62 protein-coding genes (2 of these 62 only partly in view) are annotated in these 56,221 nt (G+C 40.4%); 25 read left to right on the top strand and 37 right to left on the bottom strand.

The annotated features are described in order from the left end of the window. Together DI060_RS11600 and DI060_RS18975 are read right to left on the bottom strand one after the other, a co-directional pair. Window positions 1–116, bottom strand: partial view of an LIC_13355 family lipoprotein gene (locus DI060_RS11600; protein WP_108976765.1) — the beginning only. 727 nt of this gene lie to the left of the window's left edge; 116 of the gene's 843 nt are visible here — the first part of the coding sequence; it begins with the start codon at window positions 114–116; the stop codon falls past the left edge of the window. A gap of 500 nt (window positions 117–616) precedes the next feature. Continuing rightward, window positions 617–778, bottom strand: coding sequence for a hypothetical protein (locus DI060_RS18975; RefSeq protein WP_167836988.1), 162 nt, complete (start codon window positions 776–778; stop codon window positions 617–619). 305 nt (window positions 779–1,083) lie between these two features. Between DI060_RS18975 and DI060_RS11605 the strand changes: the two genes are divergently transcribed. Both DI060_RS11605 and tmpT read left to right on the top strand, forming a co-directional pair. Then, window positions 1,084–3,090, top strand: a complete 2,007-nt coding sequence (locus DI060_RS11605) for an O-antigen ligase family protein (protein ID WP_108976767.1) — start codon at window positions 1,084–1,086, stop codon at window positions 3,088–3,090. A gap of 62 nt (window positions 3,091–3,152) precedes the next feature. Next, window positions 3,153–3,812: a thiopurine S-methyltransferase gene (gene tmpT / locus DI060_RS11610; RefSeq protein ID WP_108976769.1), complete on the top strand. Its 660-nt coding sequence runs from the start codon at window positions 3,153–3,155 to the stop codon at window positions 3,810–3,812. A gap of 27 nt (window positions 3,813–3,839) precedes the next feature. Here tmpT and DI060_RS11615 read toward each other — a convergent pair whose 3' ends face one another. Beyond that, entirely contained in the window at window positions 3,840–4,280 is a 441-nt protein-coding gene (locus tag DI060_RS11615; RefSeq protein WP_108976771.1) for a MarR family winged helix-turn-helix transcriptional regulator, read from the bottom strand. A 114-nt stretch (window positions 4,281–4,394) separates the two neighbouring features. Between DI060_RS11615 and DI060_RS11620 the strand changes: the two genes are divergently transcribed. After that, window positions 4,395–5,036, top strand: a complete 642-nt coding sequence (locus DI060_RS11620; protein WP_167836989.1) for an NADPH-dependent F420 reductase — start codon at window positions 4,395–4,397, stop codon at window positions 5,034–5,036. Window positions 5,037–5,084: 48 nt separating this feature from the next. Here the strand turns inward: DI060_RS11620 and DI060_RS11625 are convergent, their stop codons facing one another. Then, window positions 5,085–6,800 (bottom strand): transglutaminase-like domain-containing protein, encoded by a 1,716-nt coding sequence (locus DI060_RS11625; protein ID WP_108976773.1) that lies wholly within the window; start codon window positions 6,798–6,800, stop codon window positions 5,085–5,087. Between the two features lie 231 nt (window positions 6,801–7,031). Further along, the gene (locus DI060_RS11630; protein WP_108976775.1) at window positions 7,032–7,400 is read right to left on the bottom strand and encodes a cysteine rich repeat-containing protein; all 369 of its coding nucleotides are present in this window, start codon (window positions 7,398–7,400) and stop codon (window positions 7,032–7,034) included. Between the two features lie 428 nt (window positions 7,401–7,828). Here DI060_RS11630 and DI060_RS11635 point away from each other — a divergent pair, with 428 nt between their 5' ends. Then, window positions 7,829–9,292 (top strand): HD domain-containing phosphohydrolase, encoded by a 1,464-nt coding sequence (locus tag DI060_RS11635; RefSeq protein WP_108976777.1) that lies wholly within the window; start codon window positions 7,829–7,831, stop codon window positions 9,290–9,292. A 2-nt stretch (window positions 9,293–9,294) separates the two neighbouring features. Here the strand turns inward: DI060_RS11635 and DI060_RS11640 are convergent, their stop codons facing one another. Together DI060_RS11640 and DI060_RS11645 are read right to left on the bottom strand one after the other, a co-directional pair. Beyond that, a complete protein-coding gene (locus tag DI060_RS11640) occupies window positions 9,295–9,525 on the bottom strand; it encodes a hypothetical protein (RefSeq protein WP_108976779.1) in 231 nt (76 codons plus the stop codon). 81 nt (window positions 9,526–9,606) lie between these two features. Beyond that, entirely contained in the window at window positions 9,607–10,212 is a 606-nt protein-coding gene (locus tag DI060_RS11645) for a glutathione S-transferase family protein (protein WP_108976781.1), read from the bottom strand. Window positions 10,213–10,310: 98 nt separating this feature from the next. On the opposite strand from DI060_RS11645, the gene DI060_RS11650 reads away from it, so the two are divergent. After that, complete coding sequence (locus DI060_RS11650; protein WP_108976783.1) at window positions 10,311–10,589, top strand: hypothetical protein; 279 nt, start codon at window positions 10,311–10,313, stop codon at window positions 10,587–10,589. 2 nt (window positions 10,590–10,591) lie between these two features. On the opposite strand, the gene DI060_RS11655 is transcribed toward DI060_RS11650, so the two are convergent. After that, window positions 10,592–11,692: an alkene reductase gene (locus DI060_RS11655; RefSeq protein ID WP_108976785.1), complete on the bottom strand. Its 1,101-nt coding sequence runs from the start codon at window positions 11,690–11,692 to the stop codon at window positions 10,592–10,594. A 129-nt stretch (window positions 11,693–11,821) separates the two neighbouring features. Here DI060_RS11655 and DI060_RS11660 point away from each other — a divergent pair, with 129 nt between their 5' ends. Next, window positions 11,822–12,670, top strand: coding sequence for an SGNH/GDSL hydrolase family protein (locus DI060_RS11660; RefSeq protein ID WP_108977126.1), 849 nt, complete (start codon window positions 11,822–11,824; stop codon window positions 12,668–12,670). Window positions 12,671–12,672: 2 nt separating this feature from the next. Here DI060_RS11660 and DI060_RS11665 read toward each other — a convergent pair whose 3' ends face one another. Then, window positions 12,673–13,023 (bottom strand): TfoX/Sxy family protein, encoded by a 351-nt coding sequence (locus DI060_RS11665; RefSeq protein ID WP_108976787.1) that lies wholly within the window; start codon window positions 13,021–13,023, stop codon window positions 12,673–12,675. A 105-nt stretch (window positions 13,024–13,128) separates the two neighbouring features. Here DI060_RS11665 and DI060_RS11670 point away from each other — a divergent pair, with 105 nt between their 5' ends. Together DI060_RS11670 and DI060_RS11675 are read left to right on the top strand one after the other, a co-directional pair. Next, a complete protein-coding gene (locus DI060_RS11670; protein ID WP_108976789.1) occupies window positions 13,129–13,509 on the top strand; it encodes a hypothetical protein in 381 nt (126 codons plus the stop codon). Between the two features lie 13 nt (window positions 13,510–13,522). After that, the gene (locus tag DI060_RS11675; protein ID WP_108976791.1) at window positions 13,523–14,221 is read left to right on the top strand and encodes a hypothetical protein; all 699 of its coding nucleotides are present in this window, start codon (window positions 13,523–13,525) and stop codon (window positions 14,219–14,221) included. Window positions 14,222–14,273: 52 nt separating this feature from the next. On the opposite strand, the gene DI060_RS11680 is transcribed toward DI060_RS11675, so the two are convergent. Then, window positions 14,274–14,954 carry an LIC_11490 family protein gene (locus DI060_RS11680; protein ID WP_108977129.1) on the bottom strand — a complete coding sequence of 227 codons (681 nt, stop codon included), beginning with the start codon at window positions 14,952–14,954 and terminating at the stop codon, window positions 14,274–14,276. 84 nt (window positions 14,955–15,038) lie between these two features. On the opposite strand from DI060_RS11680, the gene DI060_RS11685 reads away from it, so the two are divergent. Beyond that, entirely contained in the window at window positions 15,039–16,268 is a 1,230-nt protein-coding gene (locus tag DI060_RS11685; protein ID WP_108976793.1) for a hypothetical protein, read from the top strand. Continuing rightward, the gene (locus DI060_RS11690; protein WP_108976795.1) at window positions 16,268–16,732 is read left to right on the top strand and encodes a chemotaxis protein CheX; all 465 of its coding nucleotides are present in this window, start codon (window positions 16,268–16,270) and stop codon (window positions 16,730–16,732) included. Before DI060_RS11685 ends, DI060_RS11690 begins: the two co-directional genes overlap by 1 nt. Here the strand turns inward: DI060_RS11690 and DI060_RS11695 are convergent. The 3 genes from DI060_RS11695 to DI060_RS11705 are packed head-to-tail and all read right to left on the bottom strand — an operon-like array spanning window position 16,729 to window position 20,307. Then, window positions 16,729–17,640 carry a tol-pal system YbgF family protein gene (locus DI060_RS11695; protein WP_108976797.1) on the bottom strand — a complete coding sequence of 304 codons (912 nt, stop codon included), beginning with the start codon at window positions 17,638–17,640 and terminating at the stop codon, window positions 16,729–16,731. The genes DI060_RS11690 and DI060_RS11695 overlap by 4 nt on opposite strands. Continuing rightward, complete coding sequence (locus tag DI060_RS11700) at window positions 17,641–18,447, bottom strand: LIC_11485 family protein (protein ID WP_108976799.1); 807 nt, start codon at window positions 18,445–18,447, stop codon at window positions 17,641–17,643. Between the two features lie 3 nt (window positions 18,448–18,450). Further along, window positions 18,451–20,307 carry an OmpA family protein gene (locus tag DI060_RS11705; protein WP_108976801.1) on the bottom strand — a complete coding sequence of 619 codons (1,857 nt, stop codon included), beginning with the start codon at window positions 20,305–20,307 and terminating at the stop codon, window positions 18,451–18,453. A gap of 51 nt (window positions 20,308–20,358) precedes the next feature. On the opposite strand from DI060_RS11705, the gene DI060_RS11710 reads away from it, so the two are divergent. Further along, window positions 20,359–21,999, top strand: a complete 1,641-nt coding sequence (locus tag DI060_RS11710) for an ATP-binding cassette domain-containing protein (protein ID WP_108976803.1) — start codon at window positions 20,359–20,361, stop codon at window positions 21,997–21,999. Here the strand turns inward: DI060_RS11710 and rdgB are convergent. From rdgB to ompL47, 4 genes are all read right to left on the bottom strand, one after another. Next, the gene (rdgB, locus tag DI060_RS11715; protein ID WP_108976805.1) at window positions 21,996–22,592 is read right to left on the bottom strand and encodes an RdgB/HAM1 family non-canonical purine NTP pyrophosphatase; all 597 of its coding nucleotides are present in this window, start codon (window positions 22,590–22,592) and stop codon (window positions 21,996–21,998) included. The two genes, DI060_RS11710 and rdgB, sit on opposite strands and share 4 nt — an antisense overlap. A 6-nt stretch (window positions 22,593–22,598) precedes the next feature. After that, on the bottom strand, window positions 22,599–22,946 hold the full coding sequence (locus tag DI060_RS11720) for an STAS domain-containing protein (RefSeq protein ID WP_108977131.1): 348 nt from the start codon (window positions 22,944–22,946) through the stop codon (window positions 22,599–22,601). A gap of 5 nt (window positions 22,947–22,951) precedes the next feature. Then, complete coding sequence (locus DI060_RS11725; RefSeq protein ID WP_108977133.1) at window positions 22,952–23,410, bottom strand: ComF family protein; 459 nt, start codon at window positions 23,408–23,410, stop codon at window positions 22,952–22,954. A gap of 313 nt (window positions 23,411–23,723) precedes the next feature. Next, a complete protein-coding gene (gene ompL47 / locus DI060_RS11730; protein ID WP_108976807.1) occupies window positions 23,724–24,830 on the bottom strand; it encodes a multi-beta-barrel domain surface protein OmpL47 in 1,107 nt (368 codons plus the stop codon). A gap of 226 nt (window positions 24,831–25,056) precedes the next feature. Between ompL47 and DI060_RS11735 the strand changes: the two genes are divergently transcribed. Beyond that, a complete protein-coding gene (locus DI060_RS11735) occupies window positions 25,057–25,530 on the top strand; it encodes a flagellar assembly protein FlaA (protein ID WP_244594376.1) in 474 nt (157 codons plus the stop codon). 76 nt (window positions 25,531–25,606) lie between these two features. After that, window positions 25,607–26,062, top strand: a complete 456-nt coding sequence (locus tag DI060_RS11740; RefSeq protein ID WP_108976812.1) for a hypothetical protein — start codon at window positions 25,607–25,609, stop codon at window positions 26,060–26,062. A gap of 7 nt (window positions 26,063–26,069) precedes the next feature. Here DI060_RS11740 and DI060_RS11745 read toward each other — a convergent pair whose 3' ends face one another. From DI060_RS11745 to DI060_RS18980, 11 genes are all read right to left on the bottom strand, one after another. Further along, window positions 26,070–27,611, bottom strand: a complete 1,542-nt coding sequence (locus DI060_RS11745; protein WP_108976813.1) for a hypothetical protein — start codon at window positions 27,609–27,611, stop codon at window positions 26,070–26,072. After that, on the bottom strand, window positions 27,583–29,367 hold the full coding sequence (locus DI060_RS11750) for an apolipoprotein N-acyltransferase (RefSeq protein WP_108976815.1): 1,785 nt from the start codon (window positions 29,365–29,367) through the stop codon (window positions 27,583–27,585). Before DI060_RS11750 ends, DI060_RS11745 begins: the two co-directional genes overlap by 29 nt. 24 nt (window positions 29,368–29,391) lie before the next feature. Continuing rightward, window positions 29,392–30,435, bottom strand: coding sequence for a PIN/TRAM domain-containing protein (locus tag DI060_RS11755; RefSeq protein ID WP_108976817.1), 1,044 nt, complete (start codon window positions 30,433–30,435; stop codon window positions 29,392–29,394). Window positions 30,436–30,480: 45 nt separating this feature from the next. Beyond that, the gene (locus DI060_RS11760; RefSeq protein ID WP_108976819.1) at window positions 30,481–31,059 is read right to left on the bottom strand and encodes a CarD family transcriptional regulator; all 579 of its coding nucleotides are present in this window, start codon (window positions 31,057–31,059) and stop codon (window positions 30,481–30,483) included. Between the two features lie 85 nt (window positions 31,060–31,144). Beyond that, entirely contained in the window at window positions 31,145–31,732 is a 588-nt protein-coding gene (locus DI060_RS11765; protein WP_108976821.1) for an SPOR domain-containing protein, read from the bottom strand. A 163-nt stretch (window positions 31,733–31,895) separates the two neighbouring features. Beyond that, window positions 31,896–32,498 carry a cytochrome C oxidase subunit IV family protein gene (locus DI060_RS11770; protein ID WP_108976823.1) on the bottom strand — a complete coding sequence of 201 codons (603 nt, stop codon included), beginning with the start codon at window positions 32,496–32,498 and terminating at the stop codon, window positions 31,896–31,898. 12 nt (window positions 32,499–32,510) lie between these two features. Next, the gene (locus tag DI060_RS11775; protein WP_108976825.1) at window positions 32,511–33,284 is read right to left on the bottom strand and encodes a cytochrome c oxidase subunit 3 family protein; all 774 of its coding nucleotides are present in this window, start codon (window positions 33,282–33,284) and stop codon (window positions 32,511–32,513) included. Beyond that, window positions 33,271–34,887, bottom strand: coding sequence for a cytochrome c oxidase subunit I (locus DI060_RS11780; protein WP_108976827.1), 1,617 nt, complete (start codon window positions 34,885–34,887; stop codon window positions 33,271–33,273). Before DI060_RS11780 ends, DI060_RS11775 begins: the two co-directional genes overlap by 14 nt. Before the next feature lie 10 nt (window positions 34,888–34,897). After that, the gene (coxB, locus tag DI060_RS11785; RefSeq protein ID WP_439956912.1) at window positions 34,898–35,860 is read right to left on the bottom strand and encodes a cytochrome c oxidase subunit II; all 963 of its coding nucleotides are present in this window, start codon (window positions 35,858–35,860) and stop codon (window positions 34,898–34,900) included. Continuing rightward, on the bottom strand, window positions 35,861–36,721 hold the full coding sequence (locus DI060_RS11790) for an SCO family protein (RefSeq protein ID WP_108976829.1): 861 nt from the start codon (window positions 36,719–36,721) through the stop codon (window positions 35,861–35,863). It lies immediately after the preceding gene. Next, entirely contained in the window at window positions 36,718–36,870 is a 153-nt protein-coding gene (locus DI060_RS18980) for a hypothetical protein (RefSeq protein WP_167836990.1), read from the bottom strand. Before DI060_RS18980 ends, DI060_RS11790 begins: the two co-directional genes overlap by 4 nt. A gap of 129 nt (window positions 36,871–36,999) precedes the next feature. Between DI060_RS18980 and DI060_RS11795 the strand changes: the two genes are divergently transcribed. Genes DI060_RS11795 through DI060_RS11810 form a run of 4 tightly spaced genes read left to right on the top strand, consistent with a single transcriptional unit; the run spans window position 37,000 to window position 40,331 of the window. After that, window positions 37,000–37,863, top strand: coding sequence for a COX15/CtaA family protein (locus DI060_RS11795; RefSeq protein ID WP_108976831.1), 864 nt, complete (start codon window positions 37,000–37,002; stop codon window positions 37,861–37,863). 9 nt (window positions 37,864–37,872) lie between these two features. Next, complete coding sequence (gene cyoE / locus DI060_RS11800) at window positions 37,873–38,727, top strand: heme o synthase (protein WP_108976833.1); 855 nt, start codon at window positions 37,873–37,875, stop codon at window positions 38,725–38,727. A gap of 44 nt (window positions 38,728–38,771) precedes the next feature. After that, window positions 38,772–39,440 carry a TPM domain-containing protein gene (locus DI060_RS11805; RefSeq protein ID WP_108976835.1) on the top strand — a complete coding sequence of 223 codons (669 nt, stop codon included), beginning with the start codon at window positions 38,772–38,774 and terminating at the stop codon, window positions 39,438–39,440. A 24-nt stretch (window positions 39,441–39,464) separates the two neighbouring features. Beyond that, complete coding sequence (locus tag DI060_RS11810) at window positions 39,465–40,331, top strand: TPM domain-containing protein (RefSeq protein ID WP_244594377.1); 867 nt, start codon at window positions 39,465–39,467, stop codon at window positions 40,329–40,331. 10 nt (window positions 40,332–40,341) lie between these two features. On the opposite strand, the gene DI060_RS11815 is transcribed toward DI060_RS11810, so the two are convergent. From DI060_RS11815 to DI060_RS11840, 6 genes are all read right to left on the bottom strand, one after another. Continuing rightward, the gene (locus DI060_RS11815) at window positions 40,342–42,447 is read right to left on the bottom strand and encodes a PP2C family protein-serine/threonine phosphatase (protein ID WP_244594378.1); all 2,106 of its coding nucleotides are present in this window, start codon (window positions 42,445–42,447) and stop codon (window positions 40,342–40,344) included. Between the two features lie 23 nt (window positions 42,448–42,470). Beyond that, complete coding sequence (locus DI060_RS11820) at window positions 42,471–43,751, bottom strand: citrate/2-methylcitrate synthase (RefSeq protein ID WP_108976839.1); 1,281 nt, start codon at window positions 43,749–43,751, stop codon at window positions 42,471–42,473. A 55-nt stretch (window positions 43,752–43,806) separates the two neighbouring features. Then, window positions 43,807–44,157, bottom strand: coding sequence for an STAS domain-containing protein (locus DI060_RS11825; protein WP_167836991.1), 351 nt, complete (start codon window positions 44,155–44,157; stop codon window positions 43,807–43,809). A gap of 43 nt (window positions 44,158–44,200) precedes the next feature. Next, complete coding sequence (locus tag DI060_RS11830) at window positions 44,201–44,422, bottom strand: hypothetical protein (protein ID WP_108976841.1); 222 nt, start codon at window positions 44,420–44,422, stop codon at window positions 44,201–44,203. 59 nt (window positions 44,423–44,481) lie between these two features. Then, window positions 44,482–44,886 carry a c-type cytochrome gene (locus DI060_RS11835; RefSeq protein WP_108976843.1) on the bottom strand — a complete coding sequence of 135 codons (405 nt, stop codon included), beginning with the start codon at window positions 44,884–44,886 and terminating at the stop codon, window positions 44,482–44,484. A 61-nt stretch (window positions 44,887–44,947) separates the two neighbouring features. Next, window positions 44,948–45,862: a TIGR01777 family oxidoreductase gene (locus tag DI060_RS11840; RefSeq protein ID WP_108976845.1), complete on the bottom strand. Its 915-nt coding sequence runs from the start codon at window positions 45,860–45,862 to the stop codon at window positions 44,948–44,950. On the opposite strand from DI060_RS11840, the gene DI060_RS11845 reads away from it, so the two are divergent. Genes DI060_RS11845 through DI060_RS11875 form a run of 7 tightly spaced genes read left to right on the top strand, consistent with a single transcriptional unit; the run spans window position 45,861 to window position 53,675 of the window. Further along, entirely contained in the window at window positions 45,861–46,526 is a 666-nt protein-coding gene (locus tag DI060_RS11845) for a hypothetical protein (RefSeq protein ID WP_108976847.1), read from the top strand. The two genes, DI060_RS11840 and DI060_RS11845, sit on opposite strands and share 2 nt — an antisense overlap. Beyond that, window positions 46,523–48,106, top strand: coding sequence for a MoxR family ATPase (locus DI060_RS11850; RefSeq protein ID WP_108976849.1), 1,584 nt, complete (start codon window positions 46,523–46,525; stop codon window positions 48,104–48,106). Before DI060_RS11845 ends, DI060_RS11850 begins: the two co-directional genes overlap by 4 nt. Then, complete coding sequence (locus tag DI060_RS11855; RefSeq protein WP_108976852.1) at window positions 48,106–49,050, top strand: hypothetical protein; 945 nt, start codon at window positions 48,106–48,108, stop codon at window positions 49,048–49,050. The genes DI060_RS11850 and DI060_RS11855 overlap by 1 nt, the downstream gene beginning before the upstream one ends. After that, window positions 49,047–50,735 carry a VWA domain-containing protein gene (locus DI060_RS11860; protein WP_108976854.1) on the top strand — a complete coding sequence of 563 codons (1,689 nt, stop codon included), beginning with the start codon at window positions 49,047–49,049 and terminating at the stop codon, window positions 50,733–50,735. Before DI060_RS11855 ends, DI060_RS11860 begins: the two co-directional genes overlap by 4 nt. Beyond that, window positions 50,701–51,261 carry a hypothetical protein gene (locus DI060_RS11865; RefSeq protein WP_108976856.1) on the top strand — a complete coding sequence of 187 codons (561 nt, stop codon included), beginning with the start codon at window positions 50,701–50,703 and terminating at the stop codon, window positions 51,259–51,261. The genes DI060_RS11860 and DI060_RS11865 overlap by 35 nt, the downstream gene beginning before the upstream one ends. Further along, entirely contained in the window at window positions 51,262–52,626 is a 1,365-nt protein-coding gene (locus tag DI060_RS11870; protein ID WP_108976859.1) for a phenylacetate--CoA ligase family protein, read from the top strand. Beyond that, complete coding sequence (locus DI060_RS11875; RefSeq protein ID WP_108976861.1) at window positions 52,626–53,675, top strand: AAA family ATPase; 1,050 nt, start codon at window positions 52,626–52,628, stop codon at window positions 53,673–53,675. Before DI060_RS11870 ends, DI060_RS11875 begins: the two co-directional genes overlap by 1 nt. Here the strand turns inward: DI060_RS11875 and DI060_RS11880 are convergent. The 3 genes from DI060_RS11880 to lmtA are packed head-to-tail and all read right to left on the bottom strand — an operon-like array spanning window position 53,620 to window position 55,499. Further along, a complete protein-coding gene (locus tag DI060_RS11880) occupies window positions 53,620–54,468 on the bottom strand; it encodes a 2OG-Fe(II) oxygenase family protein (protein ID WP_108976863.1) in 849 nt (282 codons plus the stop codon). The genes DI060_RS11875 and DI060_RS11880 overlap by 56 nt on opposite strands. A gap of 1 nt (window position 54,469) precedes the next feature. Then, window positions 54,470–54,682 (bottom strand): hypothetical protein, encoded by a 213-nt coding sequence (locus tag DI060_RS11885; RefSeq protein WP_108977142.1) that lies wholly within the window; start codon window positions 54,680–54,682, stop codon window positions 54,470–54,472. Between the two features lie 55 nt (window positions 54,683–54,737). Beyond that, window positions 54,738–55,499 carry a lipid A Kdo2 1-phosphate O-methyltransferase gene (gene lmtA / locus DI060_RS11890; protein ID WP_108976865.1) on the bottom strand — a complete coding sequence of 254 codons (762 nt, stop codon included), beginning with the start codon at window positions 55,497–55,499 and terminating at the stop codon, window positions 54,738–54,740. A gap of 47 nt (window positions 55,500–55,546) precedes the next feature. Between lmtA and DI060_RS11895 the strand changes: the two genes are divergently transcribed. After that, window positions 55,547–56,221, top strand: partial view of a lysophospholipid acyltransferase family protein gene (locus DI060_RS11895; protein WP_108976867.1) — the 5' portion only. The gene runs 576 nt beyond the window's last position; only the first 675 of its 1,251 coding nucleotides appear in the window; its start codon is at window positions 55,547–55,549; the stop codon falls past the right edge of the window.

Genomic DNA, 56,221 nt, shown 5'->3' on the forward strand with positions numbered 1-56,221 from the left:
CGTGTTTGTGAGGCAAGGAGTAACCCAAGAAGGGGACTGTCGTCTTGTTTTTTTTCTTCCAGTACATCACAAGAAATGAACATGATACTGCTTAGAATGAGAATTTGTTTGAACATGCTTACCTACCTTGGCTTAAAGAACAGCCCCGAAATACCTCTGGGGCCCCTTTACCATTTACAAGCATGCAAAGGATAAGTTTGCAAAGAGCCCATACCTCGAGGTTGTCTTTGCGGGGAAGATCTGGCTCTTCGCTTCCTTTACTTTCATAAGGAGAGAACGAATCTACAGTTGCGGGTCAGCACAGGATTTGCACCTGTTTCCTCCCTAAAGGATAAGGATAGCGTGGAAAAAATGCCTGAACTGTCAACGGTAAATCCAAAAAGATTTCAGCTCAAAACTATACAATTTCATAAGTTTCCAAACTAATCTTTTCAAACACTTTTGGTTATTACCTATGCTATAAATACCTAAGATGGCAACCGTTTACCGATGTTATAGTCTTACAATATAACACTCGTTTATACATTAGATGAACGAAAAAGAATTCTGTTTTGATTTGCACAGTCTGTCTTCTCTTTTTGCAATGTGGAACACCCTTCTCAGCACGGGAGCAATGTTACAAAGAAGAATTCTGCGACATAGCTGGTGGAGATTGTATACTTAGGACATTATTGATCAATGCATTGCTTTCACCTTCATCAGACTCTTCAAGTTCTACGAGTTCTTTGTCTGCTGGCTCCACTTTTAGTGAGTTTGAACCCAATGATAATTTTTCCACAGCCATTTCCATTTTTCCAAGCACCACATCCTTGTACTCGGGACGGGCAGGGACAATCGATTCTGTATCTGATGTGGATGTTTATTCGGTTAGCTTTACTTCTTTCCTGTGTCTATGCCAAACGCACCTACAAAGCTGAGTGCGGTAGTAAACACTCTTTCTAAATCATCCAAAGGCTCCTCCAATGGGAGCCCAGGTTTGCTTGTTTTACGATTTATTCAGAGGAAGATTTGCCTTTTTTTTACATAAAAGAACACTTGACTTAGAAGGGATTCAATCTTTAGAATGAGGATAGAATCTCCTCTATGGTAGGCATTTTTTTTCAGTCTTCATTTATCATTGCTTCCGTCGCCTACCTCCTCTACTTAGACACGCAACCCACATTTACAAAAGAACTTCTAGCAAATACAATTTTGAGTTTTCTTGTCTTTTCTTTTTGGCAAAAAAAAAAATTCAAATCTTTTGATTCCTATTTTTTTGCCTTAGCTTCTCTCACTTTAATTTTATACTCCGCCATAACTGCTACGATCTTTTTGCCTGATTCACAAGTGGCACGACAAAAACTTTACCTGCGTTTTGTTTTTTATCTTAGTTCGGGTGTATTCTATTGGCTGTTATATAAGGAGATCGATAAAAAAATACTCTTACTATATGCGATTTTAGCTAGTTCACATATCTATTTTTTTCGGTACCATTATACATCTATAGCCATTTTATTGTATTTAATTGCAAATTTGCACTTACTGAAAGAAATCAAAATGGCAAAGGGTAACTTTTTTGATCTCTTTTCTGTTGCACTTCTAGCATCTATCCTTGTTTCCACGATATATTCTTTCTTTTACAATGGTAGTTATTCCACCTATGGGACTTTTCACTTTTTTTCAGGTTTTTTGATTTATCTTTTTTTCAAACTCTTAGATCAAAAACAAATCCTCAAAACTCTTTTCATAAGTCAGTTTTTTTATTTGATCTGTTTGATTCTTTATTCCATGTTTATCGTACTTTACTTTTTCTATAATGATTTCCAACCGAACTTTTCTTTGCGTATCGGCGGATTTCATGTAAGCAACATCGGAAGTATGATTCTTGTTAATCTTCCAACCACCATCGGACTTTATCTCTTACAACCATCCGAGAAGAAGCAAAAGCTTATTTATCTATTCATAGTCTTTCTTTCTTTAGTTGTCCTATACTTTACACATTCTAGGGCATCAATACTTGGAGTGATTATTGGATGTACCACTCTATTTTTTGTTTATGTAAAATTAAGTCCTGATCGAAAAGGAAAACTTTTACCGATCTTTACATTCTTTTTTTTGTTCGCATTGGTTTTTCTCGGAAAGAAAATAATCGATTCAGATGTCTTCAATACAAATTCTTTGTCGGCTCGAAAGTCGATCTGGGAAGCCTATATAGAAAGAGTAATTCATCATTCCCTTCTATTTGGTTTTGGTTCAAACAATGAATTTTTTCATAGTTTTTTGCCCATTCAAGAACTCTCTCCACAAGTAATAGGAGATTTAAAGTTTTATTTCCAAAACTTCCAGGCATTCCCACATGCTCATAATTTATATCTGCAGATCTTTTTTAATTATGGTTCAGTAGGTTTTGCTATCATGATTATGATGATTATTTACACCGCAACCAAAGCCTGGAAAATGTTTAGAAATAAGAGCATCTCGCCTTCGGAAGGAATTGCTTTAGCAATTTTATCATCACTTTTTTTTCAAGAAATTTTTGATTATACGATGATTGATGCTATGACCTTTTATCAGGCAATTCTTGCGATCGGAATTCTTTCGCATCCATTTCAAGCGAAGGAAGGTAACAATCAAAAGCCTCTTTCCTTTCCTCCAAAATACCTCGTTGCGATTCAGATCGTCCTTATGGTATTTATTATTCTTTTAGGCTTCAATCTATGTTTATCGGAAAAAATCAAATTACTGTTCCGAAATCAATTCACCATAGATAATTTTTCAAACTTGAAATTCAAAGATGGAGTTGCGGACAATCAGATATTAATCAGCAGATTCATGACAATTGATCCTTTATTCTTACCTCTACCAATCGATGAGAAGAAAGAGCAATTTGCCGGCCAAGTCTACTTAGAAATATTTCATAAGTCAAAGGATAGATTGTTTTTGGAGAAAGCCTCTGGACACTTTCAATCCTGTATACGAATCTTTCCTTATTCCGCAGTTTGTTTAAAACGACTTTCAGAAATCGAGAGCTTGAAAGGTGATGCGAAGAATGCCAAAGATTTTGAATCTTTGTACAAACAGAACGACCCATTTGGATTGGTTGTTCCCTAAACCCACTCATACTTCTTTAAAATGGATTGCATAAAATGGTTTTTGCGATTAGGAAAGACTAAATGGAAGCAGAGTTTTGGTACAAACGTTGGGAGAATTTAGAAATCGGATTCCATGAAGAGTTTCCAAATCCATTTTTGGTAGAGTATTTTTCTAAATTGCAGTTACAGGCGAAAGGTACTATTTTTGTTCCTTTATGCGGTAAGACCAAAGATATTTCCTGGCTCTTAGAAAGAGATCTTCAGGTAGTTGCCGTTGAGCTCAGTCCACTCGCCATCACGCAATTGTTTACTGACCTAAAATATAGTCCCGAACGTACTCAAGTTGGAAATCTTACGTTATGGGAGGCACCTAATTTAAAAGTATTTGAAGGAGATATCTTTCAATTAGAAAAAGAGCAGATTGGCTCTTTTGATGCCATCTATGACAGAGCTGCTTTGGTAGCCTTACCCTATGGTATGCGAGTACAATATGTACATAAATTAAGGTCTCTAACTGATACTGCCAAAATTCTTCTGATATGTTTTGAATACGACCAATCTTTAGCCTCGGGACCTCCGTTTTCAATTTCTGAGGAAGAGATCAGAAGCCATTATGGGCAAAACTTTGAACTAAACTTATTCACAGAAATGACACTAACGGGAGGTCTTAGAGGAAAGATACCAGCAAAAGAAAAAGTATGGTATCTAGAACCCAAACCACAAGCTTCACCAAAGATTTAAAAATGGACACGAAGGATAACTAGAGAATCACTTTCTTTTGCGTTCGGTTACCAATGATTGGTTTATCTTTTTTGTATGTTCTTGTCCGATGGTTGTATTGAGAGAAATACTCAAATCTTCCCATGCCTCTTCTAAGGAAGGAAGAATATCCAATCCTTTTGCTGTCATAGTTAAGTATTTTGATCTTCCGATTCTATTCTCCGAAATTAATTTTTTTTTCTGCATTCCTTTTATTAATCGTGTTACAGTTGATCTATCCAAATTCATTAAATCTGCTAAGTCAGAGGGCTGAATCGTTTCTCCCTTTACTTTTCCTAAACTTAATAAAAAAAATGCCTGACTTGGAGCGAGTCCGAATGGCTCAAATGCCTTAATAGCCAATTTATCAATCGTTCGAAACAGTCTGCTTACATTAAAATACAAGCAGCCAATAAAATTTGGACATAAACGATCTGAAACAGCCGACATAAGTCCATTCTATGATAAATCAAAAATAGAAAAACAAATTTTTTGCTTGCATACCGAACCAATATTATTGCATATACAACAATTATAATTGTATATACAATGGGAGAAGCAAGAATGAAAATTGGCATTCTAGGATCTGGGGTTGTTGGGAATACTCTAGCAGATGGATTTATAAATAAAGGATTTATGGTAATTCGGGGTACGAGAGATCCAGATAAGTTAAAAGACTGGGAAAAAAGGATCGGTCAACAAGGCAAGGTCACATTTTTTAAAGAAGCAGCAGAAGAGTCTGATCTGGTTGTTTTGGCTGTGAAAGGTAGTGCTGCGGAAGAAATCGTGAAGGATATTTCAGATTCGATTACTGGTAAATGTGTCTTGGATGCCACCAACCCAATTTCCAATGATCCTCCTGTAAACGGAGTCCTCTCCTTTTTCACGTCATTACAGGAATCGCTTATGGAAAGACTTCAAAAAATATCACCCGAAGCACTTTTCGTAAAAGCTTTTTCTTGTGTTGGAAGTTCTTTCATGGTCGATCCAAAATTTCAGGAAGGAAAGCCTACCATGTTCATATGCGGAAATGATGAAAAAGCAAAGATTCAGGCGAATACAATTTTACAATCGTTTGGTTGGGAAGTGGAAGATTTGGGAAAAGCGGAAGCTGCTCGAGCCATCGAACCTCTATGCATCTTATGGTGTCTTCCTGGATTTTTACATAATCGCTGGAATCATGCATTTCGACTTTTAAAAAAATGAATATTGCAAACAGATTTTATATGTTCTCAGATTGTGAACAAATAAACGCTATTCTACTCGTCTATCCTCTGAGTCTTCTTTGACACCATTGCGAAAATTTGATATCGGTTCGCCTTCCTCATTTTCAGCTTCTACCAATCGAAACCGAACGTTTGTTTGCATTTGTTTTTGTGCCTTTGCTGACTCTGGACTTACGAGTCTATCTCCTCCGTGGATCAGAGGGTGATAAGGAGTCGCCAATCTTGCCCAGACTAAGTGCCTTGCGTCCGTATCTCCTGGATTCTTTCTTGGAGGAGCGAGGGGCTCTAGGGGAATCCAGCCATAGTTGGGGAACCAAACTTCAACAAATTTATGGTTCAATTCAAATTCTGTCGCTCCATTCCAAGGCAAAAAGTTCCATACTAACCTTGCTGGGATACCAGCAGCCCTTAGGAGTGCAATCTGTACATAAGAATGTTCTGTGCAGCCTCCTTTGTATTTTTGGATTACAAGAGGAGCTGGATCAAATTTTCCTTTTGCATAAGGCATACCAACTGCATAGGCATATACGTTTTTGAGATATATTACGAAATCATTATCAAACAACTCTATTTTCTTTGCTAACACTTGCTCATGGTTAAGATCATAGGTTGGATGATCCTTTATATATTCATTCAGATGTGAGGGAAAGGAAATTTCCGAAATTGGGAAAGAATAAGATGGTTTAAATCTTACTTGGTATCGGTATAGATCTGCAGTCCATATTTCTTTTTCCCAAACTTGGTCTTTGGTAAGAGCGGGCATTGTGATGAACAAAACTCGATTGCCATCTTCGTCCTCTTCTATCTTTCCTGGATAAAGCAAACTTTCTTCTATGATCTCCTGGGAATACGTTTGCTTTGGCGGAAGAAGAATCCGTATCGTCTGAGCGCTAACGTTTTGCTTTGCCTTTATATTCAAGACAGCACTCAGCTTTGTCTTCTTTGGCGAAATCCGTAGCATTTCTTTTGATTTAGATAAAGAAAGTCCATTCGATACTTTTAAAAATTGATCACCAAACAAGTACAATGAAAAAGATTTTTTATTCTCAAGATCGAAAATTGGAAGCAAACCATCCGCAATATCAGTTGCTTTCATTAAATCATGGTGGTGCGTTTTGGCAGAAATCGATTTTTTCCATTCCATTGTTTTGGGATCCAACTCTCTAAGGATAGCACCCCAGAACGTAGATATGATATAAAGATTTCCATTTGGACCCCGCAACATTCTTTGGGCTTTGCCTTGCGGGATTTCATATTCGGCTATCTGTTGGAAGTTTGGCAAAGACAGGGCCAATACCTTTGCATCGGATAAGAGATATAGCCGATCTTTTTCGATAACGATATCAGACCATTTTTTAATTGAAATAGGGAAAGGAAGAGATTGTTTGATCGCAAAAGAAATAGGATCGACTGCGGTGAGTGTATTGCTTTCCAAAAGCCATACACTCTCTCCATAGAAGGACCATGCAAATAATTTTCCATTCCAAGTGATTGACTGTGTCTCTCCGTTTCGTAAAGATTTTAAGGTGATTACACTTTGGTTTTTTTGCGGACTGAGTGCATAGAAATGAGTTGTCGTACGCAAACGACTGGCAAAAAAATTGGTGCCTTTGGGGGGTTCTTCTTCCCAAGACAGAGAATAGGGATCTGCAACTGCTTCAAAAGTGAATTCAACTGCATACAAAGAACAACTTATGAAAACCAAAACTATATAGAGTGAGGACCGGAATGGATTGCTTGTCATAGTCAGTAACCTTTTCCTATACCTTCTATCGAAACCAAAATTCCAAACATGTAAATCGAAATTTTCTTGAGGGGAATGGATCTAGCCTAAGCACAAATTGTCGCAGTAGTATAAGAGCATCCGCATTATTGCCTTTCTCTTGCCGTAACAACCGCTATACTATGTCTTTAGGGAGAATTCCGCGCGAATTGAACTAAGCTGAGCTCTGCTTCAGCTTAGTTTTGGTCTAGATTAGTCTTTCGTTTTAATGAAATCGACGCAAGTGGCAGAAAGTTCTGCTTCCTTTGATTTTAAGCACTGGATGATCGCTCCTTTCCCTGGTTTGACATCTGCACAGAGTTTCTTTCTATCCTCTTTGCAGGACTTTCCGAATTCCTTATGTTTTTCTTTCACCTCTGCACGTTTTGCCAAACAAGCTTCAGAAAGAGATGCTTCGTTTTCTTTCAGACATTTTATGATTCTTCCTTCGCCTTTTTCAACAGATGCGCAAAATTTTTCAATGTCTGCTTTACATGCTCCTTTATAAGCCTTTGGATCTGCACCTATTTGAGTCGAGAGAAGTACGAGTAGAAAGAGAAATCTATATATCAAATATTTCATTTGAACTCCTTAGTATTCTAAAGATAACTCCTTTTAAAATTAAGCCAATTGATTTTTTTTGTACTTAGGAAGCAAACCAAGGATCTATGCTAAAATTATTTGAAACAAATCTTTCCTTTGGGATCCGTAAGAAAGAGAAAGTACTCCCCATAAATAATTCCCAACCAATTTCCTAGATTAAGAGGTATATCTGAAGTTTAGAAAAATCAGATGTTCTAAATAAATTTCTGATTAGGATCAAATTCGTAGGTTTCTCCATGACAGACTCAGTTTTTTGCAAGGTAAAATGCCTATAACAAATGAAGGCTCTGGTATTTTCAAAATTTCTTTACAAAAATTCTACACTTTGGTAGATTCCAATCCAGAAATCGTGCGATTCGTCCGTTAAGAAACGAGAGCGTACAAATTAAGCAAAGGAGGTTCTTTGGATGAGTGCGAATGATAGAGTATCATCAGATCAATTGGCAAAGTTCGATCTGAGTGAAGAGTCGCTGAATGCCTTTCGTATGAACCAAAATATACCCTTTGATTTGTACAATAAGGATGGGCAGGTAGTCATGCCCAAGACCAAAAACCCTTCGGAGGCTGATTTTGGAAAATTACTTAAGTTTGAATTGCAAGGTCTTTACTTCCGTGTCTCCGACTTAAAAAGGCAAAACCCATCTTCACAAAGAGCCAATAGCCACCAGTCAGAAGTAAAATTATTTAGCAAAGAGAAGACCATAGACTTTGCAAAACAATCCGCAACCCTTTTGGAAGAGTTGAAAAAAGAGGCTTTTTCAAATGAACAAGCGGTTGCGATCCAACATTCAGTAAAAGATATTTTGGATGATTTCATCAGCAATCCCGATTTTGAAACGGGACTTTTCAATATTTTAGAAATTTTGAGTGTCGCAGGTGTCCCTTTAGAATCAGAAACCTTAACAAAACGAACAATAGTAGCCATGGGGATGAAAGTTCGGACAAAGAAAATTGTCAAAGACGAAGACAATAAACCAAACAAACGAGATCACTTAGCCATTATGATAGCAAGTTACTTGGCAGATGTTGGCTATGCAAAATTGGATATCTCTGAAAACCCAAAATTAACGAAAGAAGAATATGTAACGGTCCAACAACACCCTATCATCAGTTATCTGATGACACTTCCTGCCCAAGAAATTTCCCCAGAAATTCGTACTCTGATATTAAATCATCATAGACCTTTCAGAGGGAGTGGTATTAACAATAACTATCCCGAGCCCAGACTGGTATTTAACCGACTAATGGCTGTTAGAGACAAATTTCTAAAGGATGTTTCGAAAGCAAGAATTGTCGCTGATATAGAATCACAGCTACGGTTTCAAGAGAGCCAAAGCTCCAATACCAATTACGAAGAAGACATTGCAATACTTTCTCTTGCCAGCGAGTACGCATCCCTTACCTCGGAACAACCATGGCGGAAAGCATTCACCTCTTCTATGGCTTTGAAAATTATCTTAAATGATTCTTTTTTCTCCTATAGCAATAAAAATATAAGACACCTGCTGGACTATGTAGGCGCAAGCCTCACAAACAATGAAAATATTATCAATGTTGATAGCCTTATCATTACAGCCTCTATTGATTCAGAGAAACAAGTCCATTTCGATATCTGCAAAGTGATTGAGGTTGACCGGTACCAAACTCGTCCCAAAGTCCAAAGGATATGTACTATCAAACCTATCTTTAAGAAAGGGTATAAGTATAAGATTGCTGACTTTGATGCGCAGCAAGTGCGGATGGATAGAAGAAGAGCCATTATTGACCTAGCTTCACAATCGGCAAGCTCACAACGGGTGATTTATATCATTGATCCAGAAATCAATGAACCTCTTTTTAACGCTGTAAATCAGATTAGTAAAGCAAGCTAAATCTATTTACGAAAAGCTAAATAACCTGAAGCGATCAATCCTATTATACTAGCCGGCGTTAACTGTAAATCGATCTTTATGATATATAATTCAAAACTCAAAGGATTTGGAAATAGAAATTTTGAGAGGATGTTTGTATTGAAAAGTCTATCCAGAACCACTCCAGCAACTGCTCCAGAAAGTAAGCCCAAGAATAAAACGAGAAGAAGATTTCCTAATTGGGTTTTATTCACAAATCCTCCTCACGACCAAAATACGAAAATGATAACTCCTTTATCATTGTCAAGATGGTTTAGTGGACAAGTGAAATTAACTCAATTTCTCTGCATTTTCGTATAACCAGGAGTAGTCTCAATTCGCTTTATCCATGCCTGGATTGCGGGATATTCAGCAAGGGAAAACCCTCCCTCCTCCGCAACATGCGTATAGGCGTACAAACTGATATCGGCGATGCTCATTTGTTTTCCAACAAAGTAGGCATACTTAGATAGGTGGCTTTCCATAACGGCCAAAGCTTTCCTTCCACCTGTTTTTTTTGACTCATACTCTTCCTTTCTATTTTCGGGAAGTCCTAAATAGAATTGGATATAGCGGGCTACAGCAATGTAGGGTTCGTGGCTGTATTGCTCAAAAAATTGCCATTGCAAAACCTTTGCTTTTTCAAAAGAATCGGTAGGTAGAAAGGAAGTACCCTCGGCAAAGTAATGTAAAATGGCATTGGATTCCCAAAGGCTGTTCCCGTTTTCAAGTAGCACCAGGGGTATTTTACCGTTGGGATTATGTGCTAGAAAACTCAGGCTTTGAGTCTCTTTTTTTTTGGTATCGACCGCAATAAACTTGTACGGAATGTCCAAAAAATGAAAAAGCATTTCCACTTTATAACAGTTACCTGATAGGTGATCTCCCCATAGTTCTAACATAACCAGCTCCCTAAATTCATTTAAAAATTCGATATGAATGTCAAAAAAACTTTCATTTTCTAATTGCTTCTTCCTGCACGAGGTCCGTCTAAGTGCCAATGAAATCTTTTTTATTTTTTCTGATCACTTTTTTGGCTCTCTCCTGCAATGTATCCAATGCATCCTATAAACAATGTGAACAAGCAGATTTAAACTATCTCACCTGTTCACTCGTTATCTACAATTCCTATATCTTCTGCTCAGAACGAGCCTCTGCAAGCACTGGCACTACAGATGAAAAAGCAGCGGCAAAGGCAAGCTGCGATGCCCAACGTCTCGTTGGCCTTTATTACTGCGATGAACAAAAGAAAAAAGCCTGCGGAGACGCCAAACAGTAGTCTTACGATGCAAATGGATAGTCTGTATAGCCTTCCTTCCCGCCGCCATAAAATGTCTTTCGATTGTATGGGTTGAGTTCAATTCCGTGAATCACTCGTTTTGGTAAATCAGGGTTAGAAATGAAATAGCGACCAAATGCAACTAAATCAGTATTGCCTTTCGCTATCCCCTCCTTGGCTAGCTCAGGAGTATATCCGCCAGCCGAAATCCAAATCCCTTGGAAATGTTTACGGAAAAGTTCAGACGTGGATGGAACATCTGCAATGACGGTCTCTGCACCACCTGCCATACTTGCTCTCGGTTCAATTGCATGGACATACAAAATCTTTCTTGCATTGAACTCTTTGATCAAAGATTCAAACAAAGGGATAGGATCGGAATCACTCATGGAATTAAATGTGCCGTAGGGAGAAATTCTCACACCGACTTCATCAACAGACCATACCTTTGTGACCTCGTCTAATACGCGCAATGGGAACTTCAGTCGATTTTCGATGGATCCACCGTATTCGTCTGACCTTTGGTTAGACCCATTTTGCAAAAATTGATCCAAAAGATATCCATTTGCCATATGGATTTCAACTCCATCAAATCCAGCCTTCTTTGCATTTTCACTAGCCCTACGGTAGTCTGCTAAAATTTTTTCTAAATCCTCTATTTCGAGAGCTCTTGGAGTCTCATAGGGTGCTTGTTTAAAATCAGCCGTCATCGTTTTCCCAGCTGGCGCAATGGGCGATGGTGCGACTGGCAATCCGTCTTCTGGGTGCAAACTAGAATGCGAGATTCTTCCGACATGCCAAAGCTGTAAAAAAATAATTCCACCCTTAGCATGAACTGCCTCGGTAACTTTCTTCCAACCTTCGACTTGTTCGTCGCTATGGATTCCAGGAGTTGCAGGGTAACCTTTCCCTTGTTTGCTGATCTGTGTTGCTTCGGTTATAAGAAACCCACCTTGGCTTGCCCTTTGCCCGTAATACTCAGCGTTCAATTCTGTTGGGATATCGCCAGGTTGTGCACTTCGCATGCGCGTAAGTGGCGCAAGAACGATACGGTGTGATAATTGTTTTTTGCCGAAACCTAAAGAGCTTGATACTTCTGTCATTTGCCTTTCCAAAATAGATTGTAGTCTTTAGACACAATAAGTCTGCAAGAGGATAGCTAGAGAAAAGCATTTCTGAAAAGTAGATTGAGTTTTTTTGATGTCAAATGTGAACTATACAAATCGATTTTTATGAAACAGACGATTTGGCTAGTTTTTTGCACTATACTCTTTTGCCTCTCCCATTGCGTGTTCTACCAAGCAAAACGAGTTCCTGATTCAAATTTGAAAAGCAGCTTACAAAAACAATATCTTCCTGAGCAAAAGAAGATTTTGTTCTTAGGTGATAGTATCACTCATGGTCGGGTTAGCTATGATTACGTGCAATCATTGGCTGGACGATTCGATCCCAATCAATACTCCCTGATCAATGAAGGCATCAACAGTCGGCTTAGCCAACAGATTTGGGAACTGACCGATGCTGTCGTAAAACTTAGCCCCGATCTGATCTTTATCATGATTGGGACCAATGATGCAAAGGCAAGTTTAAACAAAGAAGAGTACGATCGATACCGATCTTTATGGAATCTCAAAGAGCCAGCTAACTTAGAATCCTATACAAATCATTTAGATGCTATCTGTAAAAAATTAAAAGAGGAGACAAAGGCAAGGATTGTTTTGGTTTCCATCCCACTCCTAGGAGAGGATTCAGCATCCATTCCATACAAAGTTGCTTCCCAATATGCTCTTGCTGTAAAATCTATTGCTTTAAAACATAATGTTGGTTATATTCCCTTCTTTGAAACACTTGAAATCAAATGGGAGGAAAAGTTCTCGAAAGAGAAAAAGGGTAGGGCTTATGAAACCAATGTTTGGCCAATGTACTGGACAATATTAAAATACTATTCTACGACCTACGATTGGAATCAGTTGTCTGATGCGAATGGATATTTTTTTCTTACAGATGGTATTCACTTAAACGAACGTTCTGGGCAAATCTTGGAAGCATTTATCTATAAAGAGATCCATAAGAAAGACTGAGTCTAGGTTTTGCCTTTTTTTCTCTGAGCATTGCGGAGGGAGGCATCAACCGATGACTGTATCCAGAGGGAAAGGGCCTTTGGACTTGACCAGGCTGTTTTTGGGATGGTAAAATAACTCATCTCTATGATCTGATTTGGTTTTCCGTAATAAACAAATGGCTTTTGTTTCTTTTTTATAAATTCTTCTTTATTGGCTTTATCAACTTTAAAGTAAAGGACTCCTTCGGCAAAAAGTGCAAACATCCTTCCTTCAAAATAAACTCCGTAGCCACCAAACATTGGTTTTGCTATAATATCTCCATAAAAAGACATCTTTTTTAGATAGCGGTTCAGTATCGGATCTGTGGTCATAAACTTTCTCTTTTTTTAAAATCTTCTTGAATCCGATTGACAAAAGCAAGAAATTGTGGCGGAATCTGCAAAATATTATCTAGATACATTCTAAAAGAGGATTTTATGTTTAAATTTTTGGGAAGCCTACTGGGGATCATTTTTGTAATCGTTTTGGGTCTAGTTGGCTATACTTTCGCAATGCTTAACTGGAGTTATTCGGTAGGGGATCGGGCAGGTTACGTCCAAAAATTATCAAAAAAAGGTTGGGTTTGTAAGACATGGGAAGGTGAGATTGCCCTCGTTACGATGCCCGGCACTGTTGCAGAAAAATTCTACTTCACAGTGCGTGATGAGGAGATCGCAGAAAAAATCAACCAATCTATTGGCCAAAGGATAGTTCTCGCTTATGAAGAACATGTTGGCCTACCCACTTCCTGTTTTGGCGATACTAGATACTTTATCACCGGGATCAAAAGCATAGAACCGAACCAACCTATTCCTTAGTAAGGAAGTTCTCTTGAAACTGAAAGCAAACATCTACCTTCGTGATCGTCTCTATGAGACGATCGAATTGTCACAGGACTCTCATTTAATTTCTATCCCTGAAAAAGAGATTAGCGATAGACAAATCCCTCCTAGATCTCCAGAGATCCAATCAATCCAAGAGATACTAAGGGAGAATATTCATAATTTAAGAAAACAAACCATACTCCGAAATCCATTGGAAGATTGTATAGAATCGGGAGATCTATCTGTCCATTTAATCGATAGTAAAGATAGAAAGTTTAAGATGATGCAAATCTTAGATTTGAATTTTAGCCTATCACCTGAATCGATCGATTTTTTTGAATGCGATTTGGACATAGAAGAGTTTGGATTTTTTTTACTTGTTTCTCTCGGCCAAGAAAAAGAAAAATCTTCTCTCTCTCTTCATTTTCAAATCATCAGAGACCCAAAAGTCCTTGAGATGATCAAACTCTACCGAAAAGCACGCGACTTGCGACTAATGGATATCGGCTCGGGAATCTGTATCAATGTCTCCAGCTTAGATCCGGATTCAGAGTCAGAAGAAGACAATTTTGAAATAGGCCAACTGCTTTTGTTAGAAAGGCTAATTTCCAAGATACAGAGAAAACGCATTTCTAAGCGCAATCGAAGGCGGTATTATATTCTGGGAGAAAAGATATTTTCAAAACTTTCCAAGAGATTTCATTGATTCCTGGGGGATTCTAGCTTCTTGCCTATTCTCCCTTCTCCAGTCCTTGCCATTAAGACCTTTCTGCTTGGGTTAAAAAATCTTTCAGCTCATCCATACCATCTGTAAAGTAAATTGGTTTGGGAGCACGTGTGTCCTTCAGTAAAAATACAACCGCTTCTTGGTAAAATACGATTTGGTCAATTTCAAAGGCATTGTAGGTAAAACTAACATTTCCGGAGTAGAAGACAAATTTGCCTTCCTCTTCCCGTAACTTTGCTTGGCCAACTCGTTTAAAATTTCTGAGCTCTTCTTCTCTTCTCTCTGTATGGGAAAGATCTTTTTCCCCAAATGGAATCCTTCCGGAATGGTCCATGTATAAGGTACCTTCCATTTGAAAATCATGGACGAGTATCTGTGGACTCTCTTTCATTTCTTGGAATCCTGCTTCTGAGTCCACGAGCACTGAAGATTTTTCAACTACAGCAGGAGCTGGAACTTCTACCGCCAAAGGCCTGTTAGGATCAGAAAAATGTGCGTGAATATCTGCAATTTCTCTGTCTCTTCTGATACGCTCATCAATTTGGGGAGACACTTGAGGGTTCGGAGAATGGCGGAAATTAGAACTATATGAGATGCGATCTGCTTGCGGCCTTTTTGTCGGTAGAGAAGGTTTTCCTTGGTTCGGACTTAAGGAGACATACAAAAAACAGAGAACTCCGACCAATATCATTGCTAATGCCGCGTATAACATACCCCTCTGATTATCTCCCTTTTTCTCGAATCTCTTGATCACAATTTTTCTTTACAGCCTAGGGGAATCGGCAAGGCTTCCCTTATGTTCGAAGAAGAAGCTACCACCTGGAAGGAAAAACTCACTAGAGCCGTCTTTGCCTTTTTTCTTTTTATTATCGTATCTATGCTCATCGTTACCTTCCTTCCTGGAGACGCCGAGCAGAGCCTCATAGGAGCCATTACAGGCACTTCCAGCACAAAGGCTGGTAGCATTGCAGGTCGCTCCGTTCCTGCGGATTATTTCAACGCAGCTAGACGAGAATGTTATTACAGATACCAACAGTATTCCAAGGATCTAGCCAATAGCGAGGATACTCTGCGCTCCTGTGCCTTTGCAACGACCCGTGAACTTTTCATTTTTGGCGATATAGCGAAGGCGATCGGGTATAGTGTTTCCGAAACAAGCATCAAACGAGACATTTCAGCCCAAGCAAGGCAGATCTACAAAGAGAGCTCTTCACAAGCAGGTTTCAGTGAAGAAGAAAGCCAACCTTTGGACCAAATCTACCGCCAGATCCTACGTTCTGTTCCTATGAATTACCGCATTGATACACAAGTTGCCTATTCTCTATTTCCTGCCTTTTTAAACCAAAAGTTGGAACCCTCCGCTGAGGAGTTAAAAGTGGAACAGGAGGCAAAGTCTGCAAAACTCTCATTCCGCTTGGTGGCTTTTACGGAAGTGAATCTCCTGAACCAGATCGAAGCTAAATTGACCATTCCAGAGACTGAACTCCTAGCGGAATACGAGAAGGAAAAGAAAGAGAGTATAGCCAATAAAGAGGAAAACTTCCCAAGCTTCGAAACTCGAAAACCAGTACTCATTTCCAAACTCAAATTCGAAAAAAAGAGAAAAGAGTTAGAAGTCTGGAAAAAGAAAATCCAAAATCTGGGTCTTGAACCGAACGGTCTAGAATTGATCGCTAAGGAAACAGGACAAAGCATCGAATCCCTCCCGGGCGTCACACTCGGTGAGTTAAAGAACCTTCGTAGCCCCAAAGGAACAAACTTTCGTTTAGCAAGTGACCCCAAATTCTGGGAAGCTGTCTCTGGCAATCCATTTGGATCCAAAAAGGTTGCTGGGCCTTTCACTGATAATGACAAACAAATTTTCATAGAATTTGGAACTTTGGCTTTTTCCGAGGCAGCAATTAGCCCCTCGAAACCATCGGATCCAAACTCTCAAAACAAACTACTCGGCTTTTTTCTTGAAATAAATAAGTCAATCGCGGGAACATACAACATCGAGAAACAAAAGTCTCTCAGCGAAGAATAATGCAAATCAAAGCCGACTTTATCAACCCATTCCTCGAGGCTGCAACCATCGTTTTTCGCGATGTTTTAGGCCAAGATCTCATCCGTGGGAAAATTGGAATCAAAGATTCCCCAACTCCATCACATGAGATCGCCATCATCATTGGAGTGGTTGGATCTTTTAGCGGTGAAGTCGTGTATAGTTTAAACTTGGATGCTGCACATAAGATTGCAAAAAAATTAGTTCCAGGCCTATCTGATGCGGATGTTCAGAATGAGTACAAAGACATTTTGGGTGAAATCGCAAACATGACCACAGGAAATGCTATGAACATTTTTACTTCCTCTGGTCAATCTGTGGAGATCACAACTCCTAACATACAAGAATCCAAATCAACTTCTGTTCGATTCAATAAAAAACCCACAATCTCTATCAATTTATATTCGAAGTTTGGTAGAGTTGAAGTTAACGTAGCTATCGCCTAAATTTCATAAGGTAGGGAGATCAGATCTCTCCTCTGTTTTGCATCTTTCCTAAAATCTTCTCCAGGACTTAACTCCTGTTTGGTGCTTTCTAAGAGATATAAATCATAGTATTTTTTCGCTCGCTCTAAATCCCTTTCATTCCATGCACTTTCGTATATACGGCCTGCATAATAATGTGCAGTCGGAAATTCTCGAGATTTCGGAAATTCTTTAATCACTTTAACCAAATGATGTAAAGCTGGCCGATATTCTTGCTTTCGAAATAATAAAACAGCAATAGCTAAATGAGTTCTTGGGGTGATCTGTGAGTGTACCGGAAACGACGTTACTATTTTTAAATACTCTTGGTAAGCCTTTTCCTCTGCTTCCGGTTTTCCCATCCGATCCAAGGAACGTGCTAATTCAAATTGTGCTTTGATCTTAGCGTCAGGATCTTCCACTTTTTCAATTTGACCTGAACCTTCCGAATCTTTTCCATCTAAACCAAATAAGTTGGCATTTTCTGTTCTTGCGGGTACGACCTTACTACCTTCTAAATTACTTGCGGTTGTAAATTCACTTTCTGCTTGGGTTTTTTGGTTTCGGGTTAGGCGAGACTTTCCTCTCTTGTATGGTCCTTCCGTGGGATCTAACTTTTCTGCCTTTGCCTTTTTCTTTTTTGGAAGTACTTCTTTTGTTTTTGCCTCCGGTTTATCCGCTTTGGGATTGGAGATTTGGCTTTGGTCATCTTGAATACTTGGAAGATCCGAATTGTTCGAATTTTGGTCCTTATCTAGATTGCCAGTTTCCGTTGTGTTTTCTTGGCTTTCTTCGATTGGGAATGGAAGAAAAATTTCATTGGACTCTGGATGTAGAGGGAGTGTAATCAAGAACAAAAAACAACAAAAGCTAAGGAGAGGTCGAAACATTTAACGAGGAACTCTTTCTAATTCGCGAACTTTCTTTTTCTCTGGTTCTTGTGTGCTACTAGGCAAAGTTTCTTTGGATTTTTCTTTCTTTAACTTTTCGAGTTTGGTAATACGATCCATAATTTTATCGTATCGTTCATCATCCTTTATCGACTGTTTGTCAATAGGATCAAGTATTGGTTGTTCTACTTTTTTGGGCTTTCCCTGCGGTAAGCTTTGAGTATCTTTGCGGTCCAATACTTTTGTATCATTTATCTCTTGTAGGGTATCTGTATTTTGCCAAGAACCTACTGACTCAACATCGATAGGAGATGAGATCAATCCCTCTCCAGATGGGCTTGCCAAAGGAGGAGTTGTGGATTCATTTTTACGATTTCTAAAATCTCTCTCCTTTCCTAAGAAATCATCTTCTTCTGGAATGGGAGTTTTTGTCGGGTTGATTGACTCACGTTCAGATATAAACTCAAATTGCATCTTTTTGTTATGTTCATACTCGATCTCTTCTGGATCTGTCATCCGTACATCTTTCCTAGATCGATTGTATTCTTTTTCAAGTTCCATTGCGAACAATGACCGTGTATCCGATGCTAGCTGTAATCCTTGGGGAGTTGCGTTCTCCCAACCCCTAGTCCAACCTGTGTAGATCGCCATCAGTAAAAAGAAGATGAGGAGAGCAATTGCAATCTTTCTTAGGAGGGCTGCAACTTGTGGAGGTATTTTACCAACGAGACCATCGGCAGCACCGAGTACTTTCTTTGGATCTACATTGACTTTGGGGAGATTGATTTTCTTTTTAAAGTCAACCATTGATCAATCCTCCAGAATCTTAAAGACAACTCGACGGTTTTCGGCTCGTCCCTCTTCCGTTTTATTATCTGCAATAGGAGAGCTTTGGCCAAGTCCCTTAGTCATGATACGGCTCTCTTCCACTTGGTGTCGAGTCTTTAAATACTGAGCTACGGAGCTGGCTCTATCCAAAGAGAGCTTCTTATTCACAGTCTCGCCGCCAATATTATCTGTATGGCCTTCAATGACTATTTTGACTTTTGGATTTTTCTTTAAGATCAATGCAAGGCGATCCAATTCTGTTTCAGATTCTCGCGAAATATCGACTGAGCGAAACGCAAAAAACAAATTGTTTAATACTATTTCATTCCCTTTTTTGATCTTTGGCAAAATGAGTAGGACTACTTTTTCCTCTTCGGCTTTCTCTTTTCCCATCAAATTTATGTTTTGTGAAGCAGGTAAATAACCTTCCTTTTCCCCAAAAAATGCATAGTTTTCTTCAAAGGGTAAAATAATTGAAAACTCACCATTATTTGGATCGGATACTGTAGATCCTAATAGCTTTTTTTTGCTTAAAGATTCATAGTGTACGGAAGCAGATAGAGGTTTTCCCTCTTCATCGACCACCTTTCCTTTTATGACAACCACGGGATCAGGAGAGAAGGATTTTGGAATGGAGGCCATATATAACTCTCCATCTTTTGATACATAGGCCCACGAACCAACTGCCGGTATAGAAAAGAAATTTACACCTCTTAGATTGGAGGACAACTCCATCGGTTCGGACCATTGGTTCCATGTATCACTCAAACGTTTAGAAACATAAATTGAAATTCCTTCTCTTCGTCCATTTGATGAAAAGTACAATGTTTTGTCATCGGGAGCTAGAAAAGGTGCCATCTCCTCCTCCAATGTATTGATTGTATTTCCAAGGTTGATTCCATCTTCGAAAGTTCCATTTTCATTCTGAAATGTGACATACAAATCTAGTTTGCCTAGGTTCTTTCTTTGTTGTGCAGAATAGATGATGGTTTTGCCGGTTGTCGATAAAGCAGAGCCACCAAACACTTGTTGATAAGGATTGTCTTGTTTGCGGTACCAATTATAAAAGGAAGGGAAATGAATTGGGCTAGGAGCCGAAAATCCATTTTCTTTTCGAACAGATTTGTACAATGGAGCTCTATTTTGAATTTTTTCAGATCTCTCTCTGTACTCTGTTTCAAGTCTCGCCAATCTCTGGTTAAAGTCTTTCGCATTGACTGCATCACGGGAAACATCTTGCGACTTGAGGAGCATTTCTTTTTTTAAAGTCTCAAGCATTTCTTCTTCACCAAAATTACCAAATACAAATAGTTCATTTCCTCCGGGGAGAGCTGAAATGACAGCAGAAGGAAGTTTATTATTCAGTGGCGAAGGAAGTTGCTCCCCCGGTGCCCAAAATCCGTTCGCATCTTTTTTCGATGCCCAGATTTTTTGCGTACTGCGACCACCCTCACGAACCAAAGCAGTCCAAAATAGCATCTTTCCATCAGGAGTCACTTGGGGATTGAATGCAAACTGCCCTCCAGTCACATACCTTGGGATTTTTTTAAGAGTCCAATCGGCAGGCTTTTGAGATTCAAATGGCGCAATCTCATACCGCATGGGCGAACAGGAATCACCGTTTACATCACATAACACCCGTATAGTTTTAGTGCTCAGTAAAGCTAACTCTTCTTGGAGAACAGAGGGATTTAATCTCACAATCTGCTTCTCGGTTCGGAGCAAATGCCCACTATTCAATAGCTCACCTACCAAAACCTGGAGGCCATTTTGGTGATTCTGTGAACTAATGAGACCACCTCCCAGAAGAAAGATGAGAATGATGAGAATCCGCGCCATATCACTGGAAATGTCGGTTGAAAAGAGAGTTTCCCTTAGAAAATTGACTCTATGATCTCTGCAAGCGGCATCACCGTATCCTTTGGAAAAAAACCCCTATTCGAAAACGTCTCCATCAAGTTCAAACCAGGCTGTCGTTATGGCCTAATTGGAGCCAATGGCTCCGGAAAATCGACCTTTATGAAGGTATTGGCGGGCATTTTACAGCCAACGGCAGGTGCGGTCGCAATCGACAAGGACATCAAGGTGGGGTATCTAAAGCAGGACCACTACGAGTTCGAGACGGAGACCGTTCTAGGGACAGTTTTGCGGGGCAATCCTGAGCTTTGGAGCCTCATGCAAGAACGGGATGCCATTTACGCAAAGGAAGAGATGACGGATGACGACGGGATTCGCATCTCTGAAATCGAAGAGCGTTTTGCAGACCTTGGTGGATACGAAGCAGAATCCGTGGCAGGCGAACTCCTAGAAGGACTCGCCATACCAACCAACATCCACAACAAACCCTTGAACTATTTGACTGGTGGATTTAAACTTCGGGTTCTCCTTGCCCAAGTCCTCTTTTTGAAACCGGATGTTCTCCTCTTAGATGAGCCTACCAATCACCTTGATATCAAAACCATTCACTGGTTAGAGGAATTGCTTCTCAATTATGAGGGAGTTGTCATTGTAATTTCCCACGATAGGCACTTCATCAATTCCGTTGCCACTCATATTGCGGATTTGGACTACAATACGATCCGCATCTTCTCTGGAAACTATGATGATTTTATGATTGCAGCTGAGCAGTCTAGAGACCAACTCGTGAACGAAAACAAACGTGCTAAAGAAAAGATAAGCGACTTACAGGAGTTTGTTTCTAGATTCTCGGCCAACGCAAGTAAATCGAAACAAGCAACGGCCAGACAGAAAATGATAGAAAAGATCAAAGCTGAAATGACCGAAGTCAAACCATCATCTCGTGTTGCACCTTATATACGTTTCAAGGCAAAACGAGTTCTTGGAAAGGATGTCTTTGAAGCGATCAATATCAGTAAATCCTATGGGGATCTTTCTGTGATTAAGAGCTTCAGTATTTCGATCTCCAAAGGAGAAAAGGTAGGTATCGTTGGAACAAACGGAGTTGGGAAGTCTACCTTACTCAAACTTCTTATGAAAAAGTTAGAACCAGATGTTGGTGAAGTTAAATGGGGAGAGTCTGTCGAAGCATCTTATTTTCCGCAAGACCAGAGAGAGGCTATCGAGCCTGATGCCGATACCCTTATCGAATGGCTCTTAAGAAATTCTCCCCAAGGAACCGAAGTGCAAGAGATACGAGCAATCCTCGGAAGGATGCTTTTCTCAGGTGATATGGCAAACAAATCCACCAAGGTTCTCTCGGGAGGTGAAAAGTCTCGTATGATCATAGGTAAAATGATACTCGCCTGTGACAATGTGATAGCACTTGATGAACCAACAAACCACCTTGATTTAGAGACCATCGAGGCCCTAAACTATGCTTTGTCTTTATTTGAAGGTACGATTTTGTTAGTATCCCATGACCGAGAATTTATCTCTTCACTCTGTACAAGAATCATTGAGGTGACACCTGAAGGAATCAAAGACTTCAAAGGGACGTATGATGAGTTTTTGGAAAGAGAGGGATCAGACTTTTACAAACGTTTGGCGGGTGGCCCAGTCGTATCCGATTAAAAATTTTGCTCTTTCAGCCAAGAAACGAAAGAACGAAGTGCTTTTCCTCTGTGAGACACTTCGTTTTTTTTTGCTTCTTCTACTCGGGAGAAGTTTTTTTGAAACGGTGGATAATAAAAAATGGGGTCATAACCAAAACCATAAGGACCTTCTCCATCATAGGTATCAGAAACCAATCCATCAACCCTTCCCTCAAATGCGATTTCAATATGTTTCCATACAAAACTGATTACACAAATGTAGTGAGCATTCCGATTTGTGTGGGTTCCCAACTCTCCCAATAAAAACTCTGCTCTTTGTCTATCATTGAATTCTGGTTTGCCATAGCGTGCAGAAAGTACACCCGGACGATTACCCAAAGCCTCTACACAAATACCTGAATCATCCGCAAAGGAAGGAAGTCCCGTGAGACGATGCAATTCCCGTGACTTGATGAAGGAATTTCCTAAAAAGGTATCCTCAGTTTCTTCTGGGTTAAAGGAAATCCCCAGGTCCTTCGGACCTAGAACCTTCCAAGCTGTATCCTTTAGAAGTGAATGGATCTCTTGGATTTTGTGAGCATTTCCAGAAGCAAATGCAATCTCAAAAGGCATTGTTGTTTATCTATCTTCTGCATCTAATTGAAAGGCTTCCAAAGCGGATGCCATGTCTGGAAATAGTTCAAAGACCTTGTCTAACATGGTGATCTCGAACAATTGTATGAGATCCTCATCTACAACGATGACTTTGATATCTCCATTCATCGGTTTTAACTTACGTTTGGTGGCAACAAAGATACCTAAAGCAGTAGAACAAATGTGATGGACCTTGGTTAAGTCCAAAATGATTTTTTTTACGGATCCTTGTGTCAGTTTGGAAAGCTCTTTTTCTATCTCATCGGAATCTACTTTGAGAATAGCTCCAGAAAACTTCACGATCCGAATATCATTTTTGATCTGAACTTCCATTCGATTCAATCACCTTCATTATTTAGTATCACCAAGCAGGTAACGCGCCTTGCTCCAGATAGCCGAAACAATCTGGCCACCTCATTTAAAGAGGCACCCGTAGTGAATATATCATCTACAATCAAGATATGAAGTCCCTTCCAACTGCTATCTTTTTTTCTGAACCGAAATGCCTTTTTTGCATGCAAAAATCGCTCATAGAAGGACTTACCTGATTGTTTCTCATCTGAGACCTTTCTCAAAGGAGATTGGAGAGGGATGTTCCATTTGCGAGCCAAGCGACTTGCAAGTTGTGAGGCAGGATGGTAAAACCGTCCTATTTTTGTGTCCTGAGATGGCAAAAAAACGATCCGATCAGGCCTCTGCCGCAAGCGACGAAGCTTTCCTAAGGTATCAAGAGCAAAGTAGCGACATAAAACTTCATGCAGTTCGAACTTATTTCTTTGAAGTAAAAGGTGCTCCATTTTGGTTCGCACTCTCAAAGAAATGATTTCATCAAAAAAAACAAACCTAGAACTGCAATAAGGGCAATCCGACTCCTCCTCTGTTAGATGTTGGCCGCATTGTTGGCATGAATGTATTTTTTGGTATCGTTTCTGTTCTTGGTGACGGTCTCGCAAACAAGAACGGCATACACCAAATCTCTCCGCATACGAATCAACTTTGGAGCAAACACAACACTGCTGGGAATAAAAAAAGGTTAAGAAAGGCGAGAGATTCATCTCTCGGAGAAGGTTCCAGGACCGCTAAAACGGTCCTGGGGAGAGAAAAGAGATCTTACGGTTTTGTTTCGGTTTTTGCAGGCTCAGATTTGGCAGGCTCAACTACTTTTGCTCCATCAGCTTTTTGGATGATGGAAGAAGGAGGAGTTAGGTCTACATTGAATTTAAGCTCAACGATCTCAGATTGGTTTCCTACATTGTCGATCGCTATTGCCCTAAGGATATGCTCACCTTGGGTTTCCACTTTAATCGCCTCGGTGTAAGGTCTGAATTCTGTTTCTGCGTCCAACTTCACAAGAACTTTCTTAACGCCAGATTCTTTGTCGGCTGCATTCACATAAAATACATTGCCTTTCTTTGCATAAGACTTGCCGCTAATATCCACGAGTGGAAGTGAAGGCACGATCTCAACTGTAGGTTTTACATCGTCTACAGAAATGATAAGAGAAGACTCAGGTGAAGTATTTCCTGATTTGTCAGTTGCCGAATACTTGATTACGTTTGCGCCACCTTTTTCAAGTTTGATTGGCTCTGCGTATGTTTTTCCTGCTTCTGAGTTAATGCTGTATTGAATACTTTGAACACCAGTTTGTTTGTCTTCTGCGATGATCGCGTAAGAGTTGTTTTTTGATGTAAAAGGAACTCCATCGAGAAAGAAAAATTGTTCTGAAGGAACTAAAGATACTCTTGGAGCAGTGTTATCAACGTAGATCACTAAAACTTTTGGAGTTTCTGCATTCCCGGCTTTGTCAACAGATCGATAGTGGATCTCTGTCATCCCTTCTTCCGAAATTCGGATCGGTTGAGTGAAACGACGGAATTCTCCGTTCTTTGGTTTCCATTCAATGAAGTCTACCGCTGAGGAATCATCCTTTGCTTCGAGAGTAAAAGAAGTTTGGCTAGTGATGAATAAAATTTCTTTGTTCGCAACACCAACTGAGGAAGGTGCCGCTGGCGTAGCTTCTTTTTTCTCGCCAAGAATTTCTTTGACTTTTGTCTCTGCGGTATCCGCTCCTGTTTTCACTTGCTCAGAAGTGGATTCTGTTTTTTTAACTGCTGCATCTTTAGTCGAAGTATTTGCTTTTGGCTCCGTAGTCTGTGCAGATAGTTGGCCAGCTAAGAATAAAGTTACAATGGCCAAGGTATATTTGTGCGCCTGCATTATTGAGTATCTCCTTTTTACCGATAAAACATATATATCCCTTCTGAAAGGATTTATTGTCAACTTGATTGCATCCAGAATTCGCGCTTTCCTCTTCATTTTTATTGCCTTTCCGGTAACTATGTCGTCAGAGGTCATAATCTGGAAGGAAATCATCTTAGAGAATTTTGAAGAGGCAAAATTTTCGCAGGAAAACTTAAAAACTAGACTGGAAAAGGAGACGGTGATGGCGGACCTCTCCCTTTCGAGGAATATCACCGCCCCCATCCCTGAGTCTCGGCAATCCCTTGTCATACGGATTCCGAAAGCTGCCAATTATCCCTTTGCCTTTTACTTTCCAGAACCCCTTGTCTTACGTGGCTTTGTGCGTGAGATCAAAGTACCGCTCTACTCTTCGCAATCTTTGGGCAATATCACCATGATTGTGGAAGACCAATACTTCGAGACCAAACAAATCATGGTAAGCTCCCTTAACTTTCGAGGTTGGAAGGTTTGTAGCATCTCCTTTGCACAAGTTATGGAACAGAATGACCGCATCTTCCAACGGTCTGCCAATATGCGAATCCTCGGTTTCTATTATTTGCCAAATGAGGAAAATGCAAAAAACCAAGAGGTGCTCATTGCCATTGATGACATAAGTGCGGTTGTGCGTGACAAATACCGGCCTCTCCGTGATAAGGGAATCCTCTTGGAGGAATGAAAAACCTGCCTCTTTCCAGGATTTTTGTCGGAAAAATCTCTTTTCTTTCCAGCCAAAGAGAAGATTGTGATCTTTAATGAATCTAGAACTCTCCCTTGAGCAATATGAAACTCTTCTCAAACTTGTTTATATGGGGGACTGGGTGATTTCCACCTTACAGGCCAAAGAAAGAGTCGAGGACGAAGGCGATAATGACTCGCGGTATGCCGATGTAGTGCGGCATATTTTCCAACAGGCAGAAGCGGTCGGCCTAGGAAACATTGTCCAAATTGACCAAAACAATGGAGAGCCTTACCTCACGCGAGAATTCGAAGAAGAAAGCGGACTTGTCGATATCTTAGAAGACTATGAAGACGAGGTGTTTTGGCAATCTCTGATTGAAAGACTAGCCCACAGAGATTTCATTCGCCACTTTGGCGAGACTGCGATCACCGAGATGGCGATAGAAGAAAGAATAGAAAAAGAAACGCCTTTCCATGATTTTTGGGCCAATGAGTTTCACGAGAATGGTGTAGAAAATCTAAAGGTATAGATGCAGTTTACCTGATATCTTTGGATTTTGGCCAAAGCAGTCGATCTTCTCGCAGCTTTTTTTGGTTCATCGCTTCCATTAAACGTTCTTTCAGCACATAATCGATACGACTCTTCGAAATGTCAGAGATGTTTCCACTCGATTCGCGTAACTCACCATCCTTCAAAACGAAACTCAAAGTTTCAAAAGCCTTTTTCAGGAGAAAATCACCTTCTTCTCTTTCCTGAGGAATCTTTGCCCAAACAGAGAGAGCCTCTTCTAAATAACGATCCTCATTTTCAGCTCTTCCCATTTCCCAGAGGATTCTACCTTTTTCAAAATAGGCGTCTTTCAAACGATAGGATTTGGGAGAATTTTGGATTAAGGTATCAATGATCTCCAATCTTTTCTTTGCATATAACTTCTGTACGATGGCAATGTCGCTAATTTTCTTCGATTTTAAGATTGGTTTGTATTTTTCGATCACCCTACGAAGAGTTTCATAACGAATGGTTTCTTTTTGTTCGGGACTTGCCGCATTCACAATGGGAACACTTTGAAAGAGTTCAAATAGGGCACGAGCTTGGATCTCGTATATGTTCTCTAGAGTAAATAAAATCTCTGTCCCAACCTTCGTTCCTAGATTCTCTGCCAATAGTGCCATCATCTGCTTGAGAAAGTCTTCTTTGTTGAGATTTTCTTGGAAGTAATCAATCGTAAAGTATGTTGGGTCACTACTGAACGGATACGCTAACCTTTGGAGATTCTCATAGTAAAGATCTCGAACAAAGAGAGAAAGATCTCCTTTGTCAGGATCATAGCCCATAAAGCGGGAAGAAAACTCTTCCAATTGTTTTTCTTTTTTTTGTTTAATCGTACGGTCAAGATACTGTGATCGTTCTGATTTGCCCATTTCTAGGGGAGTTTTTTTTATTGTATCTCCCTCTTTCGAAATCTTCATCGTAATCGGATTTAATTCTTCTCCGCCTTTTCGGAATTCTTCGATGATTCTATTTCTTTCCTTGTGTAAGATTAAATTATCTTCTGCTGAGTCAAGATCTACTTTAAACGGATCACGGATTGTAGATAATGTGGGAAGCACTTCTTTAACGATGATATCTTCGTATTCTCGATTCCTTTTTATATAAGAATCAGCTACACCAGAATTTAATGGAACTTTGTCATATTCTTCTTTAAATTTTTTCCGAAGGTCAGATGTAGATTCTAAATTCTCTACCAACTCTTCCCATTTTCCATCTTTGTACTTTTCGGAGCTAAAGCCTTTACCTTCTCTCTCCCCTCCTTCGTCTTCACTTTCGTTTTCTTGGCCCTCCTCTTGACTGCCCTTTGGACTGCCCTCTCCCCATTTTCCACCAAATTCGAAACTCAGCTCTACTTCTTTACTTTCCTCCTCAGCATATATCCAAGGCGGGCCGCATAACAAAGTACGATACGGAGAATCGGCAGCATTATAAGCATACACAAATATGCTTATATGACAAACCACAGAAAAATAGGCTGCAATAGATAACCTATATCGTTTAATGAAATTGAGTACGCTGTTTCCCATAGTAAAAGAAAAAAAGACTCGAAAGGAGTAAGTAGATCCAAGTTAAAAGATTTCCATATTTACGGTAGAATGTGATTTCACCAGGGATTACATCTACGGTTTTCAAGAGCGAGGCACTGCTTTCAATAGGCGTAAAATCTCCGTCCACATTGCGTCCGAGATGGTCTGTAAACACAGAAGTACCAGAATTTGTGGATCTAACTAACCATTTTCTGAATTCGATTGCTCTCATCCTACCCAAGGTATGGTGTTGGAAAGATTGAATCGTCGGACCGTACCATTTATCATTCGTTACATTTACAATAAAATCAGGATCCCCTTGAAACTGCCGAACATACTCAGGGATAATAACTTCATAACAAATTAATGGTAAAAAAGATCCCACTTGTTGTTCTGCTTGAATCTTTTTCTGGTAGTACTCTTTTAGACTATTTTCGTTAAAATAATCCAAATCTCCCCATGTAATATCTGTTAAATTTTCATTGTTCCGAAGTGGCTCGTAATAGGGTATTAGAGCCAGTGACTCTCCCTTTGCAAACTTTCCAGTTTGGCCACTCAGAGCATACATCCACTCGAAGGGCATATACTCACCAAAAATAAGCAAATATACTTTTTGGTAACTGGTCTTTCTTTCCCCTTGAGGAGAATAGAGTGCGCTTGAATTGTATGTCAACATATCTGAGCGTCGGATGGAATCCTTTGCGAACTCCACATCTAACTCATTGAAAAAAACGTTCGCTCCATGCCGCAGAGCCAATGTCTTGATAAACAATTCAAATTTTGGCCAATAAATACCTGCTGCCTCGGTTGCTTCATGTTTATGTGCAGAGAAAAAGGGAACACCTGACTCTGGCAATACGATTAAATCCAATGGCTGTTTCTTTGCAGCAGCCAAACTCAATTGATCTATGCGTTCCATAAGCAGACGAATCTCTTCTACAACAGACCTTCCATCTCGAAATTCTAGAGGAGCATTGGGTTGGATAACCAAAACTTGTTTCTGTGCCACTGGCTTGACATTGGCCCACTTTCTAAGCAATAGGTATCCATTCGCCCAAAAAAGGAGAAAAAATACTAAAATAGAACTGAAACCAAATAGAATTCGATTTAGCTTTGCATCAAATCTAAGGTGACTTCCGCCAAACAAACGTTTTTTTAATAGTAAGAATCGAGATTTGATCCTTCTATAGGAAAAAACAGAAAACAAAAAATAAGAAAAAGTAAACAACAGAACCGTGAGTCCATATGCACTTGTGTATTCTGCATTTTGGGAGAGGATCAAATTTTCTCCTACGATACTTCCAAAGTACCAAGGGAAAACTTGAGGGGCAATAAATTCGGCAGCTAACATGGAGAATCCGGCTATCCAGGGAAACCATCGCTGCAACCTAGTGACCAAAAAAGAAAAAATGAGTAAGAAAATTGGAAATTTAAAATTTAAGAAGATCCCTGAAAGCACAAAAATTGGAAAGGCCAAAAACCAAGGAAAGCCACCAAACACGGTTACCATGTGGTAAATCCAGTGAAAAGAAACACAATAAAAGACAATCGCAAAACCAAAGCCATGGAAAACTAAAGCGGACCAATCCCCCCTATACCTCTTCTCAATGGCAAAGAGTCCGATTGGGGCAAGCCAAACAAAATAGGATTGGGAAAAGGGAGCGAAGGCGAGCTGTGCAAAAACTGCAGTCGAGAGATAACAGAATAAGGAGTAAGCACCTTTCTTTGAGATTAAAAACCGAAAGAATTGTTTCATACTCCCCACTCTATCTGAAAAAGTTTACGATTTGTTGTAGTTGTTGTTACCGTTTTGTACTTTTGTAAAAATCATCTTTCCTGCGGCAGTTTGAATGATGGAAGTTACTACAACTCTAACTTCTTTGTTCACAAGGTGGCCACCATTTTCGATGACGACCATAGTACCGTCTTCCAAATACCCAATCCCTTGGTTTTCGTCTTTTCCTTCTTTGATGACAGAAATTGGAAATTCTTCTCCAGGCAAGACAACAGGCTTCAAGGCATTTGCTAGGTTGTTTAAATTTAAGACTCGAACACCTTGTAATTCTGCCACCTTATTCAGGTTAAAGTCATTTGTTACGACGGCGGCACCAGTGTCTCTCGCCAACTTCACTAGTTTTGCATCTACCTCGCGGGTATCTGAATAATCCGTATAGGTAATCTTTACTTCGATGGAGCCTTTTCTTTGGAGTTTGTTTAACATTTCCAAACCTCTTCTTCCTCTTGCCCGTTTGATAGGGTCTGAGGAATCCGAAATCAGCTGTATCTCACGTAAGACAAAGTTGGGAAGGATGAGTGGACCGTCGAGGAAGTGGGTGTCTGCAATGTCCAAGATCCGCCCATCAATGACCACAGAGGTATCTAAAATCTTTTCCTTGGGTTGTGAACTAGAGCCCTCTAGACCAGGGATGGCAAAGCTTGTGCCTGAACTGGCACCGACTCCACCTCCGCCAAAGATGGCAAGGCCTGGTTTTTTTGCAAAACTTAGGCCTACTTTAACTCCCGTTACAAACAGAAGGAAAGCCAAAGTAATGGAGGCAGGCTTCCAGCCATAGTCATTCAGAAGACTTGCTGGATACGAAGCGAGACCCAAGCCAAGAAGCCCAAAGAGTGATGCAAGCAAGAGAGTATCTGCTTTTACTTCCGGGTAGAGTTTCTTCTCACCGAATGCCAGAACCACAGTGTAAATAAGAACCAATCCGGACAAAGAAAGCGAAAGAATCAAATTCTGAGATTCCGCATACAGGAACAAATAAGAGGCCAAACCGACTACAATAGAGCCGATGGCCGAAAGGAGTTTTCTCATATCTCAAACCTTTTTAGCCAAAAAAATTTGAGTAGGTACGGAAGTTTACTCTAAATCTAAATCATCCTCTTCTTTTGGAGGAGGTGGTGGTGCCAAACCTTGGACAGATGCCGCTAACACGTCAGAAACAATGTTTCCTGCTTCCTCTTGAGATACCCCTTTGCTAAGGGCAATTTCCATCTTTACTAAGTTGTAGGCACTTTCGTAGAGCTTTCGCTCCATAATCGAGAGTTCTTTTCCATACGCCCTTTTGTAAAGATTCCGGCAGACATCCGCTACTTCAAAGATAGAACCAGATTTGATCTTGTTCATGTTGTTTTGGTAGCGAACTTTCCAATCTTCTTCCGTGTCGATTTCATCCTTTTTCAGGAGAGTGAGAACCTTTTTGATCTCTTTTTTATCAATAATCGACCGGATGCCAACCTCAACGGCACGCTCTACAGGAATCATGACCTTCATCTTGGAACCTTGAATTTCCATGATGTAACAGTCCTTCTTCTTCCCCAGAATGACTTTTTTGCCAACTTCTGTGACTTCGCCCACTCCATGGATCGGATAGACTACATAGTCCCCTACCTTGAATTTGGGCTCTTTGGTTTTTTCGTTTGTTTTCTTAATAGCCAAGTAAGTATAATAACTTCCGTAAATACTCTTATCCTAAGTATAACCTGGAAAAAGTGGAATGTCAAGGCGATGGGTAAAAATTAACTTAAAATCGAATTGTTTTTACCATTGCATCACCAGAATACGGGATCTGGCGGCTGATCCTATCCAAGGCTTCGCGAGCATCTTCCATGCGGTAAAAGTATCCTGCGTATAATTTTCCGGTAGAGGTACGAAAGATCCTACCTTGGAGGCTGGGATCTGCTTGCATCAACTGTTTGCCTAGCTTTCCTGCCTCTTCGGGCGAAAAATTGCCAATCTGTACCATGTAGTTGATTTGGTCATTCTTGGGAGGAAATTTAAGTCCCGGGACTAGGGAAGAAGCAGTTTCTGGGCTAGGTTCCGTTGGCTTTTCTACTTCAGTAGCAGTTTCTGTAGCCATCGGCCTTCCAACATTGGAAAACGATCTTTCGGATTGGGAAGCAAAGCTTCTTTCCTTTTGGGACATTTGGATCCCCACAACCATTCCTGCAGTGAATAATAAAATAGCGCCGATCAAGAGTACAAATGCTGATTTAGGCTTGGTCCGTTGTGAGTGGTGTATGTATCCCTGGCTAGGTGAGGACTCATATGGGTCGGCTGGGCTGTATCCAAGATTGCCTCTCAGTCTTCGTGAATAATCTATATTTTGCATGGACTTCCCAATTCTCTTTTCTCTAACAATCGGTTCAAAAAGTGCAAAAATCGATTTCTTTTTTTAGAAGGCATAGACAAAGGGAGGAAAATGAAAAACCCGAGGAGACCGTAAGCACGCTCGGGTTTTCTTCCATTGGGAATCTGTCTTTCCTAGGGGAAGTTTAGAAGTATTTGGTACCTTCAAATCCTAAACTAGGAAGGATTCTAGTGATGATATCCACCATGGAAAAAGCAAAGAGAAGTGCTAGGAAACCAAATGCAGAAAGAAAGATGACTCTGTTGAGCATATTGTCATACTTTAAGTGCATGAAGTAAGCTAAAACGAAGAAAGCTTTCACTGATGCAACTCCCATAGCAACAACCATATTCAATTTTCCAAGGTCAACATAGGAGACAGCAACGGTGATTACTGTTCCGACAAAAAGGGCCATCAAAACAAGGGCATAGGTTCCAATGGAAATGATGTGGTGCTCATGCTCCTCTTCTTCCTCTCCATCTCCATCTTCTACCCACATAGAGGCAGACGCATGGTCTTCCTTATGGTCCTCATCGCCTAAGACAAATTTCAATAATTTGCTGTCTTTGTTCTCTTCTCTAAACTTCTTGAATCGGTCTGTCTGGAAAAACTGAGAGAACCAGTTCCAGATAAAGCCACCAATGGTTGCCGTTGCAATGCCAGGAGCAAAGATTCCAAAACCAAGCACTGGAGTAAAAACCGCAACTAAGGCAATGAAGTAGAGTGCGTAATTGATAACGTATTCCATTCTAAATTCCTTTTAACCTACAAGATAGAGCAATGGGAAGAGGTAGATCCATACTAAGTCGACCACGTGCCAGAACAAACCAACACCTTCTACGACTGTATAGTATTCAGGTCCAACTTTTCTTCGGATAGTTTTGATCATCACCCAAAAGATCAAAATCATACCAGCTACCACGTGTACCCCGTGTAAGCCCGTCATTACGAAATAAAAACCAAAGAACATTTCCCATTTAGGACGAGAAATGATGTTTTTTAGTTTCTCAGCTTCTTCCGGACCCACATGGTTTTTCTCTTGGAGGCTTTTGTCTTTCAAGAGGGCACCAATTTTGGATTCACAGGTATCCCTCTGAGCACCTTTGCCACAGGAAGGGTCTACAAGCGAAAACTTGCCAGGAACGGTTCCTACATGGATTTTGTGTGAATACTCGAAGTATTTCACAACCATGAAGATACCCCCACAAACAAGGGTAATCGCCAACATAATGGTAGCTAGTCGGTGGATGCCTCTTTGCACATAGTTGATCGCGGCAGCCATCGTAAATGAAGAAATCAAAAGCACAACGGTGTTTAAGCCACCGAAAATCTTATTCAAGGAATCCGAGCCGTTTTTGAAAACAGAAGGATACAAAGAATGATAGATGAGATACCCGACGAAAAGTCCGCCGAACATCAAAATCTCTGTGCAAAGAAAGAGCCAAATCCCTTGTTTGGATGAGGCATATTGGTGCTCAGCACTCTTGAAGTGGTGCTGGTGGTGGAATTCGCTTGAAGAACTAACGGAAGTCATATGGGCCTGCAGTTACAGTTGGTGTATCGATAAAATTTTCATGAGGAGGAGGAGAACTAGTCTGCCATTCCAGAGTCTTAGCACCCCAAGGATTGTCAGAGGCTTTTTCACCCCAAATCATTCCATGGAGGATGGTCGCAAGACCGATCAAAAAGCCTAGACCGATGAGCCAAGAGCCCACAGTCGAAATCTGGTTTAGGTTTGTGTACTCCGGAAGGTAGTCAAAGTATCTTCTTGGCATACCCATCGCTCCCAATACGAATTGTGGGAAGAAAGTAACATTGAACCCTGTGAAGATAAAAACCCAAGACAGACGCCCACCTAAATCGGAAGTCATCTTTCCAAACATTTTAGGGAACCAATAGTAGATACCACCCATGAGAGCCATGAGAGTACCACCCACCATTACATAGTGGAAGTGTGCCACGACGAAATAGGTATCATGGAAATGGACATCCATACCAGTTGAGGCCAAGAAAACCCCGGTGAGACCACCAATGGTAAAGAGGAACATAAATCCCAAGGCAAAGAGCATCGGAGCTTCAAAGGAAACTGTGCCTCGGTACATTGTAGAGATCCAATTGAAAAGCTTAATCGCTGTTGGAACCCCCACAAGCATTGTGATCACAGAGAATAAAACCCCAGCAAAGGTAGATTGGCCGGAGACAAACATATGGTGCCCCCAAACGAGGAAGGAAACTGCCGCAATCGCAACGGAAGAGTAGGCAATGGCACGGTATCCGAAGATCGTTTTTTTGGAGAAAGCGGTGATCAGTTCAGAAATCACACCCATCGCTGGGAGGATCATAATGTAAACCGCAGGGTGGGAATAGAACCAAAAGAAATGCTGGAATAGAACTGGGTCACCGCCGAGCTCTGGGTCAAAGATTCCAATCCCGAGTGTCTTTTCTGCCGCAATCAATAGGAGAGTAATCGCCAAAACAGGAGTTGCCAAAATTTGGATGATGGAGGTTGAGTAAAGGGCCCAAATCATCAAAGGAATTCTGTCCATGGTCATACCAGGAGCCCGTAGCTTATGAGTGGTTACGATGAAGTTCAGACCCGTCAGGATGGAGGAAAATCCCATCGTAAAGGCACCCAAAACAAGTAAGATCACTCCGCTCGAGGTCTTAGCGGTGGAATACGGAGTATAGAAAGTCCATCCCGTATCTACTTGATTGAAGTACATCGAAGACGCTGCCGTTAAAGCACCCGCAATGAAGATGTAGTAAGAAGCAAGGTTCAATCGTGGGAAGGCCACATCCTTTGCACCCAATTGGATGGGAAGAACGAAGTTTCCAAGAAAGGCGGGGATGCCCGGGATGATCACCATGAATACCATGATGGCACCATGAAAGGTCATGAACTTGTTGTATGTATCCGGTTCTAAAAGTGGAGTCGATCCGAACTTAGCAAGGTGCAAGCGGATTCCGAGAGCAAAAAATCCTCCGATGAGGAATAGAATCGCTACTGTCGCAAAGTACATCAGACCAATTTTTTTGTGGTCTTTTGTAGAAAGCCAGGACCAGATCCCTTTCCCGTGGTGGAGGTAATCTTCGCCGGTAGCGTGACTGTGTGCAGTGTGTGTCTGTGCTGAACTCATCTCGTTTCCCTTATTTGATAGTTTTTATGTATTCAATTAGATGTTCCACTTCCTCATCACTGAGTTGTCCTTGGAACAGTGGCATGGCTGGTGGATAGCCTTCCACAACCTTGGCTGAGGATACTAGAATGGACTCACGTAAGTAGTTTTCGTCTGCTTTTGCTTCGGAACCATCCACAAACTTTCGTTTGTTTTCGTAGAGACCTTTCATAGTAGGACCAACGATTTTGGTTCCATCAATCGAGTGGCAGCTGGCACAAGCTTTCTGAGCAAAGAGAACCTTTCCTTTGTCAGCTGGTGTATCTGCGCCTTTTTTCTCTGCGTGGTACCAAGCTGCGTATTCCTCTGCTGGTAGTGCTTTGATCTTGATCATCATACCCGAATGTTTTGTGCCACAGTACTCTGTACAGAAAACGATGAATTCACCTGGAAGTGTGGGTTGGAACCAAAGTTGGGAATACCGCCCAGGAACCGCGTCTTGTTTGGTTCGGAAGGCAGGCACATAGAAACTGTGGATCACATCCTTGGAGGTGAGAACCAATTTGGTTGCTTTGCCGGCTGGTACGATGAGTGGGTCATTTCCAGAGCTGTAAAACTCTTTACCATTGGCGTATTTATAAGTCCAGGCCCACTGCTCTGCTGTCACATGGATCTCTGCGGCAACATCCGTCGGGGGAACTCTCAGTTTTTCAAAGATCACCATACCCCAATAGAAAATCACGAGCAATATGATCAATGGGATGAAAGACCACATAAACTCTGCGAAATTGTTGTGAGTGATGTAAGCTGACTTTTGTTCGTCGGTAGTCCTCTTGAACTTGATTAAGAACCAAGTCATTCCACCGATGAGAATGACAAATGAAATCAAGCTAGAAACAAGAAGAAACGCGTAGAGAAGATCTACTTCTTTCGCAATTTCAGTGGCTTGAATCGGCATGAATGTGGTTGCCGGAAAGCTTGTGATCAAAGACATCTATGAGACTCCTTGTGGGTATTTCTTTGAAAATTTTCGCCAGTTAATGAATAAAAACGATGCAAGCAAAAGGAGTGTGATTCCCCCACCCATCTGCATTATTCTGTATGCGTATATCGTATATTTATTTTTTCGGGGATCAAATTGAAAGCAAAATAAAGCAAAGCGGTCTACAAAACTTCCTATCTTGCCCTCACTTGCCTCCATGAAGGCAAATTTCAAATCTCTCTCGTTGAATTGAATGCCTTGGAAGATTCGGGAAACCTTACCTTGGGGAGTTAAGACATACACACCACTCGCATGGATGAATTGTTGGGAAGGCTCGTCCCAACGGTAACGAAAGTCTAGCTGTTTGGCCAAAGAATCAATAGAAGATTGGGCTCCGGTAAGTAAATGAATTCCATTCTCAGAATCTTTCCTTCCATAATCTTGCATGTAAGCTTGTTTTTTCGGAGCGGAGATATCTTTGTTCTCTCTTGCGTCAATAGAAACGGCTATATATATGTATTCCTTGCCGGCAGACCAATCCAAAGCCTTTAAGGTTTTGAACACACCATTCATGTGGTAATTGCATAGGGTGGGGCATTTGAAATAAACAGGAGATAATAATATGGGTTTTCCTTTCTTCAGAAAAGAACCTAAGCTGACTGTCTCCCCTACTTCATTTTGAAACGGAATCTCTAAATCAATTGCCTTTCCTGTCACATCCGAAAACCCAATCTGCTTGAGTTCAGACGGGAGCACATTATCCTTTGTTAGATTGGAATGCGGGTCATAAGCGAATAGACTATGTCCAGAAGCGACACATAGTAAGAAAAGTTTGACCAGCTTCCTACCAGAGATCGGCAAGATAGATCTCATTTTGTTTGTGCGCTTGGGTTTGATCCGCCTGGGTTTTCTGGAGTGCCTGGGTGCACGAGGGAAATGTATAAGAAGAAAATGATATTGAATGCAAGTGTGATTAAGAAGGTCCAGTACCCAGCTTTGTTGTAGAGATCTTTTTGTGCCATCGTTAAAATTCCTTATATGTTGGACTATGTTCGAATCTCTCTGAAAACTCCAACAATTTTTAAGTTTGTCTAGATTAAATTTATTTTCGCCGAAAACCCCTGGAAAATGCTAGTGAAAGAACCAGAAAGATGAAACTCACTACTTATTATTTTACATTGTCAGGGATGATTTTATTCAATTTGATGTTCGGACCTCTCGTCAGAGCAACTGACTCTGGCCTTGCCTGCCCCGATTGGCCTCTTTGCTACGGCAAGTTTGTGCCTGAATGGACCTTCCATATCTTTATGGAGGTGGGGCATCGCTACTACTCAGGAGCGATTGGCATACTTGTATTTTGGGGATTGTTTCGCGTATACAAATCCGAAGGAAAGGGTCTTCTCTTTCGCATTGCAATTTTGAGCTCTGTATTACTAGTTTCGCAAGTCATACTCGGAGCCTTGACCGTTACCAAACTCCTCCACCCCACAACAGTAAACCTTCACCTATTGAACGCCATCTTACTCTTATTAACCTGTGGAACCATAGCCTTATTGGCAAAGAAAGATACCGCTGCATGGAATTGGCCTCCGCAAGCCTGGCAGATCTTTGTACTTTTGTTAGTCGGCATTTTCTATCAAATCTTTTTAGGTGGAAAGGTGAGTTCAAATTACGCAGGCTTGGCTTGTCCAGATTTTCCAACGTGTTACGGTGAATGGATTCCTCCCATGGAAGGGAACATAGTCTATCAAATGGAACATAGATACTTTGGGTATCTACTCGCTCTTCTTGTATTTGGGACCACTAGCTATGCAATATTTTATCTGAAAGCAGAAAAGGTGAAATTTTACTTAAAGTTAGCAAGTTATCTCATTGTATTACAAATATTACTTGGAGCATTCAACGTTATCTATCACCTGCCAAAACTTCTGACAGGCATACATACCTTAAATGCTGTTCTCACATTGTTGGCTTGTTATACGGCGACATTTTATCATTTTAGGAAAGTGAGTTAATACAAAGGAATGTTTAAAATTTGGAATCAACTAACAAAACCAAGGGTTACTGTTTTGGTACTGGCAACAGTGTTCCCTGGTCTTTATCTTGGTTCCACTGAAAAACCAGGTCTTACGATAACCCTTTGGACTTTGTTTGGTACTTATTTAATGAGTTCAGCCTCTTTCATTCTCAACCAATACATTGAGAGAGAAAAAGATTCTGTGATGTACCGTACCAAAATGAGACCTATACCCTCTGGTGTGATTTCACCAAGGCTTTCTTTGGCTTTAGGAATATTCACTATGGCCCTCGCCTTTCTTGTCCTCTGGTACTTTGTAAATCTATTGACTGCTTTTGCTGCTTGGTCAGCACTTTTGTTGTATGTGTTTCTATATACCATCTGGTTAAAGCCAAGAACTGAACAAAACATTGTCATCGGTGGGATTTCAGGATGCATTGGCCCTCTGATTGGATATGCAGCAAGTTCCAATTCCTTACCGATGTCTGCTTGGATGCTTTTTTTGATGATCTTTCTTTGGACACCGGCACATTTCTGGGCTCTGGCAATCTTTCTGAAAAACGATTATGAATTTGCAGGTATTCCGATGATGCCCGTTGTTTCCGGCGTTGATAAAACAGTGAAACAAATCTTCTTCTACACTCTGGCTTATTCTGCTTCGGTGATTGGCTTTTATTTTATCGAACCACGTATGGGTGCCCTCTATTTGGGATTTGCCTCTATACTCACGGTTTCCATCCTTTTTTTCGCCTTAAAACTCTTAAAGAGCAAAGAGCCAACGCTTGCAAAACAGTATTTTTTCTTCACCATCATGCACCTCTTCCTCGTGAGTTGTGCGATCGTGGTCGATGCCAGACTGTAATTTTTTTTATTGCCTAAGTAGAAAAAATACTCCACTGTTTGCCCATGGCAGTGTTATCTAAATATTTTTCAGACCAAGACCTCGCTGAGATCAAAGAAGCAGTCAAACAAGCAGAATCAAAAACATCCGGAGAAATCGTACCTTATTTTGCTGAGGCATCCCACCATTACAAAGAGTACGCTTGGCAGGTTGCGTTTTTGGGTGGCGCTTTAGGTGGCTTCGCTTTGTTTATCCAATCCCAATTCGTAGATTCCTCTTGGGGAGAAATTCCTTTAATATATGCCATTCTCTATATTTGGACAGGGTCGTTGATCGGTTTGGTGCTTGGAACTGCATTGCCTATATTGAGAAAACTTTTTATCAGCAATAAAATGAAATCCTTTTATGTAAACTTAAGGGCAAAAGAAGCATTTTTGAATGAAGAGGTTTTCCGAACCAAAGATAGAACAGGCATCCTTATCTATATTTCTTTTTTTGAAAAGATCGTACGCGTTTTACCTGATGTAACAATCTCAAAGATTGTACCTCAATCCGATTGGAATGAAGCAGTTCGATTGATAATAGACGGTATGAAATCAGGAAATAAAAGAGCAGGGATTGTCGCATCTATTTTGTTTTGTGGTAATTTGTTAACCAAATATGGTGTTGAAATCCAAAAAAATGACCAAAATGAACTTTCCGACGAAATTCGGGATGGTGGTACTTTACTGTAAACTATGACGCGATCTCCAAATAAAATGCGTTCTTTTCTCTGTCTGAGTCTTTTGCTATTTTCATTTAGTAATATCCATTCCGTTGAGATCCCACCTTTGACACGTCAGGTGACTGACGAGGCAGGGATACTTTCCACTGAAATGGTTCGTCAACTCGAATTGAAGTTGAAACAAAACGAGTCCGAAACATCGAACCAAATCGCCGTGCTCATCCTCTCTTCTCTTGAAGGCGAGATCATTGAAGATCTAGCAGTAAAAGTCTTTGAATCTTGGAAATTGGGTCAAGATAAGAAAGACAATGGTGTCTTACTTCTCATAGCGATCAAAGATAGAAAGATGAGAATAGAGGTAGGCTATGGATTAGAAGGTGTCCTAACAGACCAGCTCGCTTCTCGTATTGTTAAACAAGAAATCCGACCTAGATTCAAAGCGGGTGAGATGGACGAAGGTGTCGAGGCGGGAGTGAATGCAATCATTGCTGCGACTAAGGGAGAGTACCAACCTAGCGAAGATGATGTCGTTACCAGCCACAAAGAGTCTCGCAGAGATCCATTGATCTTTGCCTTCGTGTTTCTGGGTATAGGCTTGTCTGTACCCGGGATTATAGGTTACATCTTTTTGCTCCTTGGTGTACTGCCCTTAAAATTGGCTTTAGAAACATTGATTCCTTTCCCTTTTTGGATCGTTCCATTTTTATTGGTTTTAATCATCTTGGTTGTGATAAAAATAATGTTTCGAAAGTCTTCTGGTGGTAGCGGGTTTGGTGGGGGCTTTTATGATAGTGGGTCATCTTGGTCAAGCGGTGGTGACTCCTGGTCCTCTGGAGGCGGTGATAGTTGGTCTGGAGGTGGTGGTGATTCAGGCGGGGGAGGAGCTTCTGGGGATTGGTAACACTTACCCCTCAAGCAGAAGTAAAGAGAAAATTGCCGATTTCAAAGACGATGCAAGTTACATCGTCTTTCCAAACAGTTTTCTGCATCTTTTGAAACAAGCCATCCTTAATATAGGTAGTAACGTTCTCCAGAGGTAGATCTCTTGTTTCTTTGATCAAGTCAACTAACTCCTCTAATGCGGCCGTGCCATCCATCTCATTGAGCTCTTCAAAAATCCCATCCGTAAACAAAAACAGTCTATCCTCCGCTTCAAATTTCACATCAGTAATACCAAAGCGAAACTGTTCCAAGATACCAACGATAGGTCCTGTATTTTCCAAAACTACGATCTCTCCGTTTTGCTTGTGGATGATTTGGTTTTGTGTGCCTGCGCCTGCAAATTTTAGTAGATTTTGGGAGAAGTCAAAGTCGACAACGACTGCTGGGAAATAGATGCGTAGTTCTGCATTTTTATCATAGAAATGTTGGTTCATGTAATACAATAGATCGTTAGGCCGAGTCGCCACTAAATTGAGTCTTTCAAATTCAGATTGGATCATCATTGTATATAGGGCAGCTTGCAATCCGTGACCTGTCGCATCACAGAGAAAAACCCTGACATAGCCATCTTGGATTTTTTTAACAAAATAGATATCGCCACCCACGTCAGCCAATGGTTTGTAAAGGACAGAAATCTTAAGAAAAGGTTCTAACTCTGGGATGAGAGTAAGGCTTTGCACAATACTTTTTGCTAACTTAAGGTCTTTGTTGATTTGGTCCAATTTGGATTGCAATTCAAATGTTTTTTCTTTTGCTTTTTCTTCTAAGCGCTCATTTAAAATCGTTAATTCTTGTTTTGTGCCTTCCAACTCTTCGTTCTTTTGAGTCACCTGTCTTGCTAAAGTTTCCGCTTCTACAAATCCTAGGGAAAAATTTCTAGCGATAGAGATGGATTGAAAGAGAAACATCATGAAGATACCGTAATGGGCAAGTAAAGGACCAACTATGATGATATTATTGACTAGAACATCATTGATGCCTGCGGCAACAAAGAGTAAAAAGCTAATGAGAAACAAAGTGGAGCCTGGGTACCTTTTTCGTATCGACAAGCTTATGATGACCAAAGATGCAACCGCTGCAAAAAGTGTGAACAATTGGTACGGTATCATAAAATAAGTGAAAAATGAAGATCGCGTGAGAACTACTAAAAGAGAGATCAGCACACCAGTATTGAAAATAAAACGATATAACCAAATAGGGTAAACGGACCGAAACATCAGAAACATATAACGAACAAAAATGGGTGGCACTAAAAAGAAAGTAAGGTAACTAAGTTTGATTTGGACCTCAAATGGCATTGATGGGAAATAAGTTGTGAGGTATTTATTGCCTGTCACAAATACACGCAAACAGATCAACAAACAAGCCAAAGCAAACCAAAATGAATGTGGATCCTTTCTTCTGTAGAAAAATAAAAATAAATGGTAAATCCCCATGAATAAGATACTGCCAACCAGTAGCATATCTTTTAGGATTTCATTGTCATAGAGCGCATGTATGTCTTCGGAATTTCCAATCTTGATAACTTGGGCAGGACCACCTTTTCTATGGTGGTAATTGGAAATCTGCAAAACAAACTCTGTGCTATTTTCCTCGGGCACGTAGTCAACAATTTGAGGTCGATACTCTGGTTTTGAAAATCTTTCTTCGGAGGAAACAATGCCGTTCCGGGCAATAATGCGGTTGCCAGCAAACAGTGTAAATGCGGTCTCCATTTCAGGGATTTTCAGTGAGAGTGGAGAATTTCTCATGTTATGGATGAGTTTTAGACGAAATGTGGCAAAGCCGTCCCCTGCAACGAATCCTTTTTCAAAAAACGACTTTGTCCAAATCCCCGGGACGTGGAAGTACTGTTCATTGCCCAAGGAATTGATCAAGGCCACATCACTTGGAAACACAATGAGATTTGGGTAATACTGCCAATCCCCTGTTAGGTCTAGGGGAGTTTGGGTTTGAACGAAATAATGAGAAGCATCGAGGAGTCCTTTTTCCGCCACGGGCGGCAGAGAGGGCCTTTCGCAATGGAAAAAAAAGAAACAAAGTAAGGCGAGTGAAATCTTCTGAATAAGATGCAATTTCACCCTCCTTGTTAGGTGATTTACAAACGACTCTGCACTGGCACATACTTCCGCTGGTTTTCACCAACGTAAATCTGCTTGGGCCTTACTTTGCTAAAGTCGCCCTTTTTCCTCTGCTCTTTCCAATGAGCAAGCCAGCCAGGTAGTCTCCCTATGACTTGCATCACAGAAAACATAGTTTTCGGAATCCCTAGTGTATGAAACACAAGGCCAGAATAGTATTCTAAATTCGGATAGAGGAGATGATCAATAAAATATTGATCATTCCAAACAACTTCATCAATTTTTAGCGCAGTTTCTTCTATCTGGTCTAACTTTCGGTTGCGATAGAAATCGTGTATGATCCCACGAGCCACCTTTGCCCTCGGACTGACCGCATCGTACGCTTTTTGTCCAAAACCATTGGAATGGAGTTTCACCTCTCCTCTTTTAAAGCGTTCAAAGTAATCTACCACAGAAGTTCTGGACTTGATGATATCTTCCATTAGCTCAATGGCGGCAGTTGGACGACCACCTTCTCGAGCTCCCCATTGGGCCATGATACCTGCAGAGATACAAGCGAAAAGATTTGCTTTGGTGGAACCAACGACTTGGACCGCTGTATTGGAGACATTTTGTTCGTGGTCAGCATGTAAAATCCAGATTTGATTCAAAAGCCGATCAAACTCTTCTGGTACCTCATAACGTTTGGCGGGTACAGAATGCATCATATGTAGGAAATTTGTGCAATATGGATTTTGGTCGAGAGGGTAAACAAAGGGATGGCCGACAGCATGTTTGTAGGTAAAGGCTGCGATCGTTCTTACTTTCGCAAGGAGCCGAGCAATGAGATCAACTCCCATGTCTAATTTTTCTTCGTAGTCTTCTTGGTAGTAGCTGGAAAGTGATGTTACCATGACAGAAAGTACGGCAAGTGGATTGGCAACTCCAGGAAAGCCATCAAAGAGATTTAACATATCTTCGTGGATCATAGAATGCTTTGATAGGCGACCAGAAAAATCAGATAACTCTTGTTTATTGGGTAAATTACCATAAATGAGCAAATAGGAAGTTTCTACAAATGTAGATTGGTGCGCCAATTCACCGATATCATAACCTCGATAGGTCAACTCTCCCTTTTCTGGGTCTCGTCTTGAGACCTTAGACAGACCTAGTGCGGTATTAAAAAGACCTGGGTCAATGGTCACTAGACCTGTTTTTTTGTAAAATTCAGAGATATCTACGCCTTCTTTTCCATCTGTCCCTACGACGATGGGAAACTGATACGACTTTCCGTTGATGTGGATTTCCACCTGGCTCATTCCAAAACCTCTCTACCACAATGTTCAGGAAGGGAAGTTAAGAATCTAGAATAATTTAAGATTGGGAGAGGGCAGATTCAATAGAATCGTGGATCAAAACGAAATCGGTAAGCCCGACAATGTCCATCACCTTACGAAAATGGTTGTTGAGACCTGCAAACTCAATCTTTCCTTGGTTTTCGGAAGATTTTGTGATGAGGCTGATCAAGGTAGCAATGCCCGCCGAATTGATGTAAGAGGTATCGGTGAAGTTTAAGATAACCCTCTTTTTTTTGTCAGCGGGGATAGAGTCATAGGATTGAACAATTTCGTCCTCTGCCTCGGATGTGATTTCACCAGAAATGTGAATCACTGGGAGCACTCCCCCATTCTCAAAACCGAGTCGGATTTTGAATTCTTCAATCATAATGGTTCCAGGGAAATCGCGAATGAGGTATGGTCAAGAAAAATTAACGGGCTGCTTTTCGTTCTTCTTTCGATAAACGCCCAAAGGCTTGTTTGCACTTTTTACAAACAAAGTAGACATCGATAGGATTTGCAGAAATCCCAATGAGTCCCATGGCAATCATACCCCATGTGGAGTATTTGACTACTTTTTTGGCATCTTGGGATTCTCGGGTGGTTCCGCAGTCGCAAGTGGCACGGTCTTTTTTGGAAATGGGGGTGGTCATGAGGCAAGATTTGTTCTTTCTCATCCTAGGACGAGAAAGAACTTAATTGGCTGGATGGATTAATTTTTGCCTAAGTACTCAACGTACTTTGCAAGTAGAGCAATGTTCTCATTCCCAAGGTGTTTGTAGGCAACCATAGGGGAGCCTTTGATCCCTTCATTGAGAGTTTTGGTAATAGCAGCAACTGTATTTCCATTCTTCCATTCGTTTGCAGGGGCTTTAAAGTTTCTAGGTTTTGGATTCAAAGCTGCTGCCGCTGCTCCGTCGCCAGCTCCTTTTTCGCCATGGCAGGATGCACAGTTTTGGAGAAAGATCTCTTCTCCTTTCGCAATTTCAGGATCTTGTGCTACAGCAGGAGCTGCAGTTTCTGTCGGAGCCGCTTCTTTTGGTTTGTCGCCACAAGCAACAAGGAATAGAGCAAGGGCAATCGTGGATAAAGAAATCGTGAGTTTGTTCAGTTTCATTTCACTCTCCAGAGTTAATTAACTCCAGGAATTGTCACAGAATTGTTTTGAAAAGAAGAATTCATGATTTGCCTAAAAGATTTTGAAGAGCTTGCTTTAAATTTTGAAACTGAAACTCATAACCTTCCTTGGTCAAATGGGATGGTACCACATACTGGCCTAAGGTGACCACCTGTGCCCCTTCACCATATAAAGCTTGTATGGCGAAGGCAGGGATCTTGAAAAAAGATGGCCGAAAGAGAACTTCCGCTAAGGTTTTAGAAAATTCTGCATTGCTCGTTGGATTTGGTGCCACGATGTTGAATGCTCCCGATGCTGATTTCCTTTGGAGCAAATAGAAGGTAGCCGCAACAAAGTCTGAAATATGGATCCAACTCATCCCTTGTTCCCCTGAGGCAATCATTCCCCCTACTCCCATTTGGAAGGGAGGCAACATCTTTTCGAGAGCTCCTCCTTTCAGGGATAGAACGATTCCAGTTCTTAATTTGATCACCCGAATCCCACGATCACTCAAAGCATCTGTTTCTCTTTCCCAATCGACACAAATCTTTGCCAAAAAATCCTCACCTGCGGGCTGTTCTTCGCTGTAAGCTGGGTGACGAAACGGGTTCATTCCATAATAACCCACGGCGGAAGATTGTAAGAGTATGGAGGGTGGATTTTTGCAATCTTTGATCCTTGCAACCAATCCCCTAGTGAACTCAACTCTAGAGGTACGGATAAGTTCTTTTCTTTCCTCTGTCCACCTGACGCCTGCTATGGGCTCTCCAACCAGATTGATCAAAGCATCGAGGCCTTCTAATTGTTGCGAACTGGGTATTGTACAAGTCACTAAGTCTAGGTTGGCAATGCCTTGTAAAGCTGGAGGCACTGTATCGCGCCTCGAGAACAAACGAAAGCTGTTTCCTTTTGCACTTCCTGTTCTAATGATTTCAGTCCCAATCAGACCTGTACCGCCGAGAATCCCTATCTTCATGTGTTTCGTATCCTTGGAGCAGAAAAAAGAAGTAGAAGTTTTTTATATACCATTGGTCAATTCAAACTTCATGCGCTTTTCTCAATTCCTACCTTATGTTCTCTGGGCCTTGCCAATTTTGGCCGGCAATTTCTATCTTGTATCTTCCACACAAAAAAAAATGGAAGCCTATCATTCGCATCCACCGTTTCTGTATGGAGCCTGGTCTTCTGAGAAAGAAATTCCCAATCTCTTAGACGGCAATCCCAACACTTTCTGGAAACGGACAGAAAATCCGAACCAAGATTTTGATTTTTTTCTCGAAATGAAACTGAGCCACTATTGGGATGGGAGCGCTTTTTCCCCTTTCCCTATCTCAGGTTGGGAGATCCATGCCTGTCCAGGCAAAACATTACCAGCATTTAAGGGAAACATCCTACTCCGAGAAGCGATCAATGTGGATAAGGAATTGCGCCTTCCAGAGGATGAGATCCTCAGCTCTTTTGAGGATACAACTGGCAAATCCGAACATTTTTTGATTCCTATGCCAAAAACAAAAGTATGGGAACGCGTAGAGGAATATCCAAAAGGAATCTATATTTATACCATTACGGTTAAATTTCTCCAAGAACTGAGTGCTAACGACTGTATTTCGGAAATAACCACAAAGGAAACACATCTATGAACCTAAAGAGTTCTTCGCAAAAAATTTCCGCATCTCCAACAAATCCCACAAAAAAAGAAAAAAGCCAAAAGTTTGATATACAAAATCTTTTGGAAGAAGGGCCTTTGCCCATCCACTCAAAAGACTCCAGCAAGCAATCATTAGATGAAAAGTTGAGACAAGCCTACTTTTGGATTACCAATCATGCCATCATAAATCCTTTTTACGACATTGAATATCATAGCACCTCTCCAACTCAATTTACGATCGGTGATCTCAAAACAAAACTCATCCTCCCATCTAGCCAAAGTTATTCTAGCTTTGTATTACTTCCCTTATTGTCCCTAGTAGTTCGCGGCAAATGCCTCTTGGTTGGTGGGCCAGGTAGAGGAAAGACAGCATCGGCTATTCTGATGGGAGTATTGGCCGGATATCCTCTAAAAGAAATTAGAAGAGCTATCCAACATGGACAGCCGCAAATGACGATTACCGATCTTTTAGGAAACCCTCTTCCCTCAGATCTGATGAATGCCAAAAGTATGGAGGAGATAAAAATCTCCTGGCGTAAGTGGTTAGGTATGCGCGTCAAAATCATCGATGAATACAATCGGATTCCGACTCGTACTCAATCAGCTCTCTTAACTGTCTTAGGTGATAACTATGCTGAACTATATGATCAGATTTTTGAATGCCCAGAGGCGGCCTGGTATTTGACAGCAAATGATGATGCAGGAGGAGGAACTTACCAAGTCATAGAGGCATTAAAAGATCGCATCGACGTGGTTGTAAAAGCATTGCACTTTAACACTCGTTTTATTAAAGATCTTCTCCAAAGAGTAGAAGAGAACTTTCATCCAGAGGCAAGTGTACCAAAAGAAATCATTTTTTCAGAATCAGAGATTGAAACGATTCACCAAGAAATCCTGCAAATTCAATTTCCTGCGCCTTTGCGAAGGAGAATGGAGTTTTTTGCCTCACAGTTTGAATTTTTTGAGTCTGCTGGAGAACAAATTGAGTATAAAACAAAAGATACAGTAAAACTTTCAGCCTTAGATTTTAGTTTGTTTGAATCCCAAGAGCAAGGGAAAGACCACAAGAAAGACTTAGGTTCACAAACAAAGAATGGACTCTCTGTACGGGCAATTTTTACGTGTTTGCATTATGCAAAGGCATTGGCCTATTTTAGAGGCAATACAGAAGTTAGTTTAGAAGATTTAAACCATGTATTGCCTTTTGTTTTACATGATAAGCTGGTGCAAAATTCAGATTCTCCCTTTTTTGAGGAGCCCGGAAATTCGGTATATCGCAGCGATCGCGTTAGTTGGCTCAGAAAGCTATTTTCCCTGTCATGTGCAGAGTATGACAGACTTGATCTAGACAAACAAGATACGGTTTCTGAATTGTCAGAACAATTTGAACTTGGTTTGGAAGGATTGAGCCTAAACGAAACCAAAGAGCGTTTGGTAAAAATTGAAAAAGAAATCGAAAAGATCAGCAAACAAAGAAAAATATATGGGCATATTTTTGATGATCTTTTGAAACTAAAATACCTACACCAAAGGTATACAAACTACTACCATTGGAAAGCTGAAAATCCGTAATGAGTCCTGGCTGGAAAACTGCTCTACAGAAGGAGAAAGACCAAATCAATTATTTGGTTTATGAATTCAAAAAAAGTAGTCCAAATCTTGAAATCGGAATCCAAAACTTTTTTCTTTCCTATTACAAATCGATTTCGATGGCGATGCCTGAGCCAAAGTCTGATGAGGATATTGTTTCTTCCTTTCACATACTTGTTAGCTTAGTCCAAAAAGGAGTATTAAAGGAATCGGGGGGAGCTATCGAAAGTTTATTTTTCAATATCCTTTCGAAAATGAATTTGATTGTCAATGATGGTTTGTCCAAACCCATCTCTTATCTCATCAACGCGGCATCAAAACTCGAAACATCCAAACAAATCAAATTCTTCCAACAAATCGATCGTTTGATCACAATCGTATCGGATCTAAAGGAATTTTCGAACACTCTCGTCTGTTTTGTCTGGTTGAATGGAAGACCAGAATATAGAAAAGAAGCTATTGAGAGTTTTGCCAACTTATCATTGCAGGTCCAAGAAAAAATCCGAATAGAAACAAAACTTCAACAACACAATTTCCCAAGTCCTTATTTAGATTCTTTTTTTGGACCCTTCCTTCCGAACCTGCCTTCGGAATTTAGATATAAATTGATATCTGGACACCCCTTGTTGGGAGGAGAAATGAAACAATTGCCAGAAGTACTGAGTCATAATGGCCGATTTTTCATTTTAAGCGGGAACCAATCGTACGAACTGTTCTTCGATAGCTTTGGGAGTTCTTTGTTCCCTACTTCCGAATGGAAAGGAACCAATCAAAAATCGATCCAATCCAAGATTTGGAAAGTGATCCAAGAAAAATTTTTTCCGGAACAAGAAATCTTATCTGTCATAGAAAATGAACAATTTTTATTACTAACAATACAATATTCTTATCAGATCTATCTTTTCTATCGAGTGAACCAAGCATGAGTTTGGTGGAAGACTGGCAAAAAGAATGGCAAAATGCACTGATGATATGGAGTGCTTATGTTAAACTTTCGGATCCAAAATTTTTAGTTACGGCAGAAGACCAGGAAAAGGAAGGCAACTTTGATAGTTTTGCTGCCATACGTCTTGCCGATCACCAAGTTATCCTTTCAGTTGAAAAAATCAAAGCCTTTCATTTAGAATCTTATCCTATTGAAATCTTAGCGCATGAAATAGGCCATCATGTTTATTGCCCAGGCGATCTAACAGACCATGGAAAAATCCTTTATATCTTACGTTCGACTCTAACTAGGCATGAATATTTAGCGCCGATGCTTGCCAATATCTATGAAGATTTATTTATCAATGATAAATTAAAACGCCAACATAATTTAAGGATGGAAGAGGTGTACCAAAAGGTAGGAAAACAAGATGATGCTTTTTGGAATTTTTATATGCGCACCTATGAACTCCTTTGGGCTCTGCCTCGCCAAACTTTAACAGTAGGTCAACTGGAAGGAAATATAGAGTCTGATGCAATCTTAGTAAACCGTATTGTTCGAAACTATTCAAATGATTGGGTACGAGCAGCGTTTGACTTTGGAAATATCTGTTTTCCTTATTTTTTCCAACAGGATTCTCAGAAATCGCTTCAATTGATCGCAACATTTCATGATACCAAAGACATAGGAAAAGGAAGTGAAATGCCTTCGGGTATCATGAATGTTAAACTAGAATCTGTCTTTGAAGATCTAGGCGAAAAACAATCTTCCGAAAAGGACAAAAGTATTTTCCCTGAGAATGTAGAGAGTCTTTCCCCGAGTAACTATTCTTCTATTGGAGAGGCACTTGGAATCAAGGCGAGTTTGTCGGATTTTGCCTATCGCTATTATAAAGAAAAAGCACTGTCATATTTGGTTCGTTTTCCAAGTACTTTGCAACCTGGTGGACCAGAAAGGATTCTGGAGGGGACGGATGTATGGGAAGTTGGTTCGCCCATGGAGAGGATCAATATCTTTGAATCGATCATGCGAGGTGGAAAGCATATCATTCCAGGTTACACTGCCATGGAAAATTTTTATGGTGAAATGCCTTCTTACGAAGAAATCAAAGAGCCTATTGATTTAGATATCTTTGTGGATTGTTCAGGCTCAATGCCAAACCCTCAAACAGATGTCTCTTTTTTAACTCTTGCCGGTGCCATCATCACTTTATCTGCCTTGCGTGCTGGTTCCAAGGTTCGTTCAACCCTTTGGTCAGGGCTAAACGAGTATTATACGACAAAATCGTTTACAAGAAATGAAAAAGAGATCATGGAAGTTTTGACAGGTTATATAGGTGGTGGGACTTGTTTCCCCTTAGATCTTCTGAAAGAACAATATGAGGAACCTAAAAAAAGAAAAGTACATATTCTCATCATCTCAGACGAGGGTATTGATACCATGTACAACCAAGATTACAACGAAAACACAAGAAATTTCGTAAAGAGAATGTTAATGAACGCCGGAGGTGGGGGCACTATGGTATTAAATTTGTATTCTCCTACTTTCCGAAGTGAAATCCAAGAAATGAATGATTCCGGTTGGAGCATTTTTAGAATTTCAACATGGGAAGAATTAATTTCGTTTAGTAGAGATTTTGTGAAGAGAACATATGAAAGAAATCAGATATTATATAAAAAAAATTAATGATTTCCCAATCCATTTAAATAATGAGGAGCCTATATTAGTTCGGGCTCTTTGGTTCGATCTTTTTTTGCAGATCAAAAAAGAAATCCTGAAACCTCAGATTTTAGATGCTTTGAATTGGCAGGAAATTCAAAAGTCAAAAGATTTAACTGGCATACATCTGATCTTGATTCATCTTATTGCCAATGAAGATTGGAAAGCTGAAGAACTGGAAATTTCAAATATATTCGCTTATTGCAAACAAACTTTACCATTTCTTTCGGCAACTGTTCATCCTTACACAGAATGGATACGAGATCCAGAAAGATCAGAAGAATTGGTGCGTTCTTTCTTTCATCATCTAAAATTCATTCCGGAAGGTGAAACGGAAGCTTACTTTTTAGATAGATGGAAATCTATTGATAGTTTGGAGAGGATGAAGATCATTGATGAGTCAAAAAAAGCTCAAGAACGTGCAAAAGAAATCCTAAGAAAGATTAAAGAGGCGGAAGAAGCTGAGGCTGCCTCCAAATACAACCGCGAATAAATGGATCCCTCTCCCTACTTTCAAAACACACCTCTCATGAAACAGGAGTGGTTTAGCTCCTTACAAAAAACTTTATATTCTCGTTATGCTCCCAAGTGGAATGCCATCATAGGGGATCGAATCCAAGAAGAAGATCTCGGATTTATTCAAGACTTCGAAACAAAACTTTACCAAGGAAGAGAACTTGTCGGAAATTTTTCTCTTATCTTATCTTGGTTGCGTAGTATAAGATTTTTTTCTCCTTTTTTTTATGAGAGACTGAAGGGAATAGCCTTACCAGAAGGATTTGAATGCATTCCTTTTATGACTCGAGAGGACTTACAAGAACAGATCACAGATATTTTACCTGAACCACAGAGCCTAAGTCGAATGATCATCAATCCAAGCTCCGGAACAACAGGTAGGCCAATACTTGCACCCAATCATCCGAAATCAATTGGTTGTTATGTGCCTCTAATCGAATATAGTCTGTTTAGGCACGGAGTTTCAAATCCTCATGATTTTCTAAAAACATCGGCTATCCAGCTTTGCAATCAAAACAAAACCATCGTATATGCAACATGTCATTCACTTGCAGGCGGAGCTAAATTTGCAAAGATAAACTTAAAACAGAGCGAATGGCCAAATCCAGATGATTGGAACTTATTTATACAAGAAGAATCTCCTTGTTTTTTATCTGGGGATCCGTATTCCTTTGAATCTGCCATGCGTTTCGGATTGCGCTACAAACCTAAAGCAATTCATTCGACTGCTAGTGAACTGACGAACAATTTGTACAAAAAATTGAAAGAGCACTTTGATTGTCCGATCATCAATTTTTATTCCTCCAACGAAACTGGTCCAATCGCTTACTCTTGTCCTAACGATCCGTCAACGATGCATTTGATTTCACCTGATATTTATCTTGAGCTCATCCAGGATGGAGAGCCTAGCCAAAGAGGAGAAGTTACGGTGAGCGGAGGTCGCAATCCCTTTCTCCCTTTATTGCGCTATAAGACGGGTGATTGGGGGGAATGGGTCAAGGAACCGTGTTTGTGTGGAGAGAAAAGTCCCAGGATTCGATTATTGGAAGGAAGAAGGCCCGTTTTTTTTACAGACACTAAGGGACAACTTGTAAACCCAATTGATATTTCACGTATCTTAAGGCAGGATCCAAACATCCTAAGGCACCAATTTATTGAAACGAAAGAGGGAACCTATGAAATCCATTTATCAATTCTAGGTATCTTATCAAAAGAAGCAGAAAGTCTGCTTAGGAAAGAGTTTTTGCATTTGCTAGGCCAAGATGCTGAGATCCATATCATGCCAGACTTGGATCGCAAGGAATCAAAATCACTGGTGTTTATCAATGAGAGGAATGATTAATGTGGCATCATGGATTTATTCTTGGGAAGTTTTATCCTCCCCACAATGGACATTTGCATTTGATCCGTGAAGCCAAAAAATTATGCGATCGCCTAACAGTTCTATTAGCCGCTTTACCCACTGAAACCATACCTGGTATACTCCGATACGAATGTTTACAAAATCTTGTGAATGATCCTAAGATCAGAGTGCTTTTTATAGAAAATGAGAATCCACAGTACCCTGAAGAACATAGTAATTTTTGGATGATTTGGAAACAAACAATCGAGAGCGCTGTAAAGGAAAAGATAGATGTTGTCTTTACATCTGAGAATTATGGTGAACCACTCTCGAAAGTTCTATCTGCAGAACATGTTTGTGTTGATTTAGAAAGACAAACATTTCCGATCTCTGCGACCAAGATACGGAATGAACCAAGCCAGTATTGGAATTTTATTCCAGCTTTACTTAAGCCTTTTTTTTTAAAGCGTATTGTTCTTACAGGAACTGAATCAGTTGGAAAGTCAACCCTTAGCCAGATCCTAGCTAAGCATTTTCAAACACTTTGTATACCTGAATTCGCACGGACATATTTAGACGAGAAAGGTAGATATGTAATCTATGAAGATATATTAGAAATAGGCAAAGGACATTTGATCTCTGAGATACAAGCAGCTCAGTCCGCCAATCGCATTTTGTTTTTAGACACAGACCATATCACTACAAAGATCTATTCAGAGCATTACTTTCAAAATTGTCCCGAACCGATTCGAAAATTGGCTCACGGATTGCACTATGACCATTCTCTTTTTTTAGATATTGATGTACCATGGGTGGAAGATCCCCAGAGAGATTTAGGTGACTTAAGAGAGGTCATGAAACAAAAGTTTTTAGAAGAAATGAAGTTAAGAAATCGTTCCTTTACACTTGTGCAAGGTAACTTCAAGGAAAGAGAGAAACAAGCGATTTCGATTGTGGAAAGGATTTTAAAAGAACCTTTCCAACCTGACTATTTTACGATAGAGCAAAGAAACTTACGTAATCCTCAATTGATTTTTTCGATAGAGTAAGGCCGTCTGTTGCCCGTACCATATGGATAAGCGTAGTCCCTCTGGACGCATTATCCTTATTTTCTGGACCAATTTTTTGTTCTAGGTGACTCAAACAGACAAACCGCAATTCTAAACTAAACCTAGCCTTACCAGTGTTATTGGGTGATGTGCCGTGAAGATGCTGAGGAGAAAATGCGATAAGTTCCCCTGGGTTTCCAAAAATATCAATCACTTCTGAAGATATGTCTTCTAGTGGAGAGGGAAATATCCGAATCGAATCATAAGATCTCTCTTTGGATTGAAATCCTCCCATTTCCAACCATTTTGAATAATCAAAAAGATTAGAATTGTTTAAAACGGGTTTTGAAAAATAAGCTGGATAGATGGCAAATCCAGACTTCCTCTCTACTTCGTAAATGGGTATCCAATGGTTTATTTGAGATTGAGGATTGGCGTACCAAGGATCGCGGTGCAGAAAGCTAATGGCCATTGCCCTTTCGTTTAGATGGAAATGATGGGGAACACAGCGTAGTCTAGGAAGGTCCATGTAAATATCATTCAGATCATAACCCATATCCGTCCAAGTTTTCAAAATCAACTCTCTGCATCGATTTGAGTTTTGAACTTCCCGTCTAGCAAACGACATACGATTGAAAAACTCTTCTTCCTCCAAATGATTTGCAACAATCCTTGGATCTCCTTCAAAAAAAATCTTCGAAAGTATGTCTTGGATTTCTTTGCTGAGTGTATGTAAGGAGTCGGCTTGTATCCGTCCGATTTTGCCGTCGAATAAGAAAGTATCCGAATCCATCCTAGGAAGATGCTGATTCTTTCTTTTTGATTTCTTCCTGTAGCTCGATGGCACTCATATATAGATTGGCAAATGTATTTACTTGATTCAAAGCATCTTGTAGGCCAGCCTTAAAAAGAAGTCCATTCTCCATATGCTCACGAAAAATGCTGAGAGGGTTTTCTGATTCCATATCTTGAATGGTTTTTAAAAAAGAACTCCTAAGCTCTTTCATTTCCTCTAGACTGGAAGGGATCTTCCAGCCATTGGACAAACGACCATCCACTAGATTAACGTCCTTCGACTTCCAGAAGTTTGGTGGTCTTCACGATTAAACGTGTGGTCAAATAAAAGAAAAGTCCAAATCCAAAAAAATAGGTGTGGAATGGCTTCCAAATATTGGCAATCGAAGAGACGTGGAGGTATGGTTCTTGGAAATACACCTGCACAAGATCAAACAATGTGAACACAACTATGATTCCAAATAAACTTGGGTATTCGCGTTTTAAGATATTTTTGAAGGAAAAAGAAAGATCTGGTTTTACATATCCTTTGAAGTTAGGAACGAAGGCAGGCACTCGATTTGCCCAAGAAAGATAAACTTCTCCAAATTTATTTCGAAGAAAGAACTCTTCTGCGAACATAATTCGCTCATAGTACAAATAAAAAAACATAGTGTAGACCAGAGCAAAAGGTAGGTCACGGAGAACCAAGACAGGCCCTAAGTAGAGAAAAAAATTGCCGACATACAATGGATGCCGAACGAGGGAATATATCCCCTTTTGGTTGATTTCATCAGCTATCTGTTGTTTCGTGTTCCTCCCAGAGGTCCTGGCAGGGGCATAGCCAATTGTAAAGCAGCGCACAAAAAGACCGATCAGACTCACAAAAAAGGAGCCCAGTAACCAGTAGAGATTGGTCTTGTAAAACTTCCCAAAATAAGCTACAGAGGGAAGGAATGTCAGTGCCATGACGAGGACTGCGCCAGGAATGTAAGAGCGCCATCGGAATAAAAAGTTGCCTTGTTGATTGAGTTCTTCTATGAGTGCCATGTTAAATCGTACTTGATTCCTTTCTAGAAAGTAATAGCTTTCGTTCTATGTCAATCAAATCCTTCATTCCCGCAAAATTCAATTTACCGGTTCTCTGGTTTACCGATCTTGCTCTACCTGTGCTGTTCAAAGCCATGCACAACCTTGATTCGATTGAAGTGAGCCCTGAAGATAGGAAACAATTAAAATCCTTTCAGAACGAAAGGCTCATCTATGTCTCGAACCACCCTACGACTAAGGAGCCTCCTGTCGCTTATAATTCTGCCAATATTATGAATTCAAGATTCTATTATATGGCGGCTAGAGAAGTATTTGATTGGGCAGCAGGTTTTGTTGGAGATTTTATCCAGGCGATTGGAGCCTACTCTGTGTTAGCTGGTTCTCCCGATAGAGAATCACTGAAAGCAAGCCGAGAAATTTTATCCAAACCAGCAGGTAAACTTGTCCTTTTTCCAGAAGGTGAACCAACAAGTGGTATGAACGATACCCTACTCCCATTTCAATCTGGTGTAGCTCAGTTGGGCTTTTGGGGACTAGAGGATGCACTTAAACAAGATCCCAGTGCAAAAATCTATGTATTGCCCACTTATGTTAAGTACAGAATGAACGCATCAATTGATTGGCTAAGGCGCGACATTGACCAAAGTTTGATTCGACTAGAGGATAAACTTGGTATTTCGAAAACTGGAAAAGATATCGTACATAGATTTTTATCTGTCGGA

This window comes from Leptospira ryugenii (genome assembly GCF_003114855.1).
Classification (GTDB): Bacteria; Spirochaetota; Leptospiria; order Leptospirales; family Leptospiraceae; genus Leptospira_A; species Leptospira_A ryugenii.

Excerpts from the sequence above, each read along its gene's own strand:
- DI060_RS11605 (WP_108976767.1), top strand. The coding sequence starts at position 1,084 with ATGGTAGGCATTTTTTTTCAGTCTTCATTTATCATTGCTTCCGTCGCC.
- tmpT (WP_108976769.1), top strand. The coding sequence starts at position 3,153 with ATGGAAGCAGAGTTTTGGTACAAACGTTGGGAGAATTTAGAAATCGGA.
- DI060_RS11615 (WP_108976771.1), bottom strand. The coding sequence starts at position 4,280 with ATGTCGGCTGTTTCAGATCGTTTATGTCCAAATTTTATTGGCTGCTTG.
- DI060_RS11620 (WP_167836989.1), top strand. The coding sequence starts at position 4,395 with ATGAAAATTGGCATTCTAGGATCTGGGGTTGTTGGGAATACTCTAGCA.
- DI060_RS11625 (WP_108976773.1), bottom strand. The coding sequence starts at position 6,800 with ATGACAAGCAATCCATTCCGGTCCTCACTCTATATAGTTTTGGTTTTC.
- DI060_RS11630 (WP_108976775.1), bottom strand. The coding sequence starts at position 7,400 with ATGAAATATTTGATATATAGATTTCTCTTTCTACTCGTACTTCTCTCG.
- DI060_RS11635 (WP_108976777.1), top strand. The coding sequence starts at position 7,829 with ATGAGTGCGAATGATAGAGTATCATCAGATCAATTGGCAAAGTTCGAT.
- DI060_RS11645 (WP_108976781.1), bottom strand. The coding sequence starts at position 10,212 with ATGTTAGAACTATGGGGAGATCACCTATCAGGTAACTGTTATAAAGTG.
- DI060_RS11650 (WP_108976783.1), top strand. The coding sequence starts at position 10,311 with ATGAAATCTTTTTTATTTTTTCTGATCACTTTTTTGGCTCTCTCCTGC.
- DI060_RS11655 (WP_108976785.1), bottom strand. The coding sequence starts at position 11,692 with ATGACAGAAGTATCAAGCTCTTTAGGTTTCGGCAAAAAACAATTATCA.
- DI060_RS11660 (WP_108977126.1), top strand. The coding sequence starts at position 11,822 with ATGAAACAGACGATTTGGCTAGTTTTTTGCACTATACTCTTTTGCCTC.
- DI060_RS11665 (WP_108976787.1), bottom strand. The coding sequence starts at position 13,023 with ATGACCACAGATCCGATACTGAACCGCTATCTAAAAAAGATGTCTTTT.
- DI060_RS11670 (WP_108976789.1), top strand. The coding sequence starts at position 13,129 with ATGTTTAAATTTTTGGGAAGCCTACTGGGGATCATTTTTGTAATCGTT.
- DI060_RS11680 (WP_108977129.1), bottom strand. The coding sequence starts at position 14,954 with ATGTTATACGCGGCATTAGCAATGATATTGGTCGGAGTTCTCTGTTTT.
- DI060_RS11685 (WP_108976793.1), top strand. The coding sequence starts at position 15,039 with ATGTTCGAAGAAGAAGCTACCACCTGGAAGGAAAAACTCACTAGAGCC.
- DI060_RS11690 (WP_108976795.1), top strand. The coding sequence starts at position 16,268 with ATGCAAATCAAAGCCGACTTTATCAACCCATTCCTCGAGGCTGCAACC.
- DI060_RS11695 (WP_108976797.1), bottom strand. The coding sequence starts at position 17,640 with ATGTTTCGACCTCTCCTTAGCTTTTGTTGTTTTTTGTTCTTGATTACA.
- DI060_RS11700 (WP_108976799.1), bottom strand. The coding sequence starts at position 18,447 with ATGGTTGACTTTAAAAAGAAAATCAATCTCCCCAAAGTCAATGTAGAT.
- DI060_RS11705 (WP_108976801.1), bottom strand. The coding sequence starts at position 20,307 with ATGGCGCGGATTCTCATCATTCTCATCTTTCTTCTGGGAGGTGGTCTC.
- DI060_RS11710 (WP_108976803.1), top strand. The coding sequence starts at position 20,359 with ATGATCTCTGCAAGCGGCATCACCGTATCCTTTGGAAAAAAACCCCTA.
- rdgB (WP_108976805.1), bottom strand. The coding sequence starts at position 22,592 with ATGCCTTTTGAGATTGCATTTGCTTCTGGAAATGCTCACAAAATCCAA.
- DI060_RS11720 (WP_108977131.1), bottom strand. The coding sequence starts at position 22,946 with ATGGAAGTTCAGATCAAAAATGATATTCGGATCGTGAAGTTTTCTGGA.
- DI060_RS11725 (WP_108977133.1), bottom strand. The coding sequence starts at position 23,410 with ATGGAGCACCTTTTACTTCAAAGAAATAAGTTCGAACTGCATGAAGTT.
- ompL47 (WP_108976807.1), bottom strand. The coding sequence starts at position 24,830 with ATGCAGGCGCACAAATATACCTTGGCCATTGTAACTTTATTCTTAGCT.
- DI060_RS11735 (WP_244594376.1), top strand. The coding sequence starts at position 25,057 with ATGGCGGACCTCTCCCTTTCGAGGAATATCACCGCCCCCATCCCTGAG.
- DI060_RS11740 (WP_108976812.1), top strand. The coding sequence starts at position 25,607 with ATGAATCTAGAACTCTCCCTTGAGCAATATGAAACTCTTCTCAAACTT.
- DI060_RS11745 (WP_108976813.1), bottom strand. The coding sequence starts at position 27,611 with ATGGGAAACAGCGTACTCAATTTCATTAAACGATATAGGTTATCTATT.
- DI060_RS11750 (WP_108976815.1), bottom strand. The coding sequence starts at position 29,367 with ATGAAACAATTCTTTCGGTTTTTAATCTCAAAGAAAGGTGCTTACTCC.
- DI060_RS11755 (WP_108976817.1), bottom strand. The coding sequence starts at position 30,435 with ATGAGAAAACTCCTTTCGGCCATCGGCTCTATTGTAGTCGGTTTGGCC.
- DI060_RS11765 (WP_108976821.1), bottom strand. The coding sequence starts at position 31,732 with ATGCAAAATATAGATTATTCACGAAGACTGAGAGGCAATCTTGGATAC.
- DI060_RS11770 (WP_108976823.1), bottom strand. The coding sequence starts at position 32,498 with ATGGAATACGTTATCAATTACGCACTCTACTTCATTGCCTTAGTTGCG.
- DI060_RS11775 (WP_108976825.1), bottom strand. The coding sequence starts at position 33,284 with ATGACTTCCGTTAGTTCTTCAAGCGAATTCCACCACCAGCACCACTTC.
- DI060_RS11780 (WP_108976827.1), bottom strand. The coding sequence starts at position 34,887 with ATGAGTTCAGCACAGACACACACTGCACACAGTCACGCTACCGGCGAA.
- coxB (WP_439956912.1), bottom strand. The coding sequence starts at position 35,860 with ATGTCTTTGATCACAAGCTTTCCGGCAACCACATTCATGCCGATTCAA.
- DI060_RS11790 (WP_108976829.1), bottom strand. The coding sequence starts at position 36,721 with ATGAGATCTATCTTGCCGATCTCTGGTAGGAAGCTGGTCAAACTTTTC.
- DI060_RS18980 (WP_167836990.1), bottom strand. The coding sequence starts at position 36,870 with ATGGCACAAAAAGATCTCTACAACAAAGCTGGGTACTGGACCTTCTTA.
- DI060_RS11795 (WP_108976831.1), top strand. The coding sequence starts at position 37,000 with ATGAAACTCACTACTTATTATTTTACATTGTCAGGGATGATTTTATTC.
- cyoE (WP_108976833.1), top strand. The coding sequence starts at position 37,873 with ATGTTTAAAATTTGGAATCAACTAACAAAACCAAGGGTTACTGTTTTG.
- DI060_RS11805 (WP_108976835.1), top strand. The coding sequence starts at position 38,772 with ATGGCAGTGTTATCTAAATATTTTTCAGACCAAGACCTCGCTGAGATC.
- DI060_RS11810 (WP_244594377.1), top strand. The coding sequence starts at position 39,465 with ATGCGTTCTTTTCTCTGTCTGAGTCTTTTGCTATTTTCATTTAGTAAT.
- DI060_RS11820 (WP_108976839.1), bottom strand. The coding sequence starts at position 43,751 with ATGAGCCAGGTGGAAATCCACATCAACGGAAAGTCGTATCAGTTTCCC.
- DI060_RS11825 (WP_167836991.1), bottom strand. The coding sequence starts at position 44,157 with ATGATTGAAGAATTCAAAATCCGACTCGGTTTTGAGAATGGGGGAGTG.
- DI060_RS11830 (WP_108976841.1), bottom strand. The coding sequence starts at position 44,422 with ATGACCACCCCCATTTCCAAAAAAGACCGTGCCACTTGCGACTGCGGA.
- DI060_RS11835 (WP_108976843.1), bottom strand. The coding sequence starts at position 44,886 with ATGAAACTGAACAAACTCACGATTTCTTTATCCACGATTGCCCTTGCT.
- DI060_RS11845 (WP_108976847.1), top strand. The coding sequence starts at position 45,861 with ATGTGTTTCGTATCCTTGGAGCAGAAAAAAGAAGTAGAAGTTTTTTAT.
- DI060_RS11840 (WP_108976845.1), bottom strand. The coding sequence starts at position 45,862 with ATGAAGATAGGGATTCTCGGCGGTACAGGTCTGATTGGGACTGAAATC.
- DI060_RS11850 (WP_108976849.1), top strand. The coding sequence starts at position 46,523 with ATGAACCTAAAGAGTTCTTCGCAAAAAATTTCCGCATCTCCAACAAAT.
- DI060_RS11855 (WP_108976852.1), top strand. The coding sequence starts at position 48,106 with ATGAGTCCTGGCTGGAAAACTGCTCTACAGAAGGAGAAAGACCAAATC.
- DI060_RS11860 (WP_108976854.1), top strand. The coding sequence starts at position 49,047 with ATGAGTTTGGTGGAAGACTGGCAAAAAGAATGGCAAAATGCACTGATG.
- DI060_RS11865 (WP_108976856.1), top strand. The coding sequence starts at position 50,701 with ATGAAAGAAATCAGATATTATATAAAAAAAATTAATGATTTCCCAATC.
- DI060_RS11870 (WP_108976859.1), top strand. The coding sequence starts at position 51,262 with ATGGATCCCTCTCCCTACTTTCAAAACACACCTCTCATGAAACAGGAG.
- DI060_RS11875 (WP_108976861.1), top strand. The coding sequence starts at position 52,626 with ATGTGGCATCATGGATTTATTCTTGGGAAGTTTTATCCTCCCCACAAT.
- DI060_RS11880 (WP_108976863.1), bottom strand. The coding sequence starts at position 54,468 with ATGGATTCGGATACTTTCTTATTCGACGGCAAAATCGGACGGATACAA.
- DI060_RS11885 (WP_108977142.1), bottom strand. The coding sequence starts at position 54,682 with ATGAAAGAGCTTAGGAGTTCTTTTTTAAAAACCATTCAAGATATGGAA.
- lmtA (WP_108976865.1), bottom strand. The coding sequence starts at position 55,499 with ATGGCACTCATAGAAGAACTCAATCAACAAGGCAACTTTTTATTCCGA.